Genomic DNA, 57,113 nt, shown 5'->3' on the forward strand with positions numbered 1-57,113 from the left:
CGTCGTCGATATCGGCCTCAATGGTGGCGTCCGACTGCAGCGTGGCGCAGCAGGCGAGGTCTTGCCGTCGTCGCGCTCCATCTCCAGCAGCGCAAAGGGGTTGGCGGCACCGTGGTCCACCTCGCCGTCGGATACCTGCACCTTGCAGGTGCCGCACAGGCCGTGGCCGCAGGCGTGGGGAATGTAGATGCCCTGGCGCAACGCGGCGGTCGAGCAGGGTCTGGCCCTCTTCGACGTCGATCGTTGCGCCCAAGGGCTCGATGGTCAGTTGGTAGGTCATGGCATGGACGCGGGGCCCGGGGTAGCCCCGGGCTTCCTCACCGAATGGGACTTAGCTGCACGTACCCTGGATGCCGGTCAGGCCCGGGGTGCGAAAACGGATCGCGTCCTTGTGCTGAAGGCCATTGGCCTGCAGCGACTTGGCCGGATCGGGCGTCCACGGCTGGCCGGACTTGAACCACTCGACCTGGGACCAGTCGATCTTGGCAAAGTCAGGGTGCTCGCCGTACACGCCGGGCAGCACGCCCTGGGCCAGCGCGCCGAACAGGGTATCCGGCGGCAACGGCAGGCAGACCGGTGATGCAAACATCAGGTGATCCTCCCAGCCGATGTAGAGCAGCGGTGCGGGAAGTTCTCGCGCCGGTCGCGGGCGGGAAAGTCGTAGGGTTTGACAGCAACGACGCTCATGCCTTGTCTCCTTGAACAGCATCACCACGCCAGGCGGCAAAGTTCTTCTGGTCTTCCGAGCCTTCAAAGTCGAGGTTGTCGGCCCACCTTCAGGTCGTAGTAGTCCATCACGGCAGCCATCGGGTCAAAGCCCTCCACCGTCGGGTCGGTGCCCTCGGGGAAGCAGTTGCCCTGGTAAATCTGGTGCACGGGCAGCCAGGCTTGCGAATATTTCTCGGGCTCGTCGTCAAAAATTTCTTTGCAACCGTCGCTGCAGAAGTGGTACTTGTCGCCGTGGTAGTCGGACTCGCGGTAGCAGATCTTGGTCGGATCGCCGGGCTCGGTAAAGAACATGGGGACCTGGCAGATGGTGCACAGCATGGGCAGCGTCTTGTTGTAAACGCTTGCCCTGTTGCTGCTGCGCGTGGAAATGCTCGAAGCGCGGCCGGTAGTACTTGTCGAAGGTGTCGGGGTACTTTTCGCTCAGCCACTGCATCTCGTCTTCCTTGGGAATCCAGGTGTGGAAGGGCGCAGCAGCCGCATAGTTGTAGAAGGTATTCCAGGCCTGGTGGCTGATGTGGTCTTTGCCGGCGCACGCCTCCTTCCAGCCCTTGGGTTCGCGGATGCCATAGCGGGCCAGATCGCGGAACAGCGCGCCACCGTTTTCCTCGGCGTACATCTCCCAGGCCTCCTTCCAGCTCATCACGCGCTTGGGCAACATGTAGTCCTGCATCATGGCCACGATGGTCAGCAGGCGGTAGCCGCGCCAGAGCCACTTGTCGATCCACTTCTGCACGATCGGCACGTTGGCCGGGTCCTGCTCGAGCATGAACTTGATGCACTCGATGCCCAGGGTCATGTGACGCGATTCGTCGGACTGGGCCGAGAAGCCAAACGTCACGGTGCTCATGTCGCCGTTGTGGGCGGCGCCGGACATGAAGGGCACGAACACCAGGTTGGTCAGCACGTACTCGAACGAGAAGCTCACGGCGGTGAGAACTCGAACGGCCCTGCGGTGGAGGCGTCTTCAAAAAACGACTTGGGCACGGACAGGTACCACACACGGTCAAACATGTGGGGTGCCTGGTGCAGGCCATTGAAATACTTGTTGTAGTGCGACAGGGCGTGGGTTTCGGTCTGGCAGTGGCGCAGCTCGTCAATGGACTGCATCTGCGCGGCAACGCGGGCACCGGCACCGGTGAAGTGGCGGCCCACATGGGCAAAGCCGCGGTGCGCGAGGTACTCTATCGGGGTCACGGCCTGGAAGAAGATCTTGATCGCATTCACATAGCGCGCATCCGAAATACCCAGCTGGCCATTGTTCTGCGCAAAGGCCTCGATCACGGCATAGAGCTTCTTTTCCTTCTCGCCCTGGTATTTCCAGTAGGCGTCCATGGTCAGGCGAAACGGGTCTTCCCATTTATCCCAGTCGTGGATCTTGATGCCTTCGTATTTGTCGAACGGGAACACCTTGTCCATCGGTTGGTAGGTAGTGTCCCAGGCCAGATCGCGCGTCATGGCGATGTGGCGTTCTTTCAGGCCGAGCTTCTTTTTGGTAACGGGTGCGTCCATGGTGTTATCTCCTGGTGGTTGCGGCAATAAATCGGGGGTGGCGGCTGCTTTAGCGCAGCCAGCTCAACGACAACTCGTCGTCGTCTTCATTGATGTAGCCTGAGATCGTGACCAGATTGACGTGAATCTGTTGCAGGTCAAAACGCTGGCCGGTTTGCTCTTCGATGCTCTCGCGGCGCACTACCAAGCGGCCGGGGCGTCGATCTTGACCAAACCGGGCGAATGCACGGCAGTGGCTTCGGGGTTGTCGGCCAAGATGGCATCGACAATCGGGCGCGATTCTTCGTTGTCTTGGAAGGCAATGAAAACTTTAGAAACGGGTTCGGTCATCACAAACTTTCTCAGAGGGTTAGACCGGCCTTGCGGGCGCGGGTGTTGAGGGTTTCGCGCACGGCCAGCAGGGCTTCGGCACCGGCAGCGCCCAAGGCCATCTCTGCCACCGGCGCCAGCGCGGCCTGCGCACTGTCGGCATAGGTCTTGAACCAGCCGGTAATCAGCGCGCGGTTGTCGTCCGATGCGGCGGCGGCCACTTTGATGACCGCGTCCACCCAGCGTGCGCTCTCGTCATGCCATTCGGGCATGAAGGCCGTGAGCATGGCCACCGCCGTACCGCCCTGCACCGCAAGGTGGTCGTCCACGAAATGCGTGTAGATCAGCGGGTACAGCAGACCGTCGAGCGCCAGGTTCTGCGCCACAAACAGCTCGAACGGGTCGTTGACGACCAGCGTGTCCTCCACCAGCTTGCGCAGTCCTGCCAGCGCGGGTCCTGCAGCCAGTCGTTCTTGCCGGCTTCCAGTGCGCCGGGCTCCCCAGCGCCAGGCCCAGGCGGGTCAGGTACTGGGCCACGCCTAGCTGGTCCATGGCGTGCATCATGGCCGGGGCGGTAAAGGCCGTTCCATAGCCGCGTGCACACACCTGGCAATTGTTCATGTTGGCGCCCCAGGCCGCGTGGCGCAGCGGCATGAGCACCTCGCAGGCTGCGGCGCGCTGCGCGTCGGGAATCTTGTCGATCAGGCCGCGCGACTCGACAAACTGGTAGTTGGCCTCCATCGCCTCTTGCTGGCGCGCACGCGCCATGGTCCAGTTGGCGTAGTAATACTGGCGCGGGTCGCGCAGGGCATCCCAGTCAGCCAGTTTGACGGCCGTGCGGCCAGCATCAAACAGCTCGAATTCGGGCTCCCAGGTCGGGCGGTAATGGAAGTTCGCGGCGTTCTGAATGCCCAGCGTGGCTTCAAGGTAGCGCGACGCGGGCTTGTCGCCCGTGTAGGCCGCCACGCGGGCGAAGGTGTTGCGCAGCGGCTGAATTTCGCGCGCCTGCAAGTCGATGTTCATGGGGCTTATCTCCTGGTCGTGGTTGTTGGGGCAGGGCTCAGTCATCCAGGTGGCGCACGCGGTGCGCCGCGCAAAGGCATCGAATGCCGGTTCAGGGAGCATCAGCTCCACCGACAGCTCGGGCCATCCGATCGAGAAAGCAAACTCGACAAAGCCGTTGTCGCGGCGGCCCAGCACGCGCACAAACCGCTGCGACAGATCGCAGACGGGTTGCGGGGTGGCAGATGCGTCGGTGGCAATGGCGGTGTGGGTCATGACGGTCTCCTTTTCGGTTTTGCGCCATCTGTTTTGCACGGGCCATGCCAATGCTGGCGTTTTGCGCGCAAATATCGATAAATCCAGGGTTAATCCTAGCAAATCGCGTCAAAGAGGCCCGCCCGCAGGTTGGTAGCCGCCGGCTGCGGCACCGCGGACAGCCCGGAGCCGCGATTGCTGCACAGCAGCATGATGTTTTGATGAGACCCAGGGGTCAGCCAGTTCATGAAATGATGAAAAACCTCCCCGGGTCGATCCCGATGGACGACCACCCGCTGTTTATCGATACTTTTTCATGCCAGCCACCACCCTGCCCCCTACCCGTCCGACGCCGACTTGCGCCGGCTGGTGCACTTCTCGCCCGTCGATGGGCGCATCTGGCTGGCTGATCAGCGCATGCTGCTGGTACATGCGGCGGCCTTTCAGGCGTTGCGGCGCGAGCTGGTGGCCAGCCTGGGGCCGGAGCACGCCCGCCGCTTGCTGATGCGTGCGGGCTACGCATCGGGCGAGCGCGATGCGCTGCTGGCGCGCCAGGTGCGGCCGGGCGCATCGCTGTTCGACGCCTTTGCCGTAGGGCCGCAGCTGCACATGCTGGAAGGCGCTGTGCGCGTGCAGCCGAAGGTGTTCGAGCTGGACGAGGCGGCAAGCCACTTTCACGGCATCTTTCAGTGGGATCACAGCTGGGAGGCCGAGGTGCACCAGCGCGCCTGGGGCCCGCAAGGTGCGCCCGTGTGCTGGATGCTGCTGGGCTATGCCTCGGGCTACACCAGCGCGTTCTTTCGCCGCCCGGCCCTTTTCAAGGAAGTGCAGTGCACTGCCTGCGGCCACCCGCACTGCCTGATCGAGGGCCGCTTTGAGCACGAATGGCCCGACGGCGAGCAACTGGCGCGCGACTACGACCCCGACTCCATGCTGGTGCGCCTGGGCGAGCTGCAGTCGCAGGCGGATGCGCTACGCACCCAGCTACAGCCCGCGGACGACCAGGGCCCGCTGCTGGGACGCTCGCGCGCCTTCAACGACACCGTGGAGCTGCTGCGCAAGGCCGCGCCCACGCAGGTCACCGTGCTGCTGACCGGCGAGACCGGCGTGGGCAAAGAGCGCTTTGCGCGCGCGCTGCACGCCATGGGCCCGCGCGCCGACAAGCCCTTCGTGGCCGTCAACTGCGCGGCGCTGCCCGCCGATTTGATCGAAAGCGAGCTCTTCGGCGCCGAAAAAGCGCCTACACCGGCGCCACCGCCGCGCGCGTGGGCCGCTGAGCGCGCGCACGGCGGCACCTTGCTGCTGGACGAGCTGGGCGAGCTGCCGCTACCCGCGCAGGCCAAGCTGCTGCGCGTGCTGCAGCAGGGCGAAGTGGAGCGCCTGGGCGGCACGCAGCCGCGCAAGGTGGACGTGCGCGTGATTGCCGCCACCAACGTCGATCTGGAAAAAGCCGTGGAGGAAGGGCGCTTTCGGCGCGACCTGCTCTACCGCCTGAACGTCTATCCCATCCGCATACCGGCGCTGCGCGAGCGCGCGGACGACATCGAACTGCTGGCCATGCACCTGCTGCAGCGCTACGCCGCCCTGCACGGCAAGCGCCTGGCGGGCTTCACTGACCTGGCCATGACCGCCATGCGCCAGCACGCCTGGCCCGGCAACGTGCGCGAGCTGGAAAACCTGGTCGAGCGCGGCGTGATCCTGGCGCCCAACGACGACCTGGTGGACGCCGCCATGCTTTCCCCGCCTCCGCCACGCCCGCGGCGCACACCGTGAACGCCGTCGGCGCGCTGGAGCGAGGCGCACTGCCAGCAAAGCGCCAGTCTGTACGACACCCTGCAAGCCAGCGGCCTGACGCTGGACGCGCTCGAACGCGCTGATCCGCGAGGCCGTGGCGCGCGCAGGCGGCAACCTGGCCGCGGCGGCGCGCGCGCTGGGCCTGACGCGCCCGCAGCTGAGCTACCGCCTGTCGCGCCTGCAAGAGCGGCCGCTGGCGGCTTCGTGAGGCGCACACCAGCCCCGCATTGCCATGGCCAAACGCAGCTTTCACCCTTTGATTGCGCTGGCTGGCGGCCACGCCGCCGCCGATGCCAGCCTGCACGGCGCACCCTCGCGCACGCTGATCGAGCAAACCTACGCCACGCTGCGCAGCGACATCGTCGAGGGCCGCCTTGCGCCCGGCAGCAAGCTGCGCATCGAGCACCTGCGCACCCAGTACGAGGTGGGCGCGGGCACGCTGCGCGAGGCGCTCACGCGGCTGGTGAGCGACGCGCTGGTGACCGTGGAGGGGCAGCGCGGCTTTCGCGTGGCGCCCATCGCGCTGCAAGAGCTGGAAGACATCACCACGCTGCGCGTGCACATCGAGACCGACGCGCTGCGCCAGTCCATTCGCGCCGGTGATGCACAGTGGCGCGAAGCGCTTGCCGAGGCCTATGCGGCCATCTCGGCCGAAGAGCAGCCCATCGCGCCGCACCGCCGCCGCCAGTGGGAGCTGCTGAACGTGCGCTTTCATGAGGCGCTGCTGGCGGGCCACACCTCGCCCTGGACGGTGCGGGTGTTGCGCCTGCTGTCGCGCCACAGCGAGCGCTACCGCTTCTGCGCCATGGGCCTGCCGGGTGGTGTGCGCGATGTGCACGCCGAGCACACCGAAATCTTCGCGCTGGCCATGTCAGGCCAGGACGCCCGCGCCGCGCTGGCGCTGGAGGCACATCCGCGCCACGCCCGATTTGCTGATCCGCGCCCTGCGCGAAGGCCGCGCCTTTTGCCGGGCTGCGCACCGCCGCAGCTTCAAGCCAAATCAGCCACCAGCGCTTGACTGACAAGCGCCAACAGCTATCAATAAAGAAGCAAATCAACCACCCCGCGCCGCCTGGTACAGCCCCTGCACCTTGGGCACGTTGCCCTCCAGCTCGCGGATGCGGTCTGGCCCCGAGGGGTGGGTGGACAAGAACGCGACGCCGTTGTTGCCCGTGGCCGCGCCCATCTTGCGCCACAGGCTGACGGCGGCCTGCGGGTTGTAGGCGGCGCGGGCGGCCAGCTCCAGGCCGACCAGGTCGGCCTCGGTCTCGTCGGAGCGGCTGAACTTGAGCGTGAGCAGCTGCGTGCCCAGGTTGGCCGCCACGTTGCCCAGCTCGCCCAGGCCCAGCAGCTGCGCGCCCAGCGACAGGCCAATGCTGGTGGCCTGGCTTTTGGCCACGCGCGAGCGGGCGTGCTCGCGCAGCGCGTGGGCCATTTCGTGGCCCATGATCATGGCGGCCTCGTCGCCGGTCAGCGAGCTGGTCCAGGATGCCCGTGTAGAACGCAATCTTGCCGCCCGGCATGCAAAAGGCGTTGATCTGGCGGCTAGCGATCAGGTTGATCTCCCAGCGCCACTGGGCCGCGCGGCTGTTCCACTGCGCGGCGTGGGGAATGAGGCGGCGGGCAATACCGCGCAGCGCCACCAGCTGCGGGTGGTTGTCCGGCGCCAGTGCGCGTTTGGCCTTGGCCTGCGCCAGCAGCTGGTTGTATTGCTGCACGGCGGATTCTTCCAGCGTCTCGGCGGGCACCAGCATGCGCATGCCCGATGCGCTGCCCACATCCACCTGCGCCGCCGCCGGCAGCGCCGCCGCCCCAGCCGCCGCCAGCACAAAGGCGCGGCGCGCCTGCCAGATTCCGCCGGACTGATCACCGCGCGCGACGCAGCACAGGCAGCCCGGCCAGGCGGACAACGAGGACAAGGGGTTGGGGGTGCGGATGGTCATGGGCGCGAGTCTAGGACAGACTGCACCCCGCCAATGCTGGCCGGCGGGTGTCATGGCGTCCTGCGCTGCGCGCTGCGCGCTGCGGTGCGGATAATCCCGCGATTGCACCCATCCCCCGCCCTTGCCCATGCCTGCCGAAACCGCCACCAACGCTCCCCCTGCTGCCGCTGCCCCCTCGCCGCTCCTGGCGCCAGGCCTGGCTTGTCTATCTGGAGCCCGCCAGCCTGCGCATGCTGGCCCTGGGCTTTGCGGCGGGGCTGCCGCTGTTGCTGGTGCTGGGCACGCTGTCTTTCAGGCTGCGCGAGGCGGGCATCGACCGCACCACCATCGGCTACCTGTCGTGGGTGGGGCTGGCCTATGCGTTCAAGTGGGTCTGGTCGCCGCTGGTGGACCGCCTGCCGCTGCCATTGCTCACACGCTGGCTGGGCCGGCGGCGCAGCTGGCTGCTGCTGGCGCAGGCGCTGGTGATGACCGGCCTGGTCGGCATGGCGCTGGCCGACCCGCGCGACGCCCTGGGGCCCATAGTGTGGTGCGCGCTGCTGGTGGCCTTTGGCTCTGCCACGCAGGACATTGCGCTGGACGCCTTCCGCATCGAATCCGCCGACGCCGACCACCAGGCCGCCCTGGCCGCCACCTACCAGACGGGCTACCGCCTGGCCATGATCTGGGCCGGCGCGGGCGTGCTGTGGGTGGCCGCGCGCGCTGAAGTGGCCGGCCTGGCGGGCTACCAGGCCGGCGCCTGGACCACGGCCTACTTGGTGATGGCGGCATCCATGCTGCTGGGCGTGGTGACGGTACTGCTGTACGGATAGGAAATTCAACCGCATGAGGCCAAGTATGGCACGAGTTTTGGGCCTCGAAACACGTTCGGCCAAGGAAGGTTGAGCGCTCGCTTGCCGCTCAATGGCAAGAGCTTGGGAGGCAGTATGCATTTGGGCCTGGCGCGCGCGCAGCTGCTTCCCGCAGCGATGGATACCGCCGCTTCACTGGGTCACCAATTGACGCGCTGGTCTACCTCGTCGGGTTGAGCTGCCAGATCCCAATCCGGCTCGCCTTGCGCACCATCATCCACCGGCGCGTCGCAGCCCTCCCACAGCGGTGGCCCGCGTGCCGGGGTGATGTGCGGGGGCAGACTCCACCCCGATGTGGTTCAGGATGTGGCGGATTTCGGCGCTGTGCGTGATGAAGGCAATGATGCGCATTTGCCCCCGCAGTTCGGACACAGCAGTGGGAAGACCTCGTAGATGCGGGCAATCAGCACCGCCCATAGGTAGTGCGCTGGGCGTTTGGGAGGTGCTGCAGGTTCTGGTGTGGGTGTGGCCGCGTTGCCCGGCGCCGCCACCCCAGGTACGCCCACGCCCGCGCCAGATTGTGCAGTCTCGACCGTGGCTGGTTGCGCCGCAGCAGGCTGAGCCAGCGCCGTTACCGCCGCTCTCAGCGGCGAGTTTGGTGCCAGCACACCAAAGTAGCGGTGCCGGTGGGTGCGTGGCGGTGGCACCAGCGCGGCAATGCGGTCGATGAGCTCCAGCGGTGTGAGGTGCAGCTCATCTGCCTTGGCACCACGCTTGTCACTGGTGGGCTCGCTGCGCTGTTTGGCACAGCGGTACACCAGTTTGCTTCCCTCTTTGCGTAGGCGCTCCATGGAAAACGGTGGACGCGCGCAATAGCGCAGCAGCCGCTCCAGCGCAGCGCGGTCGTGGGCTTCGATGCAGACACCGGCGTCCACCGAGAAGCCGCTGTGTTTGTAGCCCAGCATGTCTTTGGCGTCACAGTTCTCCAGCAGGCCCCGAGCAACGAAGGCGCGCAGGATGCGTTTTTGCAGTGTGGTCTGCACTGGGGCCACGGTAGCCGCATCGATGCCGGTGGCCGCGTGAAAGATGACACCCGGCGATGAGATTCGAGGGTCGCATCAGCATCGCCCTCGCCCTCCACTTCCTCAAACACCCCGTCCACCACACAAACGTGGAAGTGGACGTGTTCATTGAGGCTGGAGCCGAATCGGTGAATGAAGGCGATGGCACCGATGTGCAGGCCTGCCTTGTCCATATGGGCCGCACCGGGGCTGTGGGTCTGCAGAGTTTGTGCGATCACCCGCAGAAAGATGCGCAGCACCATGCTCAGCACCGCTCCGTCGCGCTGCATGAAGTACCGAAGCCGCTTGGGAACCGACAGCACCCACTGGCGCACCGGCAGGCGGGGAGACGTGGTCGTTCAGGTGCGCTGCTGTCTCCACCATGCGCCGGGTGGTGCACGAGGGCAGACTCCCCGGCCTTTGCAGGAGAAGGCTACAAAGTAGTCGTGCCCACAGTCGCCGCAGCGAGCGCGGGCAAAGCCATGGGCAAAGATGCCGCACTCAAGATACTTGGCAAACGCTTTGCGCACGAAGGGCTTGGGGGTGTGGTGGTCGCCCTGGCCGTCGAACTGACCCGCGCTGGCCAGCTCTAGCCAGGTCTCGTAGTGCTCGGCTACCGTTTGGTAGAGCAGCGTGCGTTCGGGGTGGCGTGGGTTGTAGAGCTTGGGCTTGGAAGTGGCTGACATGAATACTGTACAAATGCAAGGGGTATCTATTTAGCTCCAGTAGCGCCGATGACGCAGTGTCGATGCGCCTGGCCGGGTGGCCGTGTAGGCCAGCTTGGATCCCTGGCGTGATCCGCCGCCCGGCCCTGCCGTGGTCGGCGGCGGCGTGCCGGGGTCAGCGGTAGCGACCGTCGTACGGATAGCGGTCGTACTGGTTCGCCACGCCGTCGCCGTCGTCGTCGAAGACCGGCGCGACGGCGACCGTGGACGACGACGTCGGCATAGGGCGCGGGCCCCTGCGCCAGCGGAATGTGGCGGCCGGCCGGGTCCACCTGGTAGCGCGTGCCGTTGGCGTCGGTGTACACGGTGCCCACGGGGAAGGCGGGCCGGTCGGGCGGCGTCGGGTCGTACGGGACGCCGAAGATCTGCGACAGCGTCTTTCCCACGCCATCGATCAGGTCGGCGTGCGCGAAGCCGCCGAACGCCATCGCGCTGGCGGCGACGGCAGACAAGATGAACTTCTTCATGAGCTGCTCCTGCGGATCCATTTCCGCTCTGGATCCATTGCACTGCAGCGCGCCGGGTGCGCAGCCGGTGCATGCAGCGGCGACCTGTGCGCCGCTTCCTGCGCGGCCGTAGGTGATGCCGGCTGTGCGGCGGCCTTCGGCGCCGCGGCAAGCCCGAGCGAAACAAAAGGGCTCCCACGCGGGAGCCCTCAGCCTCGATCAGCGATCGCTGCCGGTTACAGGCCCAGCCGCTGGATCGTCGCTGCCTTCGCCCGGCTGTCCTCGCGCAGCTTGCGCCCGAACGCTTCGGCCGGCTGGTACTCGACGACCTGGCCGGCCTTGGCGGCCCAGTCCACGTAGCCGGGCGACTTCACCGCGCGTTCGCAGGCGGCTTGCAGCTTGTCCAGCACGGCGGTCGGCGTCTTGGCCGGCGCCAGCAGGCCGCCGAAGCTCAGCTGCACCACCGGCACGCCCGACTCGGTCAGCGTGGGCACGGCCGGGAAATGCGGATGGCGCTGGTCCGAGTACACCGCCAGCAGCCGCAGCGTGCCGGCCTGCACCTGCGCGCGCACCGAACTGGCCAGCACCGCGCCGAAGCCCAGGCGGCCGCCCAGCAGGTCCTGCATCATCGGGCCGTCGCCCTTGTAGGCGACGTGGTTCAGCTGCACCTTGGCCGCGGCCTCGATGTCGGCGGTGCCCAGATGGGGGATCGAGCCGATGCCAGAGGTGCCGTAGCTCACCGCACCCGGCTCCTTGCGTGCACCCACCAGCACGTCGGCGATCGTCTTATACGGCGAGTTCGCCAGCACCGCGATCGCGAAGATGTTGTCGAAGACGTGGCACACGGGGAGAACGACTCCACGCCGTACTTGATCGTCTTGACGCGGTGCGGCTGGCTGGTGAGCGACACGGCGGGCGTGAACGCCAGCGCGTAGCCGTCGGCGCGCGCGCCGGCCACGAAGGCCAGGCCGATCGCGCCGGCCGCGCCGTCGCGGTTCATCACCGCCACCGGCGTGTTCAGCGCCTCGGAGAAGGCCTTGGCGAACGCGCGGGCGTTCTGGTCCAGGCCGCCGCCGGCGGCGAAGGGCACGTCACCTCGATCGGCCCCTGCGGAAAGTCCGAAGCCGACACCGCCGATGCGCCCAGGCCCAGGACAGCGGCGGCGAGGATGCGAGTGGTCTTGTTCATCTTCCGGTCTCCTCGTTGGTTCAGTCTTCGTCGACGATGGGGTTGCGCAGCACGCCGATGCGATCGACCTCGATCTCCACGACGTCGCCGGCCTTCATCCACACCGGGGGCTGGCGCCGCGCGCCCACGCCACCGGGGTGCCGGTGACGACCACGTCGCCGGCCTGCAGCGGCGATGGCCGAGACGTAGGCGATCTGCCGGGCGATGCTGTGGATCATCATCTCGGTGGTGGCGCGCTGCATCTCCTGGCCGTTGAGGCGGGTGACGAGCGTCATGCTGGTGCCGAAGGGGATCTCGTCGGCGGTGACCATCCAGGGGCCGAAGCCGCCGGTGCGCCAGAAGTTCTTGCCGGGCACCCACTGGGAGGTGTGGCGCTGCCAGTCGCGCACGCTGCCGTCGTTGTAGCAGGCGTAGCCGGCGATGTGGCGGGCCACGTCGGCCTCGGCGATGCGGCGGCCGCCCTTGCCGATGATCACGGCGATCTCGGCTTCGTAGTCCAGCTGGGTGGATTCGCGGGGCCGCACGATGGCCTGGCCGTGGCCCACCTGGGAGTCGGCCACGCGCAGGAAGAAGGTGGGCTGCTCGGTGACCTCGCGGTTGGTCTCCTGCACGTGCTCGTGGTAGTTCAGGCCGCAGCACCAGATCTTGCCGGGCTCGGGGATGACGGGCAGCAGGGTGACCGACTCCAGGGCGAAGTCGGGCTTGCGCTGCGCCACCGCGGCGCGCGCTTCGGCCAGCGCATCGCCGGCCAGCAGCGCCCGCAGGTCCGCGTACTTGCCGTCCAGGGCGGCGCCCAGGTCGACGACGCCGCCTTCGACGACGGCCCCGAATCCGGGGCGATCGCCCCGCGTGAAACTGATCAATTTCATGGAGTGCTTCCTTGGTGACTACGGGTTGGGACGCCTTGCGCGTCAGGGCGTCGGCGCGCGCAGGGCGCAGGGCCGCGGCCCAGCGTGCGAGCTCCTTGAGCATCGCGGCGGCGGACTCGCCGTGCAGCGCCGCCGGCTGGAACTTGCCTTCGGCGTCCACGAGCGTGCCGACGTTCTGGACGGCCACGGCTTCCAGCAGCGGCACGATCTTCTGGGTGGTCATCAACTGCTTGGCGACCTGCACCGCGCGGATGCCGCCGGACATGCCGCCGTAGCTGACGAATGCCGCCGGCTTGTAGGCCCACTCGGCGCTCAGGTAGCTCAGCGCGTTCAGCAGCGAGGCGGGCGGGCCGAAGTTGTACTCGGGCAGCACGAAGACGTAGGCATCCGCGGCCGCCGTGAGCTTGCTCCAGCGCAGGGTGTGCGCGTGGCTGTACTTGCCCGTGCGCGGATGCTCCGGCTCGTCCAGCAGGGGCAGGGCCAGTTCCTTGAGATCGCAGGCGACGACTTCGAATTCGCCTTGCGCGCGGGCCACTTGCTCGAACCAGGCGGCCACGGCGGGGCCGACGCGCCGGGGGCGCGTGCTGCAGGTGATGACGTTCAGGATGGGTTGCATGCGGTGGGGGGCGGAGCGCCCCGCTTCGGATTCAGGTCGCGGCGATCATAGCGACAAAAGGAAAAATATATCTCTAAAGCAAAAATATCGATATTTAACCGCGAAGCGCAGAATCCGCCGGCGCACCGCGCATGGCCATCGGGTGCCTGCGCCGGGGCCTGATTCCATGGAGACTCTTGTGACGCGTCCCGGCTTTTCCTTCAGCCACTTCGGCATGTTCGTGCACGACATCGCCGCCCTCGAGGCCTTCTACACGGAGCTGCTGGCGTTCACCGTCACGGACCGCGGCCAGTTGCCGGGGCCGAATGGCCCGCGCGACCTGGTGTTCCTCAGCCGCGATCCCGACGAACACCACCAGCTCGTGCTGATCTCCGGCCGTCCGAAGGAGCTGGACTTCAACCCGATCAACCAGATCTCGCTGAAGGCCGACAGCCTGGACACGCTGTGCCGCATGTACCGCACCCTCCAGGCCCGTGGCGCAGGCGAAGTCAGGCCCATCACCCACGGCAACGCGGTGTCCATCTATGTCCCGGATCCCGAGGGCAACCGGCTCGAGCTGTACTTCGACCTGCCCTGGTATGTCTCGCAACCCATGGCCGTGCCGATCGACCTGGACGACGAGGCCACGCTGCTGCAGCGCCTGGAGGCGCACGCGCGCGGCCTGCCCGGTTTCCGCCCGCGCGCGCAATGGCGTGCGGAGATGGCCCGGCGCATGGGATGGACCTCGCAGGAGGGCGCGGCGGGATAGCATCCGGTTCTTCGCCATGCACAAAGCCATCCCACGGATAGGAAATTCAACCGCATGAGGCCAAGTATGGCACGAGTTTTGGGCCTCGAAACACGTTCGGCCAAGGAAGGTTGAGCGCTCGCTTGCCGCTCAATGGCAAGAGCTTGGGAGGCAGTATGCATTTGGGCCTGGCGCGCGCGCAGCTGCTTCCCCGCAGCGATGGATACCGCCGCTTCACTGGGTCACCAATTGACGCGCTGGTCTACCTCGTCGGGTTGAGCTGCCAGATCCCAATCCGGCTCGCCTTGCGCACCATCATCCACCGGCGCGTCGCAGCCCTCCCACAGCGGTGGCCCGCGTGCCGGGGTTATGTGCGGTGGCTGCGAGTCCACCCCGATGTGGTTCAGGATGTGGCGGATTTCGGCGCTGTGGGTGATGAAGGCAATGATGCGCATCTGCCCACCGCACATGGGGCACAGCAGCGGAAATGCCTCGTAGATGCGGGCAATCAGCACCGCCCACAAGTAATGCGCCGCTCGCTTCGGGCGTGCTTCAGGTTCGGGTGTGGGTGTGGCCGCGTTGCCCGGCGCCGCCACCCCAGGTACGCCCGCGCCAGGTTGTGCAGTCTCCACCGTGGCTGGTTGCGACGCAGCAGGCTGAGCCAGCGCCGTTACCGCCGCTCTCAGCGGCGAGTTTGGTGCCAGCACACCAAAGTAGCGGTGCCGGTGGGTGCGTGGCGGTGGCACCAGCGCGGCAATGCGGTCGATGAGCTCCAGCGGTGTGAGGTGCAGCTCATCTGCCTTGGCACCACGCTTGTCACTGGTGGGCTCGCTGCGCTGTTTGGCACAGCGGTACACCAGTTTGCTTCCTCTCTTTGCGTAGGCGCTCCATGGAAAACGGTGGACGCGCGCAATAGCGCAGCAGCCGCTCCAGCGCAGCGCGGTCGTGGGCTTCGATGCAGACACCGGCGTCCACCGAGAAGCCGCTGTGTTTGTAGCCCAGCATGTCTTTGGCGTCACAGTTCTCCAGCAGGCCCCGAGCAACGAAGGCGCGCAGGATGCGTTTTGCAGTGTGGTCTGCACTGGGGCCACGGTAGCCGCATCGATGCCGGTGGCCGCGTGAAAGATGACACCCGGCGATGAGATTCGAGGGTCGCATCAGCATCGCCCTCGCCCTCCACTTCCTCAAACACCCCGTCCACCACACAAACGTGGAAGTGGACGTGTTCATTGAGGCTGGAGCCGAATCGGTGAATGAAGGCGATGGCACCGATGTGCAGGCCTGCCTTGTCCATATGGGCCGCACCGGGGCTGTGGGTCTGCAGAGTTTGTGCGATCACCCGCAGAAAGATGCGCAGCACCATGCTCAGCACCGCTCCGTCGCGCTGCATGAAGTACCGAAGCCGCTTGGGAACCGACAGCACCCACTGGCGCACCGGCGGGGGGAGACGTGGTCGTTCAGGTGCGCTGCTGTCTCCACCATGCGCCGGGTGGTGCACGAGGGCAGACTCCCCGGCCTTTGCAGGAGAAGGCTACAAAGTAGTCGTGCCCACAGTCGCCGCAGCGAGCGCGGGCAAAGCCATGGGCAAAGATGCCGCACTCAAGATACTTGGCAAACGCTTTGCGCACGAAGGGCTTGGGGGTGTGGTGGTCGCCCTGGCCGTCGAACTGACCCGCGCTGGCCTCTAGCCAGGTCTCGTAGTGCTCGGCTACCGTTTGGTAGAGCAGCGTGCGTTCGGGGTGGCGTGGGTTGTAGAGCTTGGGCTTGGAAGTGGCTGACATGAATACTGTACAAATGCAAGGGGTATCTATTTAGCTCCAGTAGCGCCGATGACGCAGTGTCGATGCGCCTGGCCGGGTGGCCGTGTAGGCCAGCTTGGATCCCTGGCGTGATCCGCCGCCCGGCCCTGCCGTGGTCGGCGGCGGCGTGCCGGGGTCAGCGGTAGCGACCGTCGTACGGATAGCGGTCGTACTGGTTCGCCACGCCGTCGCCGTCGTCGTCGAAGACCGGCGCGACGGCGACCGTGGGCGGCACGACGACGTCGGCATAGGGCGCGGGCCCCTGCGCCAGCGGAATGTGGCGGCCGGCCGGGTCCACCTGGTAGCGCGTGCCGTTGGCGTCGGTGTACACGGTGCCCACGGGGAAGGCGGGCCGGTCGGGCGGCGTCGGGTCGTACGGGACGCCGAAGATCTGCGACAGCGTCTTTCCCACGCCATCGATCAGGTCGGCGTGCGCGAAGCCGCCGAACGCCATCGCGCTGGCGGCGACGGCAGACAAGATGAACTTCTTCATGAGCTGCTCCTGCGGATCCATTTCCGCTCTGGATCCATTGCACTGCAGCGCGCCGGGTGCGCAGCCGGTGCATGCAGCGGCGACCTGTGCGCCGCTTCCTGCGCGGCCGTAGGTGATGCCGGCTGTGCGGCGGCCTTCGGCGCCGCGGCAAGCCCGAGCGAAACAAAGGGCTCCCACGCGGGAGCCCTCAGCCTCGATCAGCGATCGCTGCCGGTTACAGGCCCAGCCGCTGGATCGTCGCTGCCTTCGCCCGGCTGTCCTCGCGCAGCTTGCGCCCGAACGCTTCGGCCGGCTGGTACTCGACGACCTGGCCGGCCTTGGCGGCCCAGTCCACGTAGCCGGGCGACTTCACCGCGCGTTCGCAGGCGGCTTGCAGCTTGTCCAGCACGGCGGTCGGCGTCTTGGCCGGCGCCAGCAGGCCGCCGAAGCTCAGCTGCACCACCGGCACGCCCGACTCGGTCAGCGTGGGCACGGCCGGGAAATGCGGATGGCGCTGGTCCGAGTACACCGCCAGCAGCCGCAGCGTGCCGGCCTGCACCTGCGCGCGCACCGAACTGGCCAGCACCGCGCCGAAGCCCAGGCGGCCGCCCAGCAGGTCCTGCATCATCGGGCCGTCGCCCTTGTAGGCGACGTGGTTCAGCTGCACCTTGGCCGCGGCCTCGATGTCGGCGGTGCCCAGATGGGGATCGAGCCGATGCCAGAGGTGCCGTAGCTCACCGCACCCGGCTCCTTGCGTGCACCCACCAGCACGTCGGCGATCGTCTTATACGGCGAGTTCGCCAGCACCGCGATCGCGAAGATGTTGTCGAAGACGTGGCACACGGGGAGAACGACTCCACGCCGTACTTGATCGTCTTGACGCGGTGCGGCTGGCTGGTGAGCGACACGGCGGGCGTGAACGCCAGCGCGTAGCCGTCGGCGCGCGCGCCGGCCACGAAGGCCAGGCCGATCGCGCCGGCCGCGCCGTCGCGGTTCATCACCGCCACCGGCGTGTTCAGCGCCTCGGAGAAGGCCTTGGCGAACGCGCGGGCGTTCTGGTCAGGCCGCCGCCGGCGGCGAAGGGCACGGTCACCTCGATCGGCCCCTGCGGAAAGTCCGAAGCCGACACCGCCGATGCGCCCAGGCCCAGGACAGCGGCGGCGAGGATGCGAGTGGTCTTGTTCATCTTCCGGTCTCCTCGTTGGTTCAGTCTTCGTCGACGATGGGGTTGCGCAGCGCCGATGCGATCGACCTCGATCTCCACGACGTCGCCGGCCTTCATCCACACCGGGGGCTGGCGCCGCGCGCGCCACCGGGGTGCCGGTGACGACCACGTCGCCGGCCTGCAGCGGGGCGATGGCCGAGACGTAGGCGATCTGCCGGGCGATGCTGTGGATCATCATCTCGGTGGTGGCGCGCTGCATCTCCTGGCCGTTGAGGCGGGTGACGAGCGTCATGCTGGTGCCGAAGGGGATCTCGTCGGCGGTGACCATCCAGGGGCCGAAGCCGCCGGTGCGCCAGAAGTTCTTGCCGGGCACCCACTGGGAGGTGTGGCGCTGCCAGTCGCGCACGCTGCCGTCGTTGTAGCAGGCGTAGCCGGCGATGTGGCGGGCCACGTCGGCCTCGGCGATGCGGCGGCCGCCCTTGCCGATGATCACGGCGATCTCGGCTTCGTAGTCCAGCTGGGTGGATTCGCGGGGCCGCACGATGGCCTGGCCGTGGCCCACCTGGGAGTCGGCCACGCGCAGGAAGAAGGTGGGCTGCTCGGTGACCTCGCGGTTGGTCTCCTGCACGTGCTCGTGGTAGTTCAGGCCGCAGCACCAGATCTTGCCGGGCTCGGGGATGACGGGCAGCAGGGTGACCGACTCCAGGGCGAAGTCGGGCTTGCGCTGCGCCACCGCGGCGCGCGCTTCGGCCAGCGCATCGCCGGCCAGCAGCGCCCGCAGGTCCGCGTACTTGCCGTCCAGGGCGGCGCCCAGGTCGACGACGCCGCCTTCGACGACGGCCCCGAATCCGGGGCGATCGCCCCGCGTGAAACTGATCAATTTCATGGAGTGCTTCCTTGGTGACTACGGGTTGGGACGCCTTGCGCGTCAGGGCGTCGGCGCGCGCAGGGGGCGCAGGGCCGCGGCCCAGCGTGCGAGCTCCTTGAGCATCGCGGCGGCGGACTCGCCGTGCAGCGCCGCCGGCTGGAACTTGCCTTCGGCGTCCACGAGCGTGCCGACGTTCTGGACGGCCACGGCTTCCAGCAGCGGCACGATCTTCTGGGTGGTCATCAACTGCTTGGCGACCTGCACCGCGCGGATGCCGCCGGACATGCCGCCGTAGCTGACGAATGCCGCCGGCTTGTAGGCCCACTCGGCGCTCAGGTAGCTCAGCGCGTTCAGCAGCGAGGCGCGGGCCGAAGTTGTACTCGGGCAGCACGAAGACGTAGGCATCCGCGGCCGCCGTGAGCTTGCTCCAGCGCAGGGTGTGCGCGTGGCTGTACTTGCCCGTGCGCGGATGCTCCGGCTCGTCCAGCAGGGGCAGGGCCAGTTCCTTGAGATCGCAGGCGACGACTTCGAATTCGCCTTGCGCGCGGGCCACTTGCTCGAACCAGGCGGCCACGGCGGGGCCGACGCGCCGGGGGCGCGTGCTGCAGGTGATGACGTTCAGGATGGGTTGCATGCGGTGGGGGGCGGAGCGCCCGCTTCGGATTCAGGTCGCGGCGATCATAGCGACAAAAGGAAAAATATATCTCTAAAGCAAAAATATCGATATTTAACCGCGAAGCGCTAAATCCGCCGGCGCACCGCGCATGGCCATCGGGTGCCTGCGCCGGGGCCCTGATTCCATGGAGACTCTTGTGACGCGTCCCGGCTTTTCCTTCAGCCACTTCGGCATGTTCGTGCACGACATCGCCGCCCTCGAGGCCTTCTACACGGAGCTGCTGGCGTTCACCGTCACGGACCGCGGCCAGTTGCCGGGGCCGAATGGCCCGCGCGACCTGGTGTTCCTCAGCCGCGATCCCGACGAACACCACCAGCTCGTGCTGATCTCCGGCCGTCCGAAGGAGCTGGACTTCAACCCGATCAACCAGATCTCGCTGAAGGCCGACAGCCTGGACACGCTGTGCCGCATGTACCGCACCCTCCAGGCCCGTGGCGCAGGCGAAGTCAGGCCCATCACCCACGGCAACGCGGTGTCCATCTATGTCCCGGATCCCGAGGGCAACCGGCTCGAGCTGTACTTCGACCTGCCCTGGTATGTCTCGCAACCCATGGCCGTGCCGATCGACCTGGACGACGAGGCCACGCTGCTGCAGCGCCTGGAGGCGCACGCGCGCGGCCTGCCCGGTTTCCGCCCGCGCGCGCAATGGCGTGCGGAGATGGCCCGGCGCATGGGATGGACCTCGCAGGAGGGCGCGGCGGGATAGCATCCGGTTCTTCGCCATGCACAAAGCCATCCCACGGATAGGAAATTCAACCGCATGAGGCCAAGTATGGCACGAGTTTTGGGCCTCGAAACACGTTCGGCCAAGGAAGGTTGAGCGCTCGCTTGCCGCTCAATGGCAAGAGCTTGGGAGGCAGTATGCATTTGGGCCTGGCGCGCGCGCAGCTGCTTCCCGCAGCGATGGATACCGCCGCTTCACTGGGTCACCAATTGACGCGCTGGTCTACCTCGTCGGGTTGAGCTGCCAGATCCCAATCCGGCTCGCCTTGCGCACCATCATCCACCGGCGCGTCGCAGCCCTCCCACAGCGGTGGCCCGCGTGCCGGGGTTATGTGCGGTGGCTGCGAGTCCACCCCGATGTGGTTCAGGATGTGGCGGATTTCGGCGCTGTGGGTGATGAAGGCAATGATGCGCATCTGCCCACCGCACATGGGGCACAGCAGCGGAAATGCCTCGTAGATGCGGGCAATCAGCACCGCCCACAAGTAATGCGCCGCTCGCTTCGGGCGTGCTTCAGGTTCGGGTGTGGGTGTGGCCGCGTTGCCCGGCGCCGCCACCCCAGGTACGCCCGCGCCAGGTTGTGCAGTCTCCACCGTGGCTGGTTGCGACGCAGCAGGCTGAGCCAGCGCCGTTACCGCCGCTCTCAGCGGCGAGTTTGGTGCCAGCACACCAAAGTAGCGGTGCCGGTGGGTGCGTGGCGGTGGCACCAGCGCGGCAATGCGGTCGATGAGCTCCAGCGGTGTGAGGTGCAGCTCATCTGCCTTGGCACCACGCTTGTCACTGGTGGGCTCGCTGCGCTGTTTGGCACAGCGGTACACCAGTTTGCTTCCCTCTTTGCGTAGGCGCTCCATGGAAAACGGTGGACGCGCGCAATAGCGCAGCAGCCGCTCCAGCGCAGCGCGGTCGTGGGCTTCGATGCAGACACCGGCGTCCACCGAGAAGCCGCTGTGTTTGTAGCCCAGCATGTCTTTGGCGTCACAGTTCTCCAGCAGGCCCCGAGCAACGAAGGCGCGCAGGATGCGTTTTGCAGTGTGGTCTGCACTGGGGCCACGGTAGCCGCATCGATGCCGGTGGCCGCGTGAAAGATGACACCCGGCGATGAGATTCGAGGGGTCGCATCAGCATCGCCCTCGCCCTCCACTTCCTCAAACACCCCGTCCACCACACAAACGTGGAAGTGGACGTGTTCATTGAGGCTGGAGCCGAATCGGTGAATGAAGGCGATGGCACCGATGTGCAGGCCTGCCTTGTCCATATGGGCCGCACCGGGGCTGTGGGTCTGCAGAGTTTGTGCGATCACCCGCAGAAAGATGCGCAGCACCATGCTCAGCACCGCTCCGTCGCGCTGCATGAAGTACCGAAGCCGCTTGGGAACCGACAGCACCCACTGGCGCACCGGCAGGCGGGGAGACGTGGTCGTTCAGGTGCGCTGCTGTCTCCACCATGCGCCGGGTGGTGCACGAGGGGCAGACTCCCCGGCCTTTGCAGGAGAAGGCTACAAAGTAGTCGTGCCCACAGTCGCCGCAGCGAGCGCGGGCAAAGCCATGGGCAAAGATGCCGCACTCAAGATACTTGGCAAACGCTTTGCGCACGAAGGGCTTGGGGGTGTGGTGGTCGCCCTGGCCGTCGAACTGACCCGCGCTGGCGCTCTAGCCAGGTCTCGTAGTGCTCGGCTACCGTTTGGTAGAGCAGCGTGCGTTCGGGGTGGCGTGGGTTGTAGAGCTTGGGCTTGGAAGTGGCTGACATGAATACTGTACAAATGCACAGTATTCGCCAGGGCCTGGAAATACTGCGCCGAGTCGATCTCGTCGGCCCTGCAAAATTCATCTCGCGGCGCCGACGAGAAGCGCCGGACGTGTAAGAGTAGCGAGTCGACTCGCCGACGCTGCGAGCGCTGACAGCAGCCAAAGCGAGCGCAAAAGGCTGGAGCAATGCCCCGCCGGGCGATGGCACGCAGCAGCCAGCGGATGTCGAAGCCGGCTGCGCACAACACCGCATGCAGGGGTCTCCTCGTTTTCAGTGCAATAAGTGACGGTACGAAAAGCTAGCACTGGCGCGGAGGTGGTGTTGGTAGATCGTTGATTTCATTGACTTTCCTGTTCACTTTCAAATCTGCGATTCGTGGCGTCAAACCGTGGTCGGTTTCATCCATTGGTGCCAGTTATCGATGCATTTGGCCGCGAAGGCAGGATTTGGTCAGCATAGCGGTCAACCGGGAAGCGAAACACACCCCGCAAGTTGATGCTCTCCAGCCTGGTGGGCGCAATCTTCCCGATCAGTTCCGGTGGAATGACCTGGCGGCGGTTCGACCAGCGATCCAGGACCGCCTGCATCTGTGAGGTATTCCACGCCATCACGATGTTGGCCATCAGGCTCAACGCATCGGCCACAGCCTGCATTTCATCGACACGTTTGGCCTGCGCCGGGCTGATCCGGCCGGTATAAATGGCGCGCTTGAGGGCGTTAACAGCCTCGCCCCGATTGAGCACCCGGCGCAACTCGTTCCTGAAAGCGTCCTTGACAAAGTAGTCAGCCAAAAACGCCGTACGCAGCAACCGCCCCAATTGCACGCCAGCCTCATAGATTGGATCGCCCTGGGCGGCAGAACCGAACCGCGCAAGAGCTGCCACCGCACTGGCATGTCCGCTCATGACCGAGGCTGCCAGGTGCACCAGACTATCCCAATGCTTTTCGATCAAAGCGACGTCGACATTGGCTTCGCACACCGCAGCGATTTCTGCGGGCACTTTGGTGCCGCGTGGCACAAAGAGGTGGCGCTGTTTGAGTTCCTTCAACCGCGGGCAAAGATCAAAACCAAGCAAACGGGCATGTGACATGGCAAAGTCGGTGTAGCCATGGGTATCCACAGCAAGCTGGCTGGTCTCCAGCTTTTCTTGGCGGATGACACCTTCAATGGCCACGCCCGCCTGGCGCTCATTGAGCACAAAGGGCTGCGCATGGAAGATGCCCCACCGGTCTTTTACATGGGAGTAGATTCCAATGGAAGGTGTGTTGCGCCGAGGATCAAGCCGGGCTTGCCACACCCGTTTGGTGGTCTCCATGCTCATCATGTCAGAAGATGCCAAATCGGACCGCCCCCAGGTGGCGGCAATCGGGTGTCGCTGCATGAATTCCAGCACAGCCTGGCAGGCCTGGCTCAGACGCCGTTCGTCCCGCGCCCAGCGCATGGCCTGGCGAATGCTGGTGGCAGACAATTGCGGAATCATGCGCGCGCATTCGACCGCAGTCAGACTGGTGCCGTGGGCCATGATGCCGGCATAGACCATCAGCAGCTCGTCGGTAGAGCGCGGCTCACGTCCGAGCATGATCCAGCTAAAGCGCACCTGGGCGTCAACGGCCAGAATCACTTCCGGCAATTGAACCTCACCGATGCGGTGATCCAAAGCCGCGCGCAGCTTGGTCACTTCTGGGTCTTCGTCCTCTGCGGGCAATGGCGACAAATGGAGTTCATCATCCACGCGCAGTACGCCACTGCGGGCTGCAGCGGCCACCGCATCGACACCGGCAGTTACTCTGGCCAGCAAAGGCTTCAAGAAAGTGGCAGCCTTGCTGGGTAACGATAGACGGGCATAGTGTTTCTTGGACTCTGCCTGCCAACGCTCGTCCGTGAAGAACAAGCGCGCACGACCCCGAAAGCTCAGGCTGTGCTCAATCCAGACCGAGCCATTGCGCACCGCGCGGCGCAGGGCAAACAGGGTGGCCACCTCCAACGCCTGAAACGCCCGTTCCCGGTCTGGGCTGGAGATCGAAACCTGCCAGATCATTCCCAGACTTGGTGCCACCACTTCAACTGGCAGCTTTCTGGATCCTTTGAGATATAAAGCTTGCAGCTTGGCAAGGTACTCGATGGCAGGATGCTCGCCGGTGGCCTGCCAGGGCAGCTTTGCAATGGCGACGAGCAACGACCGCACGGGGCGAATTCCATCAATCAATCCCTCGCGGACCAGGGAGGCCCTGCTCGGTGGTTTGCGTTTCTGGGTTTCGGTGATCAAGGCTTCAAGACGGGCACGCAACTCAGCATCTGGCACCGCACCTTGCGCGCTCAAGGCAACAAGTTCGCCGAGCAGCGTTTTGTACATTGCGGCCCAATTGACGGTAGCGGGGACATCGGCGGCAGCCTGACGCCACAGATCGGCGATCCGGCGCTGCACCATAAGGATCAACTGGTCTGTGGTGGTGAACAGGCAATACCGAAGAAAGCATGCGACCTCCACGGTGCGCGCTGGCTCTTTGATCTTGGCTCCGGCTGAGGGCGGCCTGGAGACAAGTCGGCGCGCGTAGCGGCGCAAGATGAGATCGGGGATGTCTGCCAGGTGCTTATGAACGTCCAGCGTGTAAAGCAGGTCGATGCGCTCCAGTACCTCGCTGATTTGGCGGGTTGAGTGTTTCGCCGGTGCAGCCCATAGCCAACTCTGCTGGGTTTGTCCATCTGGGCGCAGCTCTGAAACTGAGGCTCGCCAGCGATCAAGTGTTGCTGGATCAACGCTGGCGGCGATGGCGGTGCCTGTTTCAACTTCAAGCTGGGCAAGTGCCGCCGCAATCAGTGTCCGAATTGCCCGCTCGTGCACGATCACCAGCTTGTTCTTGTACAGCCATTGACGCGCCCGCACGAGTAGCTGATCGCGGTCGGCGCAGCGCGCCACTTCGTCGCGCAGTTCACGTACCAGTGAGCGGCGCTGGTGCTCGCTCATCCACTGGAATCCAAGGACCGTGCAGGCTACTTGTTGGTGATCGAATAGCGTGCGCCCGCGTTCATACATGGCTCTCAGCGAGGCGACTTCTGGTGCTGCAATGCCAAGCTCGTTGCCAAGGTGGCGCCACAAGGCTACTGGAATTACCCGAAAGGCACCGAGCAAACGCCCACTCATGCGCAGGAAACCAATATGGAGCGCCAGACCAAGCTTGTGGGAATCACCTCGGCGTGCATTGATTGCGTCGCGCTCGGCACCATCGAAGGTGAAAAATGCCTTCATCTCGAAGTCGCTGATATCGCGGGGAGCCCACGCATCCCCAAAAACGTTGTGTGCCAACCCTGCATCGTGAACCTCAAAAGTGGGAGGCCACCATACCCGTTTACAAAGCGAACAGGAAAGTCAATGAAATCAACGGTCTACCCAGACCACCCCCGCGCCAGTGCTAGCTTTGCGTACCGTCACTTATTGCACTGAAAACGAGGAGACCCTAGTCTGGTGCACCTGGCAGCCTCGGTCATGAGCGGACATGCCAGTGCGGTGGCAGCTCTTGCGCGGTTCGGTTCTGCCGCCCAGGGCGATCCAATCTATGAGGCTGGCGTGCAATTGGGGCGGTTGCTGCGTACGGCGTTTTTGGCTGACTACTTTGTCAAGGACGCTTTCAGGAACGAGTTGCGCCGGGTGCTCAATCGGGGCGAGGCTGTTAACGCCCTCAAGCGCGCCATTTATACCGGCCGGATCAGCCCGGCGCAGGCCAAACGTGTCGATGAAATGCAGGCTGTGGCCGATGCGTTGAGCCTGATGGCCAACATCGTGATGGCGTGGAATACCTCACAGATGCAGGCGGTCCTGGATCGCTGGTCGAACCGCCGCCAGGTCATTCCACCGGAACTGATCGGGAAGATTGCGCCCACCAGGCTGGAGAGCATCAACTTGCGGGGTGTGTTTCGCTTCCCGGTTGACCGCTATGCTGACCAAATCCTGCCTTCGCGGCCAAATGCATCGATAACTGGCACCAATGGATGAAACCGACCACGGTTTGACGCCACGAATCGCAGATTTGAAAGTGAACAGGAAAGTCAATGAAATCAACGATCTACCAACACCACCTCCGCGCCAGTGCTAGCTTTTCGTACCGTCACTTATTGCACTGAAAACGAGGAGACCCCTAGGTGACACGGTTGCCGCTGGCGGCACGCGCGGCGCGCAGGGTGCGGGCCAGGTGCGGGGCATGCTCAGGCGCCAGAAAGGCCGCATCCCGCACTTCCAGCGCGATCACGCCGCCGGGGGCAGCGGGTTGCAGGCGGGGCAGGGCAGACAGCAGGGCGCCGATGCGGTCGATCAGCTCGGGCAGGCGCGCCAGCATGTGGCGTGGCAAGGGGCTGATCTGGAACACCAGCGCGCCGATCTTGTCGCCCAGCCCTTCCAGCGCGGGCTGCACGAACTGGCGGATGGCCAGCTCCGTGCTCAGGAAGGCCGGGTTGGGCGCACGGCCGCGGCCGTCTTCGGCGCGCACCTGCGCGTCGCACACCAGCGCAGGCGCCTTGACGACGAAGCGGAAGTGCGCCGGCACCTGGGCGGCATAGCCCGCGTACTGGGTGGCGGTGAGGGGGCGGTAGAACGCGCGGTCGAGGCTGACGCTGCGCAGCGCGGGTGCCGGGCGTAGGCGACCAGGCCGTGCTTCGACAGCGTCGCCTCGGCGTAGTCGCCGCCCCACACCAGCCCGGCCCAGCCGGGAAAGTGCCACGACGAGGTGCCCAGGTGCAGCCCGTGGGGCAGGGCGGCGGCGAGTGTGCGGGTGGCGTCGCCCACGGCGGTGGCCTCAACGCCAGCGCGCGGGCGGCGGGCGGGCCGGGGCGCTGTGGGCTCGGCGGCGGGTGCATCAGCCGGCGCCAGCGGCTCGTCGAACAGGGCGTTCTGCTCGGGCTGGGGCGGTGGCGTCATTGAAGAATCCATCGGGTTGATGCGCTGGGGCTGGCCGCACAGGAGAGCGGCTCACGCGCTCAACCTTGCATTAGGCGATTGGTCACCCTGAAAGAAATTCCGTATGCAGCCTTTATGCCATCGACACCGGCAGCTATCAGGAGCATAGCATCGAACGCTGCCGCGCCGGCGCCGCTTGCCTTGCGCCAGAATCGTGCCTGCGGCCCGATGCCGCACACACGCCATGTACCTGCCCCTTACTTTGCCAGCCGCGACGCGCGCCTTGCCGCCCGCGTGATGCGCGAGCACCCGTTCGCCAGCCTGATCACCACCGACGACGAGGGCCTGCCCTTCGTCACGCACCTGCCGTGCACCTGCAGCCCCAGGCATCGCCCGATGGGGAAGACGCGGCGGGCTTCACGCTGCTCGGGCACGTGGCCCGGCCCAACCCGCAGTGGCGCCATCTGCAGGCGCGGCCGCGCGCGGTGGTCAGCTTTCTGGGGCCGCACGCCTACATGTCGCCGCAGGTGTACCCCGATCTGGCGCGCGTGCCGACGTGGAACTACGTCGCCGTGCACTGCACTGTGCAGGCCACCCTGCTGCCGCACAACGATGCGGCGGGCAAGGAGCGCCTGCTCAAATGCCTGATCGGCGACCACGAGCCGGCCTATGCCGCGCAATGGCGCGCGCTGGACGAAGAACTGGCGGGCAAGCTGCTGCAGGGCATCGTCGCGTTCGAGCTGACAGTGACCAGCTGGCAGTGCAAGCTCAACTGAACCAGCACCGGAAAGAGTCGCACGCGGCGCTGCACAGCGCCTGTGCCCAGGGCATGCCGAACGAGCGCGCGCTGGCAGGCTGGATGGAGACACTGGGCATGACGGACCGCATCAACCAAGGAGGGAACTGAGCCATGCGCATCTTCGGTTTGCTGGGCCTGGTGGCCGCGCTGGTCATCGTGGGCTTGCTGGCGAAGCAGCAACTGGGCGCCACGCGCGCCAGCGTGCCGGCGCCGCCGCCGCCCGCCGCATCGACCGGTGCCGATGCGCCGCCCGCCACCGTGCGCGACCAGAGCCGGCAGATTCAGCAGCAGTACAAGGAGGCGCTGGACGCCGCCATGAAGGCGCAGCCGCGCGACGTGCCTGACGATGCCCGGTGACGACGTGCGCGCGCGATTTCAAGCCAAATAGGCCTCCAGCGTCCGCCCATCAAGCGCCGGCAGCTATTGATATTGAAGCAACCACCATGCCCGAAGCCGTGCTGACCAACGATGCCGACGCCATGCGTCTGGCGCTGGCCGAAGCCCGGGCCGCCGCCGCCGCGGGCGAGGTGCCGGTGGGCGCCGTGGTGGTGAGGGACGGGCGCATGATCGCCACCGGCCGCAATGCCCCCATCGGCACGCACGACCCGAGCGCGCACGCCGAGATCGTGGCGCTGCGCGCCGCCGCGGCCGCGCTGGGCAACTACCGGCTCGACGGCTGCACCTTGTACGTGACGCTGGAGCCCTGCGCCATGTGCGCCGGCGCCATGCTGCACGCGCGGGTGGGGCGCGTGGTGTACGGCGCGGCCGACCCCAAGACCGGCGCCGCCGGCTCGGTGCTGAACCTGTTTGCCGAACCGCGCCTGAACCACCATACGCAGGTGCAGGGCGGCGTGCTGGCCGATGAATGCGCGGCGCTGCTGCGCGATTTCTTCAAGCCGCGCCGCGTGAACGCCAGCCCCTTGCGCGACGACGCGCTGCGCCCGCCCGACTCGGCGTTCAACAACTTGCCCGGCTACCCGTGGGTGCCGCACTACGTCTGCGATCTGCCGGCGCTGGCCGGCCTGCGCCTGCATTACCTGGACGAAGGCCCGCCCGACGCCCCGCGCACTTGGCTGTGCCTGCACGGCAACCCGGCGTGGAGCTACCTGTGGCGGCACATGATCCCCGTCTTCACCGCTGCCGGCCACCGCGTGGTAGCGCCCGATCTGATCGGCTTCGGCAAGAGCGACAAGCCGAAGAAGGAAGACGCGCACACGTTCAGCTGGCACCGTCAGGTGCTGCTCGAACTCGTCGAGCGGCTGGACCTGCACAACGTGGTGCTGGTGGTGCAGGACTGGGGCGGCCTGCTGGGCCTGACGCTGCCCATGGCAGCGCCCCGGCGCTACGCCGGCCTGCTGGTGATGAACACCACGCTGGCGACGGGTGAGGCGCCGCTGTCGGCGGGCTTTCTGGCCTGGCGCGACTGGTGCGCCAGGAACCCGGCGTTCGACATCGGCCGCCTGCTGGCGCGCGGCAACCCGCAGTTGAGCGCGGCCGAAAGCGCGGCCTACGGCGCGCCGTTCCCGGATGCCGGGCACCGCGCCGCGACGCGCGCGTTTCCGGCCCTGGTGCCCGAGCGGCCGGATGACGACGGCGCGGCCCTCTCGCGCGCCGCGCGCGACTTCTGGCAGCACGACTGGCAGGGCCGCAGCCTGATGGTGATCGGCACGCAAGACCCGGTGCTGGGCGAACCGGTGATGCGCGCGCTGCACGCCGACATCCGTGGTTGCTCCGAACCGTGGCTGCTGCCCGAGGCGGGCCATTTCGTGCCCGAGCATGGTCGCCAGATTGCCGAGCGGGCGCTGCGGCACTTCGCCTCACCGCCGCGTCAGCCGGGCGACGATCTATAATTTTGATAGCTGCCTGCGCAGGACTGGTCTGCGCAAAAGGCCAATTTGATTTGAAAGAAGCCGTGCCATGGCCCATGTCTACGTGTATTCCCCTTCCGGCGCTGTGCGCGACCGCGCGGCTTTCAAGCGCGGTGTGGCGCGGCTCAAGGCGCTGGGGCATGAGGTCGAGGTCGATCCCTCGGCACTGGCCAGCTGGCAGCGCTTTGCCGGCGACGACGACACGCGCCTGGCCGCCATCGGGCGGGCCGCGGCCAGCGGGGCCGATGTGGCGCTCATCTCGCGCGGCGGCTATGGGCTGACGCGCATCCTGGAGCAGATTCCGTACAAGGCCATGGCCCGCGCCATCGAGCGCGGCACGCGCTTTGTCGGCTTCAGCGACTTTACGGTGGTGCAGCTGGCGCTGATGAAGAAGGCCGGCGCCGTCACCTGGGCCGGCCCGGCGGTGTGCGAGGGCTTCGGCGCCACCGATGCCGGCGACGCGGCCGAAGGCCATGGCGGGCTGGGCAGTGCGAACGGGCAGGGCGGCCCCGACGAGATCATGCTGGCCTGCTTCGACGACATGGTCAGCGGCAGCAGCGAAGGCACGGGCTGGCGCCTGCCCGCCGCGGACATCGCCGCGCTGAACGGCAAGGACGGCCTGGTGGCGCGCCAGGCGCCGCTGTGGGGCGGTAACCTGGCGATGGTGCTGTCGCTGCTGGGCACGCCGTGGTGGCCCGAGGTGAAGGGCGGCGTGCTGTTTCTGGAAGACGTGGGTGAGCACCCCTACCGCATCGAACGCATGCTGCTGCAATTGCTGCACGCCGGCGTGCTGGCGCGGCAGAAGCTGATCGTGCTCGGCCAGTTCACCGAATACAGCCTGAGCGTCCATGACAAGGGCTATTCGCTGGCAAGGTCGTCGCGGAACTGCGCAGCCGGCTGAAGGTGCCCGTGCTCACGGGCCTGCCCTTCGGCCATGTGCCCACCAAGGTGCTGCTGCCCGTGGGACTGCCGGTGGACGTGCTGGTGGAGGGCAGGGAAGCGCTGGTGCTGTGGGGGCACCAGCACTGAACCGCAGCGCAGCCTGCCGCGGCCGGCCGCAGCCGATCAGGCCCGGATCGTGGTGGGGCGCGACACCATGCCCCTGGGCAACATGCCCTCGAACATGGCCGACAGGCTGACCATGCGCGTGCGCGCCACCTGCTCGCCATGCAGGCCGGCGAGGGCGGCCATCAAGTCGGCGCGGGCGTACCACAGCGCCAGGGCATCGCCACCGGCACGAATGCGGCGGGCGACCTGCGGGTATTGCTGCGCGCCGGGATCGCCCAGCATGTCCAGCATGGCCATGCGGATATCTTCCATCCGGTGCGCCAGGCGCTCCGCATCAGCTCCTGCGGCCTGGACAAGCGGCCATACAGGGCAGACACCCACCCGTGCTTGAACCATCTCATCGGTGTTGTTACCATGAAGTTTCGTTAATAACCAACGGTTACGATCATAGCGAAGCGCTTGTGCTGACGCCACCCTGACGCGGCGGACCAACCACGGATTCCGTGAAAAACAACGCGTTCGCCACCCTGGGCAGCATCATGCTTGGCCCCAAGGGCTGTCGGGTGCTATCATTTTTGAGGCCAATTGCCCGCGGCGAGACAAGGGAATTCCTGCCAATGCAACGGCTTTACATGACCGCTCCCATCGGAAACCAGTCCAGATGAACGTTCGCGCCACCATGGTCTTCATCGACCTCACCGGCAGCACTGCCGCGTATGAAGCGCTCGGGAACGCCCAGGTGGCCGATGTCATCTCCAAGGTGACACAGTGGATCGGCCGTGTGTGCGAGGCCCATGAAGGGCGCACCGTGAAGTTTCTGGGCGATGGCGTGCTGGCGCAGTTCTCGCGCAGTGCCAAGGCTGTCGAATCGGCCATCTTCCTGCAGCAAAGCCACACCGAACGCCTGGAAAAATGGCCCGAGCCGCTGCGCATGCGCCTGAAGATCGGCATGGCCTCCGGCGACGTGGTGCAGCGCGACGACGACGTGTATGGCGACCCGGTGAACCTGGCGGCACGCCTGTCCGACATGGCGGGTGCCAACGGCATCTGGGCAGACGAGGGCGTCATCGCCGAACTGCGCCAGGATCGCGAAGCGGCCGTCAAATCCGGCCACCTCGAACCCGGGGTGATGGACGCGGCGCGTTACCGCTCGCTGGGCATGATCAACGTGCGCGGATTGACCGAGCCCCGGTCGATCTTCCAGATCGAGTGGAGCGAGGATGTCACGACAGACTTGATGACCGTGCGCGGCATGTTGCCCGAGGCGCAACGTGCGGGTGCCGGCAGTGGCGGCAGCATCGCACTGGCCTGGTTCGGCACGACCCGGGTGTTCACGGCCGCACAACTGCCGGTGTTCATCGGGCGCATTCCGGACAGCGGCTTTGTCGTGAAGGACCAGCGGGTGTCGCGCAGCCACGCGCGCCTGGAGTTCATCAACGGTGCCTTCGTGCTGACCGACCTGAGCAGCTTCGGCACCTGGGTGCGTTTCAGCGAGAACCCCGACGCCGAAGTCCAGCTGCGGCGCAACGACTGCGTTCTGCACTCGACCGGCGAGATCGCACTGGGTGCGTCTTTCAGCGACTTCAGCGCGCCAGTGGTGGCGTTCAACGTCAGCTCCGGCGATTCAGCAGGCCAGGGGCCGTATCTGTTCGATGACGCGAGCGCAGCAATTTAGGTAGAGACCCAGATTGATCCTGCTTCACCTCGTTTATTATTAACATAATGCACATCGTATGAAGTGAAGCCACCGCGTCGGCCACCCGGCCACGTGGTGCAAAGCCGCGTCGAGCGAAGCCGCAAGCTGCGCGCCATGTACCGATCACTCGGCGGGTCGCGGGCCGACTGCGCGAAGCATCTTCACGTCACCGAGCGGTGTTTACGTAACCGGGAAGCTGGTCGCCACGCCATCCCGTTCGCGGCCTTCCGGCTGCTGCGCATCAGCTTAGTGCTTAGTGGTCTGCGCGCCGTCCGGCAATCACCACTGTCCGCGCGGCCCTTGCTTCTGCTGCGACCAGCGCAGCGCCGTTTCCATCAGTTCCACCGAATCGCGGCGCTCGGCGCGGCGGGCGAAGTCGAGGGCGCTCAAACCTTTCTGGTTGCGCATGTGGATGTCGGCGCCGGCTTCGATGAGCAGTTTGACGGCTTCCGGCGTGCCGTACGACGCGGCCATCATCAGCGGCGTGGTGCCGTTGGGCGATTGAGCGTCGATGAAGGCGTGCTCTTCGAGCAGCAGGCGCATGATGTCCAGATGACCGCCGGTGGCGGCGTAATGCAGCGGTGTCCAGCCGGGTTTGTTGACGTCGGCATCCCTGGCGATCAGCTGCCGCGCCAGATCGAGGTGGCCCTTCAGCGCGGCCATCATCAGCGGGCTTTCGTCCGTGGCGTTGCGGGTTTCGGGTTTCAGCCGCGGCGAATCGATCAGCAGCCTGGCCACACGCAGCGAGCCTTCCTGCAGCGCCATGTACAGGCCCGGCACGCCCTTTTCGTCCTTGGTGTTGGGGTCGACCCCGCTGGCCAGCAGGCTGCGCATGGCGACGTCGTTGTCCTGCTTGATGGCGCGGAAGAAGGCGCCGGAATCGGCCAGGGCGGCGACGGTGAACAGGCCGAATGCGACGGCAGTGATGCTCTTGCGGACGTTGCGGATCATGATGAAACCCTCGGAAACAAGCGGGTGAAATTGGCGCTGGTGATCTCGCCGATGCGTTCGACCGTGGTGCCGCGCAGCTCGGCCAGGCGCGCAGCCACGTGCGGCACGTAGGCCGGCGTGTTGACCTTGCCGCGGTAAGGCACCGGCGCCAGGTAGGGTGCGTCGGTTTCGATCAGCAGGCGATCATCGGGCACCAGCGCGGCCACCTCGTGCAGTTCGCGGGCGTTCTTGAAGGTGACGATGCCCGACAGCGACACGTAGAAGCCCAGGTCCAGCGCGGCGCGGGCCACCTCGCGCGTTTCGGTGAAGCAATGAAACACGCCGCCGGCACTGCCGGGGCCGCCCTCCTCGCCCTCTTCCTTCAGGATGCCGAGCGTGTCTTCGGACGCCGCGCGCGTGTGTATGACCAGCGGCACGCCGGCCTGCCGTGCGGCGCGGATGTGGGTGCGGAAACGCTCGCGCTGCCATGCCAGGTCGGCAATGCTGCGGCCGCCCTTGCGCTCTTCCATCTGGTAGTAATCCAGGCCGGTCTCGCCCACCGCCACCACGCGCGGCAGGCGGGTGGCGGCCACCAGTTCATCGACGCTCGGCTCGTGCACGTCCTCGCTGTCGGGGTGCACGCCGGCCGTGGCCCAGAAGTTGTCGTAGCGCGCGGCCAGCGCCTGCACCGACGGAAACTCCTCCATCGTGGTGCTGATGCACAAGGCGCGCGTGACTTGCGCAGCGGCCATGGCGGCGCGCAGTCCGGCCATGTCGCCCGCCAGTTCGGGGAATGTCAGGTGGCAGTGGGAATCGGTGAACATGCACAAGGCCAAGCGGCCGAACCCGTCGGCGCGCTGGCAGAAAAATGACTGATTTCGATGCTAGCACCGCCCATGCAGGCGCGCTGTCGGCGCGAGCCGCGTCCGGCCGGCCGCAGCCCCCGCGTCAGATGGTCTGCGTCGGTCGGTCCGAGCTCAGTGCGGAGCCGAGAATCTGCTCGATCTTGACCTTGAGCTGCTCCGACTTCTCGTCTTTCGGAAAGCGGATGCCCACGCCCTGCGTGCGGTTGCCGGTCGCGCGCGCCGGGGTGATCCAGGCCACCTTGCCGGCCACCGGGTAGCGCTGCGGGTCGTCCGGCAGCGTGATCAGCACGTACACGTCGTCGCCCAGTTTGTGATCGCGCGCCGAGGAATGAAGATGCCCCCTTCCGCGAACATCGGGATGTAGGCTGCGTACAGCGCCGCCTTTTCCTTGATCGCCAGCTGGATGACGCTGGGTCGGGGCGTGGACAGGGCGGCGTTCTGGCTCGGGCTGGTGGACATGACGGTGCAAAAAGGGGTTCAGCGACGCGAGTTTAGGGCCTGCCGTGCACTGCTGACCAGGAATTCTGTCGCCAAACCGGGGTTTAAGGGATGTTCGGCGGTGCGTGTCGACTGCGCCAGCTGCTGCCACCACTTGGTGAGCGCGCCCACGGGCAGCGGCCGCTCGGGCAGATCGGCGCGGTCGAAGAAGCGCGGCGCGGCACCCACCTGCAACGCCAGCAGGTCGTGGCACAGCTTCTGCAGCCGTGCCACGGCTTCGGGCAGTGGCAGATCGGCCAGCGCGCTGGCCTCGCCCTGCGCCAGTGCCCGTGGCAGCAGTGCCCAGCGGCGCGCGCTGTCCTTGCCCTGCGCCAGCGCCAGGGCTTCGGCCGGCCGCCCGCCGCCGGCGCGCAGCAGGGCGGCGCCCTCCCGGCCGCGATGCCCTGCGCGCTCAGCCACGGCAGCGCCTCGTCCGCGTCCGGCCACAGCAGGGTGTGGCCCAGGCAGCGGCTGCGAATGGTGGGCAGCAGCAGGTGCGCCGCGTCGGTGGCCAGCACGAAGCGCACGTCGCCCGGCGGCTCTTCCAGCGTCTTGAGCAGGGCGTTGGCGGTGACCTGGTTCATGCGCTCGGCCGGGTACACCAGCACCGCCTTGCCGCGCCCGCGCCCGCTGGTGCGCTGGGCGAATTCGATGGCGTCGCGCATGGCATCGACACGGATCTCCTTGCTGGGCTTGCGCTTCTTGTCGTCAATGTCGGATTGCGCCTTTTCGGGCAGCGGCCAGCCGCGCGCAATCATGTCGGTCTCGGGCATCAGCACCACCAGGTCGGGGTGCGTGTGCACGTCGATGCCGTGGCAGCTGGCGCACTTGCCGCACGCGCCCTGGGGCGTGGGGGCATCGCACAGCCAGGCGCGCACCAGGGCTTCAGCCAGTTCGAACTGGCCCAGACCCGACGGGCCCTGCAGCAGCCAGGCGTGGCCGCGCTGGGCCAGCAGGCTTTCCAGCTGGCGCGCAATCCAGGGGCCGGCGCGCTCACAGCCATCCTGCCCTGCACCGCCGCCTGCACGTCGCGCCACACGGCGTCGCGCGGCTGATCGGCGTCGATGCGGGCGAAGCGCGCGGGGCCTCGCCGGCGCGGCGGGCGTAGCCGGCGCGCACGGCGTCGAAGAAGGCGGCCGGTTGCGCCTCGAACTTGTCGGGCACACGCGCGCCCACCAGGCGCTCGGCGGCCACGGCGGGTGGCAGATCGAACCAGATGGTCAGATCGGGCTGCAGCAGCGGTTTATGGGTCAAATCGGCCTCCAGCTCCCGTGTATCCTGCACCAGAAGCTCCAATTTTGATAGCGACTGCCAGTCGAGCCCGCGCCCGCCGCCCTGGTAGGCAAAGGTCGCGTCGGTGAAGCGGTCGCACAGCACCGCGTCGCCGCGTGTCAGCGCCGGGGCGATGACCTGGCGGATGTGGTCGCGCCGGGCGGCGAACATCAGCAGCGCCTCGGTCAGCGCGTCCATGGGCTGGTGCAGCGCCAGCGCGCGGATCTGCTCGGCCAGCGGCGTGCCGCCGGGCTCGCGCGTCAGCACCACGGTGCGGCCGGTAGCGCGCAGGGCGTCGGCCAGCGCGTCGATGTGGGTCGACTTGCCGGCACCGTCGATGCCCTCGAAGCTGATGAACAGGCCCGTCTGCGCCATCGTCGCCATCGCCGCCATCAGTTGCCGCTGGCGGCCGGAGCCGGGGCGGGCGCGCCGCCGCCGCGCTGGTACTTGTTGACCGCACGGTTGTGGTCCTGCAGCGATTCGCTGAACTTGCTGCTGCCGTCGCCGCGCGCCACGAAGTACAGCGACTTGGTCTGCGCCGGCTGCACCGCCGCCATCAGCGAGGCCTTGCCGGGCATGGCAATCGGCGTAGGCGGCAGGCCGGCGCGGGTGTAGGTGTTGAAGGGCGTGTCGGCGGTCAGGTGGCTGCGGCGCAGGTTGCCGTCGAACGCATCGCCCAGGCCGTAGATCACGGTCGGGTCGGTCTGCAGCCGCATGCCGATGCGCAGGCGGTTGATGAACACACCGGCGATCTCGGGCCGGTCGCCGGCCTGGCCGGTTTCCTTCTCGACGATGCTGGCCAGGATCAGCGCCTCGTCGGGCGACTTCAGCGGCAGGCCGGGCGCGCGCGCGTCCCAGGCGGCCTGCAGGCGCCGGTCCATCAACTGCAGCGACTGGCGCAGCACGTCCACATCGCTGGCGTTCTTGAAGTAGTGGAAGGTGTCGGGGAAGAAGCGCCCTCGGGTGCCACGCCCGGCTTGCCCAGCGCCTTCATGATCTCGGCCGGCGCCATGCCTTGCGTGTCGTGCCGCAGATGCTCGGCTTTGGAGAGCGCGTCTCGGAACTGCTTGAACGTCCAGCCTTCCACCAGCGTCACCGTCAGCACGATGCGGTCGCCGCGCACCAGCTTGCCCAGCAGGTCGCCCGGCGTCATGCCGCGCGTGACGGCGTAGTCGCCGGGCTTGATGGTCTGCTCGCCCACCGCGAAGCGGAAGAACGCGTGCAGCAGATCGGCGTTGGTGCGCACGCCGCCTTCCACCGCCTTGGCGGCGGCGGTGCGCAGCGAGGCGCCCTGCGGCACGCTGATCTCGACCTTCTCGGCCGCCAGCGGCAGCGCTGCTGCGTCCACCACCAGGCCCAGCCGCCGGCCGCCAGGGCCAGCGCCAGCAGCAATGCCAGCAATTTGAATAGGGTTCGCACGGGGCTATGAACGTCCTGAAAACGAGCCGGCCATGATAATTCAGCCCATGTCCGAGTCCGTATCTGCCTTTCCCGCCGTCGCCGCATCGAACGGCATCGCCCCCTGTCCCACCTGGGCGTCATCCGCGCCCGGGGCGAAGACGCCGCCACCTTCCTGCAGGGCCAACTGACGCAGGACGTGGTGCTGATGAAGCAGGGCGAGGCGCGCCTGGCCGCCTTCTGCAGCGCCAAGGGCCGCATGCTGGCCAGCTTTCAGGTGCTGAAGACCGCGCCCGACGAACTGCTGCTGGTGACCAGCGCCGACACCCTGCCCGCCACGCTCAAGCGCCTGTCGATGTTCGTGCTGCGCGCCAGGCTCAAACTGAGCGACGCGACCGGGGATTACGCGGTCTGGGGGCAACTCGGCGAAACTCCTGATTTGATAGCTGCCAGCGCCGATGGGGCGGGCGCTGAGGCCCAAAACGATGCCGAAAAACCAGCGCACCGCATCGCCCTGCCCGCCGCAGGCGGCGTGGCACGCACGCTGTGGTTGGCGCCCGCCGGCAGCGCCCTGCCCGCCGGCGTGGCGCCCCTGACCGAAGCCGACTGGCTGCTGGCCGAGGTGCTGGCCGGCGTGGCGCGCATCACGCCGCCGGTGGTCGAGGCCTTCGTGCCGCAGATGCTGAACTACGAAAGCGTGGGCGGCGTGAACTTCAAGAAAGGCTGCTACCCCGGCCAGGAAGTGGTGGCGCGCAGCCAGTTCCGCGGCGCCATCAAGCGGCGTGCCTACGTCGGCCACGTGGCGGGTGCGGCGCAGGCAGGGCAGGAGGTGTTCTCGGCGGCCGACCCCGATCAGCCCGTGGGCCAGATTGCGCAAGCCGCCGCGGCAGACGACGCTGCAGCGGTGATCGCCGTGCTGCAGGTGGCCGAGGTGGCGGCTGGCGCCGCACTGCACGTCGGCAGCGCCATCGGCCCGGCGCTGACGGGGCTGGCGATTCCGTACCCGCTCGCGGAAGACATCTGAGCATTTGCTGAAAACCCCGGCGCGAGAGGGCTCTGGCCCGCGACCTGGAAGCGCTGCAACGGCGCACTTTCCAAGCGTCGCCACCCACAAGCGCGGCCGCTCGCCGGCGTGATAAAATCACACCGCCGCCTGTTGCGATAGGCGCGCCCCATGTGGCGCGTTACGCTCAGGCGCCAAGGGCGAACCACCAAGCCGGCTGCCGTGCCCGCAAGCGGCATGGGCAGCCGGCGCCCTCCAACACGACAGGAACGCACCGTGCGCATCTCACCCCTCTGGCATCGCACTATCACCCGGCATGTGTCCCGGACATTGCCCGCAACCGCGCCGTGGCGCAACTGCGCGGCGCCTGGTTCGGGGCCTGCCTGCTGGCGGCGCTGGTCACCCCGGCGCTGGCCCAGACCCCTTCGGCCAACCTTCTCGTCAACGGCGGCTTCGAGAACAATCCGCCGCCCTCCCTTTGCGCCAATAACCTGGGGGCGTCGGTCACGCCCTGGCAGTTGGCGGGCGGTGGCCGCACCAACGTCATCGCCGTCGACGGTGGCACGACGGTGGACCCGGCCCTGGGTCGAACCGGCGGCGGCACCTGCAACTACGGCATCAACGTCAACTTCGATGCCGAGGTGGCCAACCCCAACGGCACTCGCCGGCATTACCTGGACATCGACGGCGTCAACGAGCTGTACCAGACCCTCGTCGTGCCCAGCTGCGGCAGCGGTGACACCCGACCGCGCACGCTCCGGTTCTCCGGCTATTTCTCCAGCCGCGACACCGGCACCGGCGGCAGCGGCACGGTACGCCTGCTGCGCGGCAACGTTCAGGTGGCCGGCAGTCGGGTGCAGCCCGTGGACGGAGAGGGCGTGTTGCTCGCGTCCGTGAGTTCACCCCCGCATTGCCGTGGAATCGCTGGACGCAGGTATCCGGCACCGCCACCGTGGTGCCTGGCGACAAGATCACCTACGCCATCTACATGTCGAACCCCACCAATTTCGACAACGCATCGATCACCGTCGACGATCTCGACTGCCCCGCCACCACGCTCACGCTGAAAAAGCACTGGGCCGGCGCCACCGTGGGCAACACCGCGACGCTGACCGCCACCCGTGTGGCCGGCACGCCCGCCGTGCGCACGCAGATCGACTCGCTCAGCTCCACCGCCACGGCCGCCGCCAACGCGCCGGGCGGCCAGACCACCACCGACGCCACGCCCACCACCGTTTTCGCCGGCGACGTGATCGAGTTGGCCGAAACCTTCACGCCCGCCACGGCCACCTACCACGCCGGCCTGCAATGCACGGGCGACGTCGGCCTGAGCGGCTTCACCCTCACCGTGGGCGCGCTGGGCGCCGGCGCCGCGCCCATCGTCTGCACCTTCAGCAACAGCCTGAGCGCACAGCCCAGCCTGGTGGTGGGCAAAGACATCGCCGGCGTGGCCGACACCAACGACAACGGCGTCACCGGCGATGCCGGCGACCTGGTGACCTACGCCTTCACGGTGCGCAACAACGGCAACGTCGCCCTCACCGGCGTGAGCCTGACCGACCCGCTGGCCGGCCTCTCGGCCCTCGCCATCACCTGGCCCGACCCGGCCAACCCCGGCACCCTGCCCGTCAACACCGAGGCCACCGCCACGGCCACCTACACCTTGACCCCGCGGACGCGGCATCGGGCCAGATGAGCAACACCGTCACCGCCACGGCCAACCCCGTGGGCGGCGTCACGCCGCGGGGCAGCGACAGCATCACCCAGCCCGTGCTGCCCACGCCTGCGCCGCAGCTCACCCTGGCCAAGACCGCTGCCGTGGCCGACACCAATGGCAACGGCTCGCAAGGCGACGCGGGCGACGTGGTGACCTATACCCTCACCGCCACCAACGCCGGCAACGTGCCGCTGAGCGGCGTGGTGCTCACCGACCCGCTGGCCGGCCTTTCGACCCTCACCATCACCTGGCCCGATGCGGCCAATCCCGGCACCCTGCCCGTGGGCGCGCAGGCCACCGCCACCGCCACCTACACGCTCAGTGTCACGGACGCGACGGCCGGGCAGGTCAGCAACACCGCCAGCGTGACCGCCGATCCGGTCAACGGCAAGGTGGCCGTGCCGCCCGCCACGGCCACGGCCAGCCAGCCCGTGCTGCCCACGCCGGCGCCGCAGCTCACCCTGGCCAAGACCGCCGCCGTGGCCGACACCAATGGCAACGGCACGCAGGGCGATGCGGGCGACGTGGTGACCTACACCCTCACCGCCACCAACGCCGGCAACGTGCCGCTGAGCGGTGTGGTGCTGACCGACCCGCTGGCCGGCCTTTCGACCCTCACCATCACCTGGCCCGATGCGGCCAACCCCGGCACCCTGCCCGTGGGCGCGCAGGCCACGGCCACCGCCACCTACACGCTCAACGCCGCGGACGTCACAGCCGGACAGGTCAGCAACACCGCCACCGCAACCGCCGACCCGGTCAACGGCCTGGTGGCCGTGCCGCCGGCCACAGGCACGGCCAGCGTCAGCACCCGGGCGGCGCCCCAGGGCGTGACCGCCGTGCCCGTGAACCACCCCTTGGCCCGGTGGTTGCTGGTTGGCGCGGTGGCATGGCTGGGCCGCCGTGCCTGGGCAGGGCGCAAGTAATTCCATCTGCAATTCAACGCGTCAATCGCCGTCATCCCGGCGAAGGCCGGGATCCATGTTTCTCCGCACACGCCGTCTGGATTCTGGCCCCGTATCGCGGTACGGGGCAGGCTTTGCGCCGGAATGACGAGATATGGCAGCTTTGATCTGGAATTGGAATAAGAGCGTCGCGTGCAGGCCCGCCGGCCCGCCAGGACGCCGGTGGAAGGCGGTATCGCCGTGACCGGCCTATCATGCCCGGCACAACACCACCACGAGGAGACACCGCCATGCCCGCTTTCGACACCCTGCTCTCCGGCTACAGCTTCTTCGAGGGCCCGCGCTGGCACGACGGCCGGCTGTGGCTGTCGGACTTCTACACGCACCAGGTCATCGCCTGCGATCTGCAGGGCCGCGTCGAAAAAATCGCCGACGTGCCGGGCCAGCCCTCGGGCCTGGGCTGGCTGCCGGATGGGCGGCTGCTGATCGTCTCCATGCGCGACCGCCGCGTGCTGCGGCGCGAGGCCGATGGCCAGCTGGTGACGCACGCCGACCTGTCGAACATCGCCACCGGCCACTGCAACGACATGGCCGTGGATGCCCAGGGCCGCGCCTGGGTGGGCAACTTCGGCTTCGATCTGATGGGCGGCGGCGGGGTGCAGACGGCCAGCCTGGCGCGCGTCGACCCCGACGGCAGCGTGCACGAGGCGGCGCGCGACCTCTACTTTCCCAACGCCATCCTGCCCACGCCCGACGGCCGCACGCTGATCGTCAACGAAACGCTGGGCAACCGCCTGTCGGCCTTCGACATCGCCGCCGACGGCAGCCTGGGCCCGCGCCGCGACTGGGCGGTGTTCGGCCCGCTGGTGCAAAGCGACAAGCTGGACGACTACATCGCCGGCGGCAAGGTGGCCGCCGATGGCGGCGCGCTGGACGCCGAAGGCGCCGTGTGGGTGGCCGACGCCATCGGCAACCGCGCCCTGCGCGTGGCCGAGGGCGGGCGCGTGCTGCAGGAGGTGTCGACCGGCGCGCAGGGCACCTTTGCCTGCACGCTGGGCGGGCCGGACGGGCGCACGCTGTTCCTGTGCGTGGCGCCCGACTTCATGGAGCACCACCGCGCGGCCGCGCGCGAGGCGCAGATCTGGACCACGCGCGTGGACGTGCCGGGCGCGGGGTTCTGACGCGCGGCGACGCCGGCCCGCCGGCCCGCCGGCCTTGGGCGCGGCGCGATGCTGAGGAGGTTCCCGCAAGGGGGGACTTCCCAGATTTTGCATGGTTGATAAAGGCTTTTGCGCCCAGATAACGGGCGCAAGCAGCTACGTTATTGATACTTCAACATGGCGCCAAATGGCTATCGCTTGTTTCCGCCCTCCAGCGGTGTGGTGGGAAAGCCATGCCCTTGAAGATGTGCCGATCTTCTGCGTTCAAAGGTTTTCAAACGACCGCGCCATGCCGATGTGTGCAATGCCCACCTCGTCGTACGGCGCGCCCTCGGGCACATAACCCAGCCGCTGGTAGAAGCCTTCGGCACTGCGCTGCGCGCTGAGCACGATGCGGCGGTCGCCGCGCTCGAAGGCGGCCTGCTGCAGCGCCTGGATCAGCTGCCGCCCCACCCCGCTGCCGCGCAGCGCGCGTCCACCGCCATGCGGCCGATGCGGCCCTCGCCCGGCGCTTGCTGCAGCAGGCGCCCGGTGGCCACGGGCATGCCCAGCAGGTTGGTGACGACGGCGTGCACGGCCGTGGCATCGGCCTCGTCCCACTCGTCCGCGCGGGCGATGCCCTGCTCCTCGATGAACACCGCCGTGCGCAGAGCCCGCGCCGCGTCGCCCAGCGCGGCCCAGTCGCCGGTCTGCACATGGGTCACGGGCTGGCCGGCTTCGTAGGCCTCGATCAGCGCGCAGCGGCGCCGGCACCGGCCGCGAGGTCTGCGTGGCCGGGTCGGCGAACACGTAGACCAGCTCGCCTGCCGTCAGCAATCGATCGCCACGGAAGATGCCGCCCACGAAGGTCATCGACGAGGCGCCGATGCGGTCGCAGCGCAAGCCGATGTCGAGCCGGTCGTCCATCTCGGCCGAGGCGTTGAACTCCACCGCCGTCTTGCGCAGAAAGATGTCGCCGCCCAGCCGCTGCATGGCCGCGGCATAAGGCATGGCCAGCGCGCGCCAGTAGTCGCTGATGGCGCAGTCGAAATAGGCCAGGTAGTGCGGGTTGAAGACGATTTTTGCATGTCCACCTCGGCCCAGCGCACGCGCAGGCGGTGGTGGTGACGGAAGTCGGTGGGTTTCATGGCGGTTTGCCTGTTCTCAGTCAAATCAGCGGCCAGCGCTTTGGCGGCGGGCGCTGGCAGCTATGGATCTTAAAGTTCTGTGGGAGCGGGCTTGCCCGCGATAGGGCCTCGGCCTTACGGCAGCGCCCTATCGCGGGCAAGCCCGCTCCCACAGCCCGGATCATGGTGCTGGCAGTCCAAAGGCCTGCCGCAGCGCCGCCGCCGCATCCTGGTGCAGCTGCCGCGCCTCGGCAATGGCGCGGCCCATGGTGATGAAGCCGTGCACCACGCCGCGGTAGATCTCCAGATCGACCGGCACGCCGGCGGCGCGCAGCTTGTCGGCGTAGGCCACGCCCTCGTCCACCAGCGGGTCGCATTCGGCCAGGCCCACCCAGGCGGGGCCACGCTATCGACGTCGGCGCTTTTCAGCGGCGCAAAGCGCCAGTCGCTGCGGTCCACGCTGTCGATGTAGTGGTGGAAGAACCAGTCGATCAGCGCCTTGTCGAGCACCGGACCGTGCGCGAACAGCGCGTGCGAGTCGGTGTCCTGGTGGTCGGTGGTGCCGGGGTAGATGAGCAGTTGCAGCGCCAGCTTCAGCCCCGCGTCGCGCGCGTGCACGGCGCTGACGGCCGCCAGCGTGCCGCCGGCCGAATCGCCGCCGACGGCGATGCGCGTGGTATCGAGGCCCAGGGCGCGACCGCCCTCGCCCGCCAGCCAGTGCAGCGCATCCCAGGCGTCGTGCACCGCGGTGGGAAAGCGCCATTCGGGCGCCAGGCGGTAGTCGAGCGACAGCACGGCGGCGCCGCTGGTTGCGCTGAGCACGCGGCAAAAGGTGTCGTGCGATTCTATGCTGCCGATGGTGAAGCCGCCGCCGTGGGTGTACAGCAGCACGGGGAGGCCGGTGTCAGTACTGGGCGCGACCAGGCGCGCGGGCAAGGCGTGGCCGTCGCGCGCCGGGATGCGCACCTCCTCCACGCGCGCCAGTTCGGGCTTGGGCACGTCGAGCACGCCGATGGACTTGGCGTAGGCGGCCTTGGCCTGCTGCGCCGTCAGCGTGTGCATGGGCGGGTAAGGCGCCTGCGCCATGCGCTCGACCAGCAGGCGCATGGCGGGGGTCAGGCGGGCGTGGATGTCGGGCGAGTGATTCATGATGAAATAAGCTGCCAGCGCCCTGCTGGCGGGAGCTGGCAGCTATTGATAACGTAGTGACGGAAAGGGTGCGCCGCACCGCTGCACGCCGCGGCGCGGCGCGGCGCGGCGCGGCGCGGCGCCGTCAGCGTGCCCCGAAGCGTCCGCGGCAGCCCCGGTCGACCCAGATCTCGCGGCCGTCGTAGCCCCAGCTGCGGCCTTCGCGGCAGCTGTCTTGCGAGAGCTGGTCGATCAGCGCCGGCCGGCCCCAGCGCGGGTCCCAGTTGCAGCGGTTCAGACGTTGCTCCACGCTTTCGCAGACCACGGTGCGGCCGTAGCCGGGGCTGCGTCCGCCCCAGTCGGCGGCAGCAAACTCGCCCCGGCAGCCACCGCGCACCCAGACGCCGCCGTCGCGGCTGCCCCAGGTCTGGCCTTCGACGCAGGCGGTTTCGGACAACTGGCGCACCAGCATCTGGCGCCCGGGCGCCGGCGCGCGGCATTCCTGGTGGCGGCCTTGTTCGCTTTCGCAGCGGTAGGCATTGGCGGCGGTGCCGTAGTCCGGATTGACCCAACCCTGCGCGGGCCCGAAGTCGCCACGGCAGCCACCGCTGACCCACACCTGGCCGTTGAAATGGCTGCCCCAGGTCTGCCCCTCGATGCAGGGCGCGTCGGAGATCTGGCGCAGCAGGGTCAGGCGTGCCGCCACCGGCGCCTGGCAGTCGCGCCGCCGGCCCTGGTCGCTCTCGCAGCGCACGGTGTAGCGCGTGTCGCCATAGCCACCCACGCCGGCCTGGCCGCCGTAGGTGTCGGCAAAGCGGGCGCGGCAGCCATTCATCACCCAGACGGAGCCGACGCCGCGCGTGCCCCAGGTCTGGCCTTCGATGCAGGCCGCGGACGAGAGGGTTTCCGCAATCACCGGCCGGCCGCGGAAGGGCGTGCCGCACTCCTGAAAGCCGCCGTCACGGCTTTCGCAGGTGATGCCGGGGCCGCCGTAGGGTCGTACCCCGGACTGCCATAGGTCGGGTTGCCGAAGGGCACGGTGCCCCAGGGCTGGCCCAGCGGCTGGCCGATGGGCTGGTCGTACTGCGCCTGCGCCAGCGGCGAGAACGCAACGGCGGCCAGTGCCAGGGCCGCGAGGGACGGAATGCGGGTCATGCGAACGATCTCCTGTGGGTGGCGCCCGAAGGGGCAATCCACTGCTCAGCGCGGTGGCCGGCCGGGCGGTTGTCGCGCCAGCTTCAGGGCGCACCACGGCGGCGCACCGTGCCCGGCACAGGTTTCAAGCCAAATCGGCCTGCAGCGCTGATGCAGCAAGCGCTGGCAGCTATCATTGGTATAGCTCCAGCGCATGCCTGGGCGATCAGCGGAAGCTCACCGTCACCGGCTGCAGGCCGGTCACGCCGTCGTAATGCGCGGTCACCTTCTGGCCGGCCTTGGGCGGCAGCAGGGCCGAGAACGAACCCAGGCTGACCACCTGCCCCGGCCGCAGCGACAGGCCTTCGGCCTTCAGCGCCTGCGCCAGCCACACCACCGCGTTCAGTGGGTGGCCCAGAACGTCGCTGCCCTTGCCGCCGCCCAGCGGCGCATCGGCGGCATCGACCAGGTGCACGTTCATGTCGCGCAGCTCGTTCAGCACGCGGGCCTGGCCCACGGCGTCCTGCGGCACCATCAGCGGCGCGCCGCGCACGCCCAGGCGCGCACCCACGTTCAGCGCGCTCAACGCGGCGCCGTTGACCTTGGCGGGGTCTCCACCACCAGGTCGGGCAGTTCGATGAAGGGAATGATCTGGTCCACCTGCGCCAGCACCTCGGCCGGGGTCTTGGCGTTGTTGATGGCGGCGCTCTTCACGCGCACCAACAGGTCGGCCTCGTACAGCGGGCGGGCGCCGAAGGCGGCGTCCACGGTGGCGCCGCTGTTCAGCAGCATGTTGGTGTACAGCGCGCCCCACACCGGCTCGGTGGTGTTGAAGCGCTTTTGCACTGCCGGGTTGGTCAGGCCCGCCTTGTAGCCCGCCAGGCGGCCGGCCTGGCCAGCCAGGCGCTGCTGCAGCTTGCTGCGGGTGCAGTTGGCGTCGACCATGGTCAGGTTCTCCGGCAGGTTGGCGGCCGGGCGGCGGGCGTTGTAGTCGCCCAGCAGGCGGTTGACGGCGACGTCGTCCAGGCAGCCGGGCGTGTTGGCCACCACCGGGGCCGAGGTGCTGGCGCAGCCGGCCAGCACCGACACGGCGGCCCCCAGGGCCAGGGCTTGTAGTGTGCGGGACTTCATGTAGCGATCTCCTGTGGGTTTGACTGAATAATGAAACCTGAACATCGTACTTTGGAAATCCACCCATGGCCCTCATCCAATACCTCACCCAGATCGAGTTCGACTACGGCGCCGTGCAGCAACTGCCGGCGCAGTGCCAGCGCGTGGGCATCACGCGGCCGCTGATCGTGACCGACGCGGGCGTGCGTGCCGCCGGCGTGCTGCAGCCGGTGATCGACGCCCTGCAGGGCCTGCCGCATGCCGTGTTCGACGGCGGCCGCCCAACCCCACCGAGGCCGCCGTGCGCGCCGCCACCGAGATCTACCAGCGCGAGCGTTGCGACGGCCTGATCGCCGTGGGCGGCGGCAGCGCCATCGACTGCGCCAAGGGCGTGGCCATTGCCGCCACGCACCCCGGCCCGCTGAAGACCTACGCCACCATCGAAGGCGGCAGCCCCAAGATCACCGAGGCGGCCGCGCCGCTGATCGCCGTGCCCACCACCGCCGGCACCGGGAGCGAGGTGGCGCGCGGCGCCATCGTCATCGTCGACGATGGTCGCAAGCTGGGTTTTCACAGCTGGGCCTGATGCCCCGGGCCGCCATCTGCGACCCGGCGCTCACCTGGGCCTGCCGCCCATGCTGACCGCCGCCACCGGCATGGACGCCATCGCGCACTGCATGGAGGTGTTCATGGCCCCCGCCTTCAACCCGGTGGCCGACGGCATTGCGCTGGAGGGCCTGCGCCGCGGCTGGGCCCACATCGAGCGCGCGACGAAGGACGGCAGCGACCGCGAAGCGCGCCTGAACATGATGGCCGCCAGCATGCACGGCGCGCTGGGCTTTCAGAAAGGCCTGGGCGCGGTGCATTCGCTGAGCCACAGCCTGGGCGGCGCCAACCCACGCCTGCACCACGGCACGCTGAATGCGGTGTTCCTGCCCGCCGTGATCCGCTTCAACGCTGGGGCCGAAAGCATCCAGAAGGAAGACCGCCTGGCGCGCATGGCCCAGGCCATGGGCCTGCCCGCCGGCAGCGACGTGGCCGACGCCGTGCACGACATGACCGCGCGCCTGGGCCTGTCCACCGGCCTGGCCGCCATGGGCGTGACCGAAGACCTGTGGGCTGGCGTGATCGAGCACGCCCAGCTTGACCACTGCCACAAGACCAACCCGCGCATCGCCAGCGCCGACGACTACCGGCAGATGCTGGCCGAGTCGATGTAATTCCAATTCCAGATCAAAGCTGCCCTATCTCGTCATTCCGGCGCAAAGCCTGCCCCGTACCGCGCTACGGGGCCGGAATCCAGACAGCGTGTGCGGAGAAACATGGATCCCGGCCTACGCCGGGATGACGTTATAAGCCGCCGCGGCGCGGCGCCGCGTGGCGCTCAGAGCGGCTGCACCTGCGCCGGATCGGGCCGCGCCGGCCAGGCCTCGAACTCGTCCGCCAGTTGCCGCGCCGCCTGCACGGCACTGCTCCAGGCCTGCACGCGCTCGGGGTGGTGTGGCGCGGTGGCGCCACTTGATCTCGCCCAGCCAGCTGGGCACCACCGCCTGCTGGAAGTGCGGGTACAGCACCAGCGCGCCGGTGGTGGCAAATTCAGCATCAAATCGGCCTTCAGCGCTTGCTGGGCGGGCGCTGACAGCTATCGAAGATGAAGCGACATAGGCCAGGTGCAGGTGGTAGTCGGTGATGCCGCCGTCCCAGTAGGCGCCGCGTGGCGCCCCGGAATGTCGTGCACCACCTTCAGCACGAAGGGGATCGAGCCGCTGGCCTGCAGCGCGTGTGGCGGTACGCGGCCGGGCCGGCGTACAGCCGCAGCGCCCGCAAGCGCGGCGTCAGAAGGTGATGACCTTGTCGGCCGCCATGGTGGCGTCGGCCAGTTCGGCCAGCGTGCCGACGGTGACGCCGCCGATCAGCTGCAGCGAAAGCAGGCCGCGGTTGCCGGCGCAAGTCTTGCACACCTTCACCGGCACCTGCTGGGCCACCAGCTGCTCCACCATCTGCTGCAGGGTGTTGCCCGAGGCGTCCTGCTGGTTAGGCAGGCCGAGCACGGTGGCGTCGGACATCAGGAACACGTCGAGCTGCGGCTTCTCGCCCTCGCGCCCCATCAGCGCCAGGGCCAGGCGCAGGGCGGACAGGCAACGCTCGCTGCCATAGGGCGCGGCATGGATGATGAGCAGGATTTTTGCATGGTCTTTCAGGGTGGGATATCAGGACCGACTGATGTTAGCGCGCGCCGGTGTCGGCCCACACTGCTTGCCGCGCCATCACGGCCTCAAAATCGGGCCGCGCGAGCAAGGCGCCCAGCCACTGCGACAGCGCGGGCGCCGTCTGCTGTGCAAAGCGTGCCGCGTCGTGGCGGGCGAACTGGCGCACGAAGGGCGCGATGGCGAAGTCGGCCAGCGCGGGGCGGGTACCGAACAGGTAACGCGGTGCCGCACCACCCTCCAGCCGCACCGCCAGCAGCGACAGAAAGCCCTGGGCAACATCGAAATGCTGCGCCGCAAAGGCGCGCGCCAACGGATCGCTGTCACCCGCGTCAGGCGCCCCGCCACTCGGCGCGGTAGCGCGCGGGTACTTGTAGCGGTCGAGGTGCGGCTTGAAGTCGCGCTCGCAGGCCTCGATCAGGGCCAGCATCTCGGCCAGCGTGCCCTGCGCGGGCGTCAGCCAGCCCTCGGGATCGTGCTGCGCCAGCGCCCAGCGCATCACGTCCAAGCTTTCGTCGATGACCTGGCCACCCGGCAGCACCAGCACGGGCACCGTGCCCTTGGGCGACGCGACCAGCATGGCGGCGGGCTTGGCGCGCAGCGTGATCTCGCGCAGTTCCACGTCGAGCGCCGACACCTGCACCGCCCAGCGGGCGCGCATGGCGTAGGGGCAGCGGCGAAAGGTGTAGAGCACGGGGCGTGGCGTCATGCGGGCATTCTGGCAAAGCGCGCGACACAGCTGGTCACAACACGCCCCCACCGGCGGGGCGGGAACTCTGGCCTTCGTGCGGCCTCGCACCTATAGTGGGGACGTGGCGCACCATGCCCCACCACGCGGGGCGGAACAGGTTCCGACTACCGCCCTTTCTGCCGATGTATGGAGAAGACAAACCATGCACCAGCTCTTGACCCAATTCACCGTCCGCTGGTTGTCGCTGATGACCGGCGCGGCCCATGCCACCACGGCGCTTCGCGCGATGACGCGCCACGCACCCGAGAGCGACCCCGACGATGAAGTGCCGCGCGAACTGCCCACGGTGCCTTTGCCGACCGTGGCTGTGCCCTCGGTACCTTTGGCCACCTGGCCCAAGCCGGCCTGATGACCACCGCGCATTCGGCGCCCCACGGTGCCGGATGCTGGACCGAATCTGTTTTTCGCTCTCGTTTCAATAGCTGCTGGCGCTGACCAGACAAGCGATGCAGGCCTATTTGCTCTGCAAGCCCTTGAGCTTTTCAAACGCCGAAGCCATGGCGCCCTGGGGCGTGGGCGCGTTGCCCCTGCCCTGCCCGCCTGCGTAGCCACCGCGGCCGCGGTCGCCCCGGCCGGCGTGCTCGAAGCGGTTCTCGCGTGGGCCATCGCGGCGCGGCGCCTGCGCGTCCAGCTTCATCGTCAGGCTGATGCGCTTGCGCGGCACGTCCACTTCGAGCACCTTCACCTTCACGATCTGGCCGGCCTTGACGACCTCGCGCGCGTCGTTGACGAACTTGTTCGACAGCTGGCTCACGTGCACCAGGCCATCCTGGTGCACGCCCAGGTCGACGAAGGCGCCGAACTGGGCGACGTTGCTCACCGTGCCTTCGAGCACCATGCCCTCCTTGAGGTCGGCAATGTCTTCCACGCCCTCGTTGAAGCGCGCCACCTTGAAGTCGGGGCGCGGGTCGCGGCCGGGTTTTTCCAGCTCAGCCAGGATGTCCTTCACCGTCACGGCGCCGAACTGTTCGGTGGCGAAGGCTTCGGGCGAGCGGCAGAGCAGTTCGCTGCGGCCCATGAGCTGGTCGATGGGCTTGCCGGTCTTGACGATGATCTGCTCCACCACTGGGTAGGTCTCGGGGTGCACGCCGGTCATGTCCAGCGGGTTGTCGCCGCCGCGAATGCGCAGAAAGCCCGCGCTCTGCTCGAAGGTCTTGGGGCCGAGGCCGCTGACTTCCAGCAGCTGTTGGCGGCTTCTGAACGCGCCGTGCGATTCGCGCCAGCGCACCACGGCCTTGGCCACGGTGCCCGACAGGCCCGACACGCGCGCAGCAGGGCGCGCTGGCGGTGTTCAGATCGACACCGACACCGTTCACGCAGTCCTCGACCACGGCGTCGAGCTGGCGCGCCAGTTCGCTCTGGTTCACGTCGTGCTGGTACTGGCCGACGCCGATGCTCTTGGGGTCGATCTTCACCAGCTCGGCCAGCGGGTCTTGCAGGCGGCGCGCGATGCTGGCGGCGCCGCGCAGACTCACATCCACGTCGGGCAGTTCCTGGCTGGCGTATTCGCTGGCCGAATAGACCGAGGCGCCGGCTTCGCTGATTACTATCTTTTCAATAGCTGGTGGCGCTTGTTCTGCAAGCGCTGCAGCCTGTTTTTGCACCAATTTGATCAGGTCGCCCGCGAGCTTGTCGGTCTCGCGGCTGGCGGTGCCGTTGCCAATGGCGATGAGCTGCACACCGTGTTTGGCCACCAGCTTGGCAGCGTGTGCACGCTGCCGTCCCAGTCCTTGCGCGGCTCGTGCGGGTAGACGGTGGCGGTGTCGACCAGCTTGCCGGTGGCATCAACCACGGCCACCTTCACGCCGGTGCGGATGCCGGGGTCGAGCCCCATGACGGCCTTGGCGCCGGCGGGCGCGGCCAGCAGCAGGTCGCGCAGGTTGTCGCCGAAGACCTTGATGGCCACCTGCTCGGCATCTTCGCGCAGGCGGGCGAACAGGTCGCGCTCGGTGCTCAGGCTGAGCTTCACGCGCCAGGTCCACGCCACGCACTTGCGCAGCAGGTCGTCGGCCGGGCGGCCCTGGTGGCTCCAGCCCAGGTGCAGGGCGATGCGGCCTTCGGCGAGGCTGGGGGCTGGGCCTTTGGCCGACGACGCCACACCCTGCCCTCTCCCGCACGCGGGAGAGGGAGCGAGTCCGCAGCGCCTCGGCTGTTGACTCCCTCGCCCCTTTGGGGAGAGGGCTGGGGTGAGGGCTGACGGCCTCCGGCACCACCAGCTTCGCATCCAGAATCTCCAGCGCCCGCCCACGGAACACCGCCAGCGCGCGGTGGCTGGGCACGCGGCCGATGGGCTCGTCGTAGTCGTGGTAGTCGCGGAACTTGGCGACCTCGGGGTCGTTCTCGTTCTTGCCGGCGGCCAGCTTGCTTTGCAGCAGGCCTTCGGCCCACAGCCATTCGCGCAGGCCTTGCACCAGCGTGGCGTCCTCGGCCCAGCGCTCGCTCAGGATGTCGCGCACGCCGTCCAGCACGGCAGGGATGGTGGTGAAGTCTTCGCCGCCCTCGCCTTTCTCTGCCTTCACGAAGGGCTTGGCCGCTTCTTGCGGATCCAGCGTCGGATCGGCCCACAGTTGATCCGCCAGCGGCTCGATGCCGAACTCGCGCGCAATCTGCCCCTTGGTGCGGCGCTTGGGCTTGTAGGGCAGGTACAGGTCTTCCAGTTCCTGCTTGGTGGCCGCGGCGTCGATGGCGGCGCGCAGCTCGGGCGTGAGCTTGCCCTGTTCGTCGATGCTTGTCAGGATGGCGGCGCGACGCTCGTGCAGCTCGCGCAGGTAGGCCAGGCGCGCTTCCAGCTCGCGCATCTGCACGTCGTCGAGGCCGCCGGTGGCCTCCTTGCGGTAGCGGGCGATGAACGGGACGGTGGCGCCGCCGTCGAGCAGTTCGACGGCCACGGCGACCTGGTTTTCACGTACTTTGAGCTCGGCGGCGATCTGGGCGGTGATGGAAAGCATGCGTGCGTGCCGCGCGGCGGCATGCGCCGCCCGGCGAGTCGAGCGGGGAAGTTTGCCACAGCAGATGCCGCGCGCCGCAGGCGGCACGGGCAGGATCAGGCCGGGGCGCGGCGCCGTTCCGCCGTCGGCTGGATCAGCGCCGCCATGGGCACCTGCAGGCGCACGCGCGTGCCCTCGCCCGGCGCGCTTTCCACGCTCAGCTGGCCGTGCATCTGGCTGGCGCGCAGCACCATGCCCGAAAGGCCTTTCCCGTGCGACGCACGGTGCGGTTCGCCCGACGACGCGGTGCGCGCATAGCGCTCGTACGCCATGCCCTTGCCGTTGTCGGCGATTTCCAGCAGCAGCGCGTCGGCGCTGTTCATGTGGCAGCAGCTCAGCACCACGGTGTCGGCGCCGGAATGCCGCACGGCGTTGGCCAGCGCCTCCTGCGCCACGCGCAGCACCTGGCGCGCGGCGGGCCCTTGCGCGCGCTCGAGCTGCTCCTCATCGACCAGGCGCCATTGCAGATCCATGCCAGCCGCAGCCAGCAACGGCTGCATGCGATAGCGCAGGCTGGCCAGGTGACTGACGACCGAGCCCTCCTCGTTGATGCCATCCACCAGGAGCTTCAGCTCCAGCAGGCATTGCTGCAGCGTGGCGGCGGTGGCGCGCTGCTCGGGCGAGCCGGCATCGAGCGCCGAGATGAGGGTGGTCAGCTGCGAGCCCACGCCATCGTGCAGGTCCTGGGCCAGCTGGCGTTGCACCTGGTGCGCAGACGAGCCGCCCTCGCCGATCGATCTGCGCGAGTTGCCGACGCGCTGCGTCAGCGCCAGCCACAGTACGAACAGCGCCACCGCAAAGAAGTAGTGCGAGACCGACACCAGTGCCGGCCCATCAGCGGCCTGCCGCAGGTCGGTCAGCACCACGCCCAGGCCCAGCACGGCCACCAGCAGCACCATCCAGCTCTCGGCATCGGTGCGGCGCCAGATGGCGTGCGCCAGGCGCAGCACCAGGGCGGTGATGCCCAGCGCATTGACCCAGAACCACGCCTGGCCCCATCCGGCCGGCAGCGCGGCCGCCTGCAGCGGCGCCAGAAACAGGCCGAGCGCGGCCTGACTGGCCATCAGCACCTTGTCGCCCCAGCCCAGGCCCCGCACCCAGGCCATCAGGAAGGCCGACACGGCCAGGATCGTGAGTTGATAGCTGCCCCGTGTGGCGGCCCGCACCACTTCATCCGGGGCACCCAGACGCCCCAGTTCGCCGGCCGCCAGCAGGGCGGACCAGGCCAGCAGCGCCAGGCCATAGCGCAGATCGCGCGTATCGCCACGCTGGCGCCAGCCCAGCAGGGCGTAGCCCGCCAGGCCGGCTCAGCAACAGCACCGGCCACATGATGGACATGGCTATCCGGCCCTCCTGCCGGTCATGGCCGGCACTGCCGCGACGTCAAACGGCCTGCGCGTCGACAGCGCTCACTACAGCAGGCCACGCATCGACGCCAGGTTCACGGCCTGCGCTCGCGTTCGAACCTGCAGCTTGCGGTACATGTTCTTGATGTGCGTGTTCACCGTCTGGTCGCTGATGCCCAGGCGCTTGCCGATCTCGCAACTGGTGTGGCCCGTGGCCACCAGCCGCAGGATCTCGCGCTCGCGATCCGACAGCTTCTCGCCCGAGGCCGCGCCGCTGGCATGCGCGGGCACGCCGGCAGCCCGTGGGCTGCCATCCAGCCGCTTCATCAGCCGGCGCGCCAGGTTGGGTGTGATCGACGCCCCGCCGTTGACCACCTGCAGCACCGCTTGCGGGAAGCTGCCGAACCAGGAGTTCTTGATCAGATAACCCGTGGCGCCCAATTCGAACGCGTGAATGGCGTGCTCTTCGTCTTCCATGGCCGACACCACCACCGCCTCGGCCACCGGCCGCATGCTTTTCATGTATTCGATCAGCTGGAACCCGGTGCCGTCGCCCAGGTTCAGGTCGACCAGCATGACATCGAACTCGTGCAGCGCAATCAGGCGCTTGCCCTCGCGCAGCGACGCCCCTTGGCCCACCAGGTGGATGCGGGGTCGGTCAGCAACTCCTGCGACACCACGCGGCGCATGTGGGGTCGTCGTCCACCAGCAGCACCTGCACCGGCTGATCGGGCTGGCCGATGAGGAAGTCGGGCCAGCTCGATCCGAAAGTCATCGGTGCTGCAGGCTTGTCAACTGCCTTGCCCCCACGGCCCGGTGACGCCGGGTCCCTCCAGTCCATGTTGGTTGTGCTCATGTCGATCCCCCGGCGCCTGCGTTTCGAAACATCTGTAACCCCTCCAAGCCTGCGACGCCTGCGACTCGGGAGCTGAACGCGGAGTTGTAAACATCTCCTGCGCACAAGTTGTGAACTTTGCACAAAAACTTAGGCTTTGTCACAACATCGAAGAGGGATATCCTGCGCTTCTTTTCCAATATTTGCAATAAACACTTTTTGTTACTACCCCATCGAAATCCGTTGAATGCTATCCAAGCAGGAGCTGCGCGCTGTTGTAGTGAGCCATGATCCGCGAGGTTGGAGCCCCCAAACACATGCCACATGTCCACCATACGACGTATCCATTTGTAGCGATTGGTGTCGGGCTGAATGCGCAGGACACTGCACCCCGACGACACCGCATGACGAGCACCGAAAAACAGGGAGGCCGGATGCGGCGGAGTCACCCCCGGAACTGCTGGAATTCGCCCGCCGCTCCGGATCCGTGTCTCACCACACCTTTGGAGGATCTCATCATGAACGCGAAACTGCTTTTCCTGACCGCTGCGTTTGTCGCCACGTCTGCGATGGCCCAAGACGCAAGTTTTAAGCCGAAGGATCCACCGGCTCCGTCTCCTTCGCCGACGCCTGAGGCCTGCGACCTGTGCGCCCACGACATCGTCCTGAAGGGCCCGACCATCCAGGTGACCGCGCTGAAAAACACCGCTTCCATCGCCTGGGCCAGTGGCGCCGACTCCAAGGCCGTCAACAACATGTCCAGCAACACCAGCGGCGTGCTGATCGACCAGGGCGTCGAGTCGACCCAAATCACTGCGCTCAAGAACAGTGGCGTGCTGGCTTACGCAAGTGCCAGCGACTCGTATGCGAACAACAACCTGGCCAGCAACGTGGGCTCGGTCGGCGTCGGCGCCGACCAACTGCAGATCGTCCTCGGCAAGGGCGCCTTCCTGGCTGCCAAGGCCACTGGCACCGGATCCAGGGCGGTGCAGAACTTCTCCAGCAACAACGCCTGCCTGACCTGCGAATGAGCGATCAAAGGGCCTGAAGCGCACGGCGGAACCGGTGGCCCCCGTCCCGGTTCCGCCGTTTTTATTCTTGTCGAAAGGGGATTGCCATGAAGCTCAAGCTCCTGTCCATCGCCCCTGGCCTGGTTCTGCTTTGCGCTGCGCAGAGCGGCTGGGCGCAGTTCGCCCCCGCTCGGACCCGATCATGCTGAACGGTCAGGTCAGCTACCTGGCCCTGCCCGCTCCGCCGTTTCAGCCCTCGGGGCAAATCGAAAACGAAACGGATATTCCGTCCTGGCTGCAGGCCAAGGTATCGCGCTATGAAGCCAAGGCTTTTTCCGCGCTCGAAGGCGGCAGCGGAACTGTCCAAACCGAGCGCGATGTCGTCAGCCGGCAGACCGGCAACGCCCTGCAGCGCACCTGCACCACGGAAGTGGCGAGCAACACCATCGCCCCTACCGCAGCCGGCCCTTCAGGCCGCTACGGCATGAGTGGTGGAGACCAGATCGCGGTGCTGCGCGGCGACGTGGTCACCATCTGCAAATAAGAAGCTGCGCGGCACGCCGCCAGCACCAGCAACTGAGAGGCTCGCCAGAGCGGAGGGAGGACATCATGGGACACGGCAACTTCTCGGGCGCTGCCGAACGCGGAGGGAAAGCGCGGACATTGCTGTTCTGCGCTCTGGCCGCGGTCGCCGTCCTCGGGCTGCGCCACCCCGCTGTCGCCCAAGGAGGATGCCCTCTTCCAGTCCTACGCCAGTGCCACCGACCGGCCCGCCACGCGGCCGGTCCGCTCGATGTCCAGCTTCAGCGACTCGCTGGTCTGCATGGACCGGATGATGCGCGACGCCGAGGTGCCGACCACGCTGATCACCAGCAAGTACATCCCCGATTTCTCGGGGCGCGTGCCGGTGGCGGCCAAGGAAATGGTGATCACCGCGCTGTCGCAGATGTCGCGCCAGTCGAATGCGTTCCGCTACGTCGATTTCGAGGTCGACATCGCGCGCCAGGACACGGTGCAGAACCTGACCACCATCCTGCTCAACAACAACCAGATGGAGTTGCAGCGTCCGGCGCTGTATGTGTCCGGTGCCATTTCCTTCGTCGATCAGAACGTGCTGAGCAACCGGCACAGTGCAGGGCTTTCGGGCGCGCGCATCGAAGCCGGCTACGACCGCAGCCGCGCCGCCACCATCATCGGGCTGGAGATGCACCTGGGCGACTTTCGCACGCGCACGCTGATCCCAGGGCTGGACTCGGCCAACGAGGTCATCATGGGCACCTCGGGCCAGGGGCTGGATCTGGCCGGCCGCATTGGTACCTACGGTGTGCAGTTCAACGTCGGCCGCGACCTCGTGCAGGGCTCGGGCGCGGCGATGCGCACCCTGGTGGAGCTGGCCGCGATCGAGCTGGCGGGCAAGTGGACCCACCTGCCCTATTGGCGCTGCCTGACGCTGGACAACACCCACCCCGAATTCCAGCGCCAGCTGCGCGTGTGGTACGACGAGGGCGACCGCACCACGCGCTCGCGCATGGTGCAGCGCTATCTGGCGAGCCGAGGCTACCTCGCAGCGTCCGAAACGGCACTGCCACCGGGCCACGCCCTGCTGCGCGAAGCGGTCGGCCGCTTCCAGGCCGATGTGGGTGCGGTGGTCACGGGCGAGATCGACTTCCCCGTCTATGAGCGCGCTTTGCGCGATTTCGTGGCCGTGGGCGAAGACGGGCAGCTGGCGCGCGTCGGATGGGCCGAGTTGAGTGCTGGCCAGACGAAGATCGAACCCTTCACGATCGATCTGCAGATCGAGAACACCAGCCGGGACCGCACGGCTTTCGAGGCGGGGACGCACATCTTTGCGTCGGCGACGATTTCGCGTGCCGCACACCTGTTCTGCTACATCAACGACGCCAATGGCAACATCGTCAAGATCCAGCCCAACATGCTGAGTCCCGAATCGCTGGTGTCGGCCAATCAGGCCATCCGGCTGCCCGACTGGATGGTGCCTTATCCGGCGTTCGTGTTGACCGCAGGCGCCAAGGGCTCGGAAGCGCTGATGTGCGTGGCCACCAACGAAGACCCGATGCTGAAGATGCCGCCTGAGCTG

The 57,113-nt window shown here is 67.5% G+C and carries 38 protein-coding genes and 28 pseudogenes (1 of these 66 running past the window's edge); 22 read left to right on the forward strand and 44 right to left on the reverse strand.

The genetic code is table 11. The features are described from left to right. From H0I39_RS20790 to H0I39_RS22935, 7 genes and pseudogenes are all read right to left on the reverse strand, one after another. Positions 1-280, reverse strand: a pseudogene (locus H0I39_RS20790) (2Fe-2S iron-sulfur cluster-binding protein); the annotation flags it as partial. A 51-nt stretch (positions 281-331) separates the two neighbouring features. Beyond that, positions 332-687: pseudogene (locus tag H0I39_RS20795) on the reverse strand (phenol hydroxylase subunit P4). Continuing rightward, positions 684-2,238: pseudogene (locus H0I39_RS20800) on the reverse strand (aromatic/alkene/methane monooxygenase hydroxylase/oxygenase subunit alpha). The pseudogenes H0I39_RS20795 and H0I39_RS20800 overlap by 4 nt, the downstream one beginning before the upstream one ends. Positions 2,239-2,287: 49 nt before the next feature. Then, positions 2,288-2,568: pseudogene (locus tag H0I39_RS20805) on the reverse strand (MmoB/DmpM family protein). 11 nt (positions 2,569-2,579) lie between these two features. Then, a pseudogene (locus H0I39_RS20810) lies at positions 2,580-3,570 on the reverse strand (ferritin family protein). A gap of 126 nt (positions 3,571-3,696) precedes the next feature. Beyond that, positions 3,697-3,825: pseudogene (locus tag H0I39_RS20815) on the reverse strand (phenol hydroxylase subunit); the annotation flags it as partial. 95 nt (positions 3,826-3,920) lie between these two features. Further along, positions 3,921-4,052, reverse strand: coding sequence for a hypothetical protein (locus tag H0I39_RS22935; protein ID WP_257646297.1), 132 nt, complete (start codon positions 4,050-4,052; stop codon positions 3,921-3,923). Positions 4,053-4,161: 109 nt separating this feature from the next. On the opposite strand from H0I39_RS22935, the gene H0I39_RS20820 reads away from it, so the two are divergent. The 3 genes from H0I39_RS20820 (at position 4,162) to H0I39_RS20825 (ending at position 6,616) form a co-directional block, all read left to right on the forward strand. After that, positions 4,162-5,577 (forward strand): sigma 54-interacting transcriptional regulator, encoded by a 1,416-nt coding sequence (locus H0I39_RS20820; protein ID WP_307776946.1) that lies wholly within the window; start codon positions 4,162-4,164, stop codon positions 5,575-5,577. A gap of 115 nt (positions 5,578-5,692) precedes the next feature. Continuing rightward, on the forward strand, positions 5,693-5,806 hold the full coding sequence (locus tag H0I39_RS23645; RefSeq protein ID WP_308645960.1) for a helix-turn-helix domain-containing protein: 114 nt from the start codon (positions 5,693-5,695) through the stop codon (positions 5,804-5,806). A gap of 24 nt (positions 5,807-5,830) precedes the next feature. Further along, entirely contained in the window at positions 5,831-6,616 is a 786-nt protein-coding gene (locus H0I39_RS20825; RefSeq protein WP_257646298.1) for a GntR family transcriptional regulator, read from the forward strand. Between the two features lie 36 nt (positions 6,617-6,652). Here H0I39_RS20825 and H0I39_RS20830 read toward each other — a convergent pair. Then, positions 6,653-7,541 (reverse strand): annotated as a pseudogene (locus H0I39_RS20830) (M48 family metallopeptidase). A gap of 131 nt (positions 7,542-7,672) precedes the next feature. Between H0I39_RS20830 and H0I39_RS20835 the strand changes: the two are divergent. Beyond that, a pseudogene (locus H0I39_RS20835) lies at positions 7,673-8,344 on the forward strand (MFS transporter); the annotation flags it as partial. Positions 8,345-8,532: 188 nt separating this feature from the next. Here the strand turns inward: H0I39_RS20835 and H0I39_RS20840 are convergent. From H0I39_RS20840 to H0I39_RS20865, 6 genes and pseudogenes are all read right to left on the reverse strand, one after another. Next, positions 8,533-10,079 (reverse strand): annotated as a pseudogene (locus H0I39_RS20840) (transposase). 26 nt (positions 10,080-10,105) lie between these two features. Then, the gene (locus tag H0I39_RS20845; protein ID WP_180551923.1) at positions 10,106-10,585 is read right to left on the reverse strand and encodes a hypothetical protein; all 480 of its coding nucleotides are present in this window, start codon (positions 10,583-10,585) and stop codon (positions 10,106-10,108) included. Between the two features lie 215 nt (positions 10,586-10,800). Next, positions 10,801-11,409 carry a tripartite tricarboxylate transporter substrate binding protein gene (locus tag H0I39_RS20850; protein ID WP_308645949.1) on the reverse strand — a complete coding sequence of 203 codons (609 nt, stop codon included), beginning with the start codon at positions 11,407-11,409 and terminating at the stop codon, positions 10,801-10,803. Continuing rightward, positions 11,301-11,654 carry a tripartite tricarboxylate transporter substrate-binding protein gene (locus H0I39_RS20855; protein ID WP_180551924.1) on the reverse strand — a complete coding sequence of 118 codons (354 nt, stop codon included), beginning with the start codon at positions 11,652-11,654 and terminating at the stop codon, positions 11,301-11,303. Before H0I39_RS20855 ends, H0I39_RS20850 begins: the two co-directional genes overlap by 109 nt. A 118-nt stretch (positions 11,655-11,772) precedes the next feature. After that, positions 11,773-12,621, reverse strand: a complete 849-nt coding sequence (locus H0I39_RS20860; protein ID WP_180551925.1) for a fumarylacetoacetate hydrolase family protein — start codon at positions 12,619-12,621, stop codon at positions 11,773-11,775. A 232-nt stretch (positions 12,622-12,853) separates the two neighbouring features. Next, a pseudogene (locus H0I39_RS20865) lies at positions 12,854-13,237 on the reverse strand (NADPH-dependent FMN reductase); the annotation flags it as partial. Between the two features lie 166 nt (positions 13,238-13,403). Between H0I39_RS20865 and H0I39_RS20870 the strand changes: the two are divergent. After that, positions 13,404-13,985 carry a VOC family protein gene (locus tag H0I39_RS20870; RefSeq protein ID WP_180551526.1) on the forward strand — a complete coding sequence of 194 codons (582 nt, stop codon included), beginning with the start codon at positions 13,404-13,406 and terminating at the stop codon, positions 13,983-13,985. 221 nt (positions 13,986-14,206) lie between these two features. Here H0I39_RS20870 and H0I39_RS20875 read toward each other — a convergent pair. The 7 genes and pseudogenes from H0I39_RS20875 to H0I39_RS22950 all read right to left on the reverse strand — a co-directional run. Next, positions 14,207-15,745 (reverse strand): annotated as a pseudogene (locus tag H0I39_RS20875) (IS91-like element ISCR8/ISPps1 family transposase). 154 nt (positions 15,746-15,899) lie between these two features. Continuing rightward, the gene (locus H0I39_RS20880; RefSeq protein WP_180551914.1) at positions 15,900-16,433 is read right to left on the reverse strand and encodes a hypothetical protein; all 534 of its coding nucleotides are present in this window, start codon (positions 16,431-16,433) and stop codon (positions 15,900-15,902) included. Positions 16,434-16,470: 37 nt separating this feature from the next. Then, complete coding sequence (locus tag H0I39_RS20885; protein WP_257646256.1) at positions 16,471-16,935, reverse strand: tripartite tricarboxylate transporter substrate-binding protein; 465 nt, start codon at positions 16,933-16,935, stop codon at positions 16,471-16,473. Between the two features lie 34 nt (positions 16,936-16,969). Next, positions 16,970-17,233 carry a hypothetical protein gene (locus tag H0I39_RS22940; protein ID WP_373368371.1) on the reverse strand — a complete coding sequence of 88 codons (264 nt, stop codon included), beginning with the start codon at positions 17,231-17,233 and terminating at the stop codon, positions 16,970-16,972. A gap of 208 nt (positions 17,234-17,441) precedes the next feature. Next, positions 17,442-18,286: pseudogene (locus tag H0I39_RS20900) on the reverse strand (fumarylacetoacetate hydrolase family protein). A 42-nt stretch (positions 18,287-18,328) separates the two neighbouring features. After that, positions 18,329-18,673 carry an NADPH-dependent FMN reductase gene (locus tag H0I39_RS22945; RefSeq protein ID WP_257646299.1) on the reverse strand — a complete coding sequence of 115 codons (345 nt, stop codon included), beginning with the start codon at positions 18,671-18,673 and terminating at the stop codon, positions 18,329-18,331. A gap of 22 nt (positions 18,674-18,695) precedes the next feature. Continuing rightward, a pseudogene (locus H0I39_RS22950) lies at positions 18,696-18,902 on the reverse strand (NADPH-dependent FMN reductase); the annotation flags it as partial. Between the two features lie 130 nt (positions 18,903-19,032). On the opposite strand from H0I39_RS22950, the gene H0I39_RS20910 reads away from it, so the two are divergent. Next, positions 19,033-19,650: a VOC family protein gene (locus H0I39_RS20910; RefSeq protein WP_373368320.1), complete on the forward strand. Its 618-nt coding sequence runs from the start codon at positions 19,033-19,035 to the stop codon at positions 19,648-19,650. Between the two features lie 220 nt (positions 19,651-19,870). On the opposite strand, the pseudogene H0I39_RS20915 reads toward H0I39_RS20910, so the two are convergent. From H0I39_RS20915 to H0I39_RS20920, 3 genes and pseudogenes are all read right to left on the reverse strand, one after another. Further along, a pseudogene (locus H0I39_RS20915) lies at positions 19,871-20,922 on the reverse strand (transposase). Further along, complete coding sequence (locus H0I39_RS24495; RefSeq protein ID WP_373368372.1) at positions 20,855-21,259, reverse strand: transposase zinc-binding domain-containing protein; 405 nt, start codon at positions 21,257-21,259, stop codon at positions 20,855-20,857. The pseudogene H0I39_RS20915 and the gene H0I39_RS24495 overlap by 68 nt, the downstream one beginning before the upstream one ends. Before the next feature lie 552 nt (positions 21,260-21,811). After that, positions 21,812-24,726: pseudogene (locus H0I39_RS20920) on the reverse strand (Tn3-like element IS1071 family transposase). Between the two features lie 145 nt (positions 24,727-24,871). Between H0I39_RS20920 and H0I39_RS20925 the strand changes: the two are divergent. Then, a pseudogene (locus tag H0I39_RS20925) lies at positions 24,872-25,405 on the forward strand (Tn3 family transposase); the annotation flags it as partial. Between the two features lie 142 nt (positions 25,406-25,547). Here the strand turns inward: H0I39_RS20925 and H0I39_RS20930 are convergent. Further along, complete coding sequence (locus tag H0I39_RS20930; RefSeq protein WP_373368373.1) at positions 25,548-26,126, reverse strand: DUF72 domain-containing protein; 579 nt, start codon at positions 26,124-26,126, stop codon at positions 25,548-25,550. A 404-nt stretch (positions 26,127-26,530) separates the two neighbouring features. Here H0I39_RS20930 and H0I39_RS24500 point away from each other — a divergent pair. The 4 genes and pseudogenes from H0I39_RS24500 to H0I39_RS20950 all read left to right on the forward strand — a co-directional run bounded on the left by H0I39_RS24500 (position 26,531) and on the right by H0I39_RS20950 (position 29,998). Continuing rightward, a pseudogene (locus H0I39_RS24500) lies at positions 26,531-27,209 on the forward strand (FMN-binding negative transcriptional regulator). 3 nt (positions 27,210-27,212) lie between these two features. Then, entirely contained in the window at positions 27,213-27,458 is a 246-nt protein-coding gene (locus H0I39_RS20940) for a hypothetical protein (RefSeq protein WP_180551523.1), read from the forward strand. An 86-nt stretch (positions 27,459-27,544) separates the two neighbouring features. Further along, positions 27,545-28,951 (forward strand): tRNA adenosine(34) deaminase TadA, encoded by a 1,407-nt coding sequence (tadA, locus tag H0I39_RS20945; RefSeq protein WP_180551522.1) that lies wholly within the window; start codon positions 27,545-27,547, stop codon positions 28,949-28,951. Between the two features lie 67 nt (positions 28,952-29,018). Beyond that, positions 29,019-29,998 (forward strand): annotated as a pseudogene (locus tag H0I39_RS20950) (LD-carboxypeptidase). Positions 29,999-30,034: 36 nt separating this feature from the next. Here the strand turns inward: H0I39_RS20950 and H0I39_RS20955 are convergent. Continuing rightward, a complete protein-coding gene (locus tag H0I39_RS20955; protein ID WP_180551520.1) occupies positions 30,035-30,289 on the reverse strand; it encodes a hypothetical protein in 255 nt (84 codons plus the stop codon). Between the two features lie 349 nt (positions 30,290-30,638). On the opposite strand from H0I39_RS20955, the gene H0I39_RS20960 reads away from it, so the two are divergent. Further along, positions 30,639-31,652: an FHA domain-containing protein gene (locus H0I39_RS20960; protein WP_180551519.1), complete on the forward strand. Its 1,014-nt coding sequence runs from the start codon at positions 30,639-30,641 to the stop codon at positions 31,650-31,652. Positions 31,653-31,952: 300 nt separating this feature from the next. On the opposite strand, the gene H0I39_RS20965 is transcribed toward H0I39_RS20960, so the two are convergent. The 6 genes and pseudogenes from H0I39_RS20965 to mltG all read right to left on the reverse strand — a co-directional run bounded on the left by H0I39_RS20965 (position 31,953) and on the right by mltG (position 36,637). After that, positions 31,953-32,624, reverse strand: coding sequence for an ankyrin repeat domain-containing protein (locus H0I39_RS20965; protein ID WP_180551518.1), 672 nt, complete (start codon positions 32,622-32,624; stop codon positions 31,953-31,955). Continuing rightward, positions 32,621-33,427 carry a TatD family hydrolase gene (locus tag H0I39_RS20970; protein ID WP_180551517.1) on the reverse strand — a complete coding sequence of 269 codons (807 nt, stop codon included), beginning with the start codon at positions 33,425-33,427 and terminating at the stop codon, positions 32,621-32,623. The genes H0I39_RS20965 and H0I39_RS20970 overlap by 4 nt, the downstream gene beginning before the upstream one ends. A 124-nt stretch (positions 33,428-33,551) precedes the next feature. Then, positions 33,552-33,928 (reverse strand): annotated as a pseudogene (locus H0I39_RS20975) (PilZ domain-containing protein). Positions 33,929-33,946: 18 nt separating this feature from the next. Then, positions 33,947-34,983: pseudogene (locus tag H0I39_RS20980) on the reverse strand (DNA polymerase III delta subunit-related protein). Further along, positions 34,950-35,593 (reverse strand): annotated as a pseudogene (gene tmk, locus H0I39_RS20985) (dTMP kinase); the annotation flags it as partial. The pseudogenes H0I39_RS20980 and tmk, both read right to left, overlap by 34 nt. A gap of 17 nt (positions 35,594-35,610) precedes the next feature. After that, positions 35,611-36,637, reverse strand: a pseudogene (mltG, locus tag H0I39_RS20990) (endolytic transglycosylase MltG). A gap of 85 nt (positions 36,638-36,722) precedes the next feature. Between mltG and ygfZ the strand changes: the two are divergent. The 5 genes from ygfZ to H0I39_RS21015 all read left to right on the forward strand — a co-directional run bounded on the left by ygfZ (position 36,723) and on the right by H0I39_RS21015 (position 41,422). Continuing rightward, on the forward strand, positions 36,723-37,640 hold the full coding sequence (ygfZ, locus tag H0I39_RS20995; RefSeq protein ID WP_308645954.1) for a CAF17-like 4Fe-4S cluster assembly/insertion protein YgfZ: 918 nt from the start codon (positions 36,723-36,725) through the stop codon (positions 37,638-37,640). A 326-nt stretch (positions 37,641-37,966) separates the two neighbouring features. After that, positions 37,967-38,686 (forward strand): hypothetical protein, encoded by a 720-nt coding sequence (locus tag H0I39_RS21000; protein ID WP_180551514.1) that lies wholly within the window; start codon positions 37,967-37,969, stop codon positions 38,684-38,686. After that, on the forward strand, positions 38,575-39,315 hold the full coding sequence (locus H0I39_RS21005) for a CLIPPER-2 domain-containing protein (RefSeq protein ID WP_180551929.1): 741 nt from the start codon (positions 38,575-38,577) through the stop codon (positions 39,313-39,315). Before H0I39_RS21000 ends, H0I39_RS21005 begins: the two co-directional genes overlap by 112 nt. Beyond that, positions 39,312-40,262, forward strand: coding sequence for a CLIPPER-2 domain-containing protein (locus H0I39_RS21010; RefSeq protein WP_180551917.1), 951 nt, complete (start codon positions 39,312-39,314; stop codon positions 40,260-40,262). The genes H0I39_RS21005 and H0I39_RS21010 overlap by 4 nt, the downstream gene beginning before the upstream one ends. A gap of 269 nt (positions 40,263-40,531) precedes the next feature. Continuing rightward, complete coding sequence (locus H0I39_RS21015) at positions 40,532-41,422, forward strand: SMP-30/gluconolactonase/LRE family protein (protein ID WP_180551512.1); 891 nt, start codon at positions 40,532-40,534, stop codon at positions 41,420-41,422. A 243-nt stretch (positions 41,423-41,665) separates the two neighbouring features. Here the strand turns inward: H0I39_RS21015 and H0I39_RS21020 are convergent. The 6 genes and pseudogenes from H0I39_RS21020 to H0I39_RS23665 all read right to left on the reverse strand — a co-directional run bounded on the left by H0I39_RS21020 (position 41,666) and on the right by H0I39_RS23665 (position 45,900). Then, positions 41,666-42,528: pseudogene (locus tag H0I39_RS21020) on the reverse strand (YbgC/FadM family acyl-CoA thioesterase). 160 nt (positions 42,529-42,688) lie between these two features. After that, positions 42,689-43,656 (reverse strand): annotated as a pseudogene (locus tag H0I39_RS21025) (alpha/beta hydrolase). Positions 43,657-43,780: 124 nt separating this feature from the next. Continuing rightward, positions 43,781-44,614, reverse strand: a complete 834-nt coding sequence (locus H0I39_RS22955; RefSeq protein ID WP_308645955.1) for a DUF3011 domain-containing protein — start codon at positions 44,612-44,614, stop codon at positions 43,781-43,783. Continuing rightward, a complete protein-coding gene (locus H0I39_RS23795) occupies positions 44,548-44,790 on the reverse strand; it encodes a hypothetical protein (RefSeq protein WP_180549139.1) in 243 nt (80 codons plus the stop codon). The genes H0I39_RS22955 and H0I39_RS23795 overlap by 67 nt, the downstream gene beginning before the upstream one ends. A gap of 205 nt (positions 44,791-44,995) precedes the next feature. After that, positions 44,996-45,355, reverse strand: coding sequence for a hypothetical protein (locus H0I39_RS23660; protein WP_307776948.1), 360 nt, complete (start codon positions 45,353-45,355; stop codon positions 44,996-44,998). Further along, positions 45,352-45,900 (reverse strand): hypothetical protein, encoded by a 549-nt coding sequence (locus H0I39_RS23665; protein WP_307776938.1) that lies wholly within the window; start codon positions 45,898-45,900, stop codon positions 45,352-45,354. The genes H0I39_RS23660 and H0I39_RS23665 overlap by 4 nt, the downstream gene beginning before the upstream one ends. A gap of 65 nt (positions 45,901-45,965) precedes the next feature. Here H0I39_RS23665 and gbd point away from each other — a divergent pair. After that, positions 45,966-47,099 (forward strand): annotated as a pseudogene (gene gbd, locus H0I39_RS21045) (4-hydroxybutyrate dehydrogenase). 164 nt (positions 47,100-47,263) lie between these two features. On the opposite strand, the pseudogene H0I39_RS22960 reads toward gbd, so the two are convergent. The 3 genes and pseudogenes from H0I39_RS22960 to H0I39_RS21060 form a co-directional block, all read right to left on the reverse strand. Further along, positions 47,264-47,659: pseudogene (locus H0I39_RS22960) on the reverse strand (phospholipase); the annotation flags it as partial. Between the two features lie 55 nt (positions 47,660-47,714). Next, a complete protein-coding gene (locus H0I39_RS21055) occupies positions 47,715-48,080 on the reverse strand; it encodes a DsrE/DsrF/TusD sulfur relay family protein (RefSeq protein WP_180551885.1) in 366 nt (121 codons plus the stop codon). Positions 48,081-48,105: 25 nt separating this feature from the next. Then, a complete protein-coding gene (locus H0I39_RS21060) occupies positions 48,106-48,795 on the reverse strand; it encodes a glutathione S-transferase N-terminal domain-containing protein (protein ID WP_180551931.1) in 690 nt (229 codons plus the stop codon). Between the two features lie 184 nt (positions 48,796-48,979). Here H0I39_RS21060 and H0I39_RS21065 point away from each other — a divergent pair, with 184 nt between their 5' ends. After that, positions 48,980-49,186 carry a hypothetical protein gene (locus tag H0I39_RS21065; RefSeq protein ID WP_180551507.1) on the forward strand — a complete coding sequence of 69 codons (207 nt, stop codon included), beginning with the start codon at positions 48,980-48,982 and terminating at the stop codon, positions 49,184-49,186. A gap of 105 nt (positions 49,187-49,291) precedes the next feature. Here H0I39_RS21065 and H0I39_RS21070 read toward each other — a convergent pair. The 3 genes and pseudogenes from H0I39_RS21070 to H0I39_RS21080 form a co-directional block, all read right to left on the reverse strand. After that, a pseudogene (locus H0I39_RS21070) lies at positions 49,292-51,785 on the reverse strand (Tex family protein). Between the two features lie 95 nt (positions 51,786-51,880). Next, positions 51,881-52,990, reverse strand: coding sequence for a sensor histidine kinase (locus tag H0I39_RS23670; protein WP_180551932.1), 1,110 nt, complete (start codon positions 52,988-52,990; stop codon positions 51,881-51,883). A gap of 246 nt (positions 52,991-53,236) precedes the next feature. After that, positions 53,237-53,945: pseudogene (locus tag H0I39_RS21080) on the reverse strand (LuxR C-terminal-related transcriptional regulator). A 578-nt stretch (positions 53,946-54,523) separates the two neighbouring features. On the opposite strand from H0I39_RS21080, the gene H0I39_RS21085 reads away from it, so the two are divergent. The 3 genes from H0I39_RS21085 to H0I39_RS21095 form a co-directional block, all read left to right on the forward strand. Further along, positions 54,524-55,036, forward strand: a complete 513-nt coding sequence (locus tag H0I39_RS21085) for a hypothetical protein (RefSeq protein WP_180551505.1) — start codon at positions 54,524-54,526, stop codon at positions 55,034-55,036. Between the two features lie 181 nt (positions 55,037-55,217). After that, complete coding sequence (locus H0I39_RS21090) at positions 55,218-55,559, forward strand: hypothetical protein (protein WP_180551933.1); 342 nt, start codon at positions 55,218-55,220, stop codon at positions 55,557-55,559. A 249-nt stretch (positions 55,560-55,808) separates the two neighbouring features. Next, positions 55,809-57,113, forward strand: the 5' portion of a protein-coding gene (locus H0I39_RS21095; RefSeq protein WP_257646300.1) for a peptidoglycan-binding domain-containing protein. It continues 174 nt past the right edge of the window; 1,305 of the gene's 1,479 nt are visible here — the first part of the coding sequence; its start codon is at positions 55,809-55,811; its stop codon lies off the right edge, out of view.

It is taken from the genome of Ottowia beijingensis, from assembly GCF_013423955.1.
Taxonomy (GTDB): Bacteria; Pseudomonadota; Gammaproteobacteria; order Burkholderiales; family Burkholderiaceae_C; genus Ottowia; species Ottowia beijingensis.

Coding starts and splice junctions, on each gene's coding strand:
- H0I39_RS22935 (WP_257646297.1), bottom strand. CDS start 4,052: ATGAACTGGCTGACCCCTGGGTCTCATCAAAACATCATGCTGCTGTGC.
- H0I39_RS20825 (WP_257646298.1), top strand. CDS start 5,831: ATGGCCAAACGCAGCTTTCACCCTTTGATTGCGCTGGCTGGCGGCCAC.
- H0I39_RS20845 (WP_180551923.1), bottom strand. CDS start 10,585: ATGAAGAAGTTCATCTTGTCTGCCGTCGCCGCCAGCGCGATGGCGTTC.
- H0I39_RS20860 (WP_180551925.1), bottom strand. CDS start 12,621: ATGAAATTGATCAGTTTCACGCGGGGCGATCGCCCCGGATTCGGGGCC.
- H0I39_RS20870 (WP_180551526.1), top strand. CDS start 13,404: ATGGAGACTCTTGTGACGCGTCCCGGCTTTTCCTTCAGCCACTTCGGC.
- H0I39_RS22940 (WP_373368371.1), bottom strand. CDS start 17,233: ATGAACCGCGACGGCGCGGCCGGCGCGATCGGCCTGGCCTTCGTGGCC.
- H0I39_RS22945 (WP_257646299.1), bottom strand. CDS start 18,673: ATGCCTACGTCTTCGTGCTGCCCGAGTACAACTTCGGCCCGCGCCTCG.
- H0I39_RS20910 (WP_373368320.1), top strand. CDS start 19,033: ATGGCCATCGGGTGCCTGCGCCGGGGCCCTGATTCCATGGAGACTCTT.
- H0I39_RS20940 (WP_180551523.1), top strand. CDS start 27,213: ATGCGCATCTTCGGTTTGCTGGGCCTGGTGGCCGCGCTGGTCATCGTG.
- tadA (WP_180551522.1), top strand. CDS start 27,545: ATGCCCGAAGCCGTGCTGACCAACGATGCCGACGCCATGCGTCTGGCG.
- H0I39_RS20955 (WP_180551520.1), bottom strand. CDS start 30,289: ATGGAAGATATCCGCATGGCCATGCTGGACATGCTGGGCGATCCCGGC.
- H0I39_RS20960 (WP_180551519.1), top strand. CDS start 30,639: ATGAACGTTCGCGCCACCATGGTCTTCATCGACCTCACCGGCAGCACT.
- H0I39_RS20965 (WP_180551518.1), bottom strand. CDS start 32,624: ATGATCCGCAACGTCCGCAAGAGCATCACTGCCGTCGCATTCGGCCTG.
- H0I39_RS20970 (WP_180551517.1), bottom strand. CDS start 33,427: ATGTTCACCGATTCCCACTGCCACCTGACATTCCCCGAACTGGCGGGC.
- H0I39_RS21010 (WP_180551917.1), top strand. CDS start 39,312: ATGAGCAACACCGTCACCGCCACGGCCAACCCCGTGGGCGGCGTCACG.
- H0I39_RS21015 (WP_180551512.1), top strand. CDS start 40,532: ATGCCCGCTTTCGACACCCTGCTCTCCGGCTACAGCTTCTTCGAGGGC.
- H0I39_RS23795 (WP_180549139.1), bottom strand. CDS start 44,790: ATGACCCGCATTCCGTCCCTCGCGGCCCTGGCACTGGCCGCCGTTGCG.
- H0I39_RS23665 (WP_307776938.1), bottom strand. CDS start 45,900: ATGAAGTCCCGCACACTACAAGCCCTGGCCCTGGGGGCCGCCGTGTCG.
- H0I39_RS21060 (WP_180551931.1), bottom strand. CDS start 48,795: ATGACGCCACGCCCCGTGCTCTACACCTTTCGCCGCTGCCCCTACGCC.
- H0I39_RS21065 (WP_180551507.1), top strand. CDS start 48,980: ATGCACCAGCTCTTGACCCAATTCACCGTCCGCTGGTTGTCGCTGATG.
- H0I39_RS21085 (WP_180551505.1), top strand. CDS start 54,524: ATGAACGCGAAACTGCTTTTCCTGACCGCTGCGTTTGTCGCCACGTCT.
- H0I39_RS21090 (WP_180551933.1), top strand. CDS start 55,218: ATGCTGAACGGTCAGGTCAGCTACCTGGCCCTGCCCGCTCCGCCGTTT.